Here is a 41,105-nt window from a genome sequence, read left to right as displayed (position 1 = left end):
CCTCGGCGTCGAGCCATTGCTGGCAGCCATGCGGGCGTGAGGCGCGGGCAGCGAACTCAATAGCGACACCGACGGCCGCCTTCGTTGCATGGAGGTGATGCGGAGCCGCGTTTTTACACAGCCTGGGACGTTCACGGACATTTTCATCTCCCTGTGTTTTCGGTGGGGTGCGATCTTTATTGCAGGCAATTAGATTGTGCGCAATTGAAAATATGCCGTCTCACATTTAATTGTTCGCAATTGAATGTGCCGTCGTCGGGCCCCAGAATGGGGAAAGCCTCGTGAGATTCTCCATGCCTCGGAAACACTCGGCAGCGGACGCGCCGCTTCGCCTCGACAACCAGATCTGCTTCGCAGTCTATTCGGCCGCGCATGCCTTCAACCGCGTCTACAAGCCGCTGCTGGATCGGCTCGGCCTGACCTATCCGCAATATCTGGTGATGCTGGTGCTGTGGGAGCACGACGACGTGCCGGTGAAGGACATCGGCGAAAAGCTGTTCCTGGATTCGGGCACGTTGACGCCGCTGCTCAAGCGGCTCGAAGCCGCTCACCTCGTCAAGCGCACGCGTTCGAGCGAGGACGAGCGTCAGGTGCTGATCGCGCTGACCCCGCAGGGCCACGCCTTGAAGGACAAGGCGCGCACCGTGCCGCAATCGATCCTGGCGGCGTCAGACTGCTCGGTCTCGGAACTGGTCACGATGAAAGACGAGATCGTCGCACTGCGCGACCGGCTGAATGCGGTGATCGGGGAGTAGGCGGAGTTCCCAGAGCCCGGCTACGCCCTACGGGCTTCGCCGCGGCAGCCTTCCCTCACTTCGCTACGAGGGACTTCCGGGCTTGCCCAGCCGAAGCTCGCGAAGCGAGCGAAGGCTGGTGGAGCCAGGCGGGATCGAACCGCCGACCTCTTGCATGCCATGCAAGCGCTCTCCCAGCTGAGCTATGGCCCCTTAACCGTCCGACGCGCCGTGGGCGACGCGTCGGGAAAGACCCAGAACCACAGTTCTGGAATTATCTCAAGTCTCTTCATCACCGCCGACATCACCAATGATGTCGGTCACGTCCTCATCGCCCTCTTCGTCGTCGGCGATAAAGGTCGAATCGTCGTCGTCATCGTCCTCGATGGTCTCGTCGACCTCGATGTCGTCCTCGGATTCGGGCACGACGGCCTTGACCTTGCCGGTGTTCTCCTCGGCATCGGCCTCCTCGAGCGAGACCTCCTCGACCTCCGCCGGTTCCGGCTTGGTGTCGGCGGCTGCTGCCGCGTGACGGGCTTCGGCGCCGCGGGTCGCACGAGCCGGCGCCACGGGCGCGATCGGCACGACCTCGCCGGTGTACGGCGAGATCACCGGACTCTTGTTGAGATCATAGAACTTTTTGCCCGTGGTCGGGCAAATACGTTTGGTTCCGAGTTCGGACTTGGCCACGGCAGAGGAATCCTGGAAATGTCTGAAAAGCGGTGTTTCACTTGGCTAGTTGGCGGCCCGCTGTCAATAGCGCATTACGGGAGAACGACATGCCCGTGACGGCGGAGAGACCATGTGGTACCTGCCCGCGAGCCCCGCAGGGATGTTTCGGGCCTATCCGAGGACACAAACTTGACCGATTCCGACAAGCCGACGCCGCTTCAGTCGCGCGCCAGCGGTCCCCTGACCGGAAAAGTACGGGTGCCGGGGGACAAGTCGATCTCCCACCGCGCCCTCATCCTGGGCGCGCTCGCCGTTGGAGAAACCCGGATTTCGGGTCTCCTTGAGGGCGAGGACGTTCTCAACACCGCTAAAGCTATGGAGGCGCTTGGCGCCCGGGTCGAGCGCACCGGAGATTTCACCTGGAAGGTGAACGGCGTGGGTGTCGCGGGCTTCGTCGAGCCCAAGGCGCCGCTGGATTTCGGCAACTCCGGCACCGGCTGCCGGCTGGTCATGGGCGCCGTCGCCGGCTGCCCGATCTCGGCGATTTTCGACGGCGATGCCTCGCTGCGCAGCCGGCCCATGCGCCGGATCCTGGACCCACTGGAAAAGATGGGCGCGAAGGTCGTCTCCGGTGGCGAGGGAGGCCGTCTGCCGCTGACCGTCCAGGGCGCGCGCGATCCGCTGCCGATCACCTACAAGACCCCGGTCGCCTCGGCCCAGATCAAATCCGCCGTGCTGCTCGCGGGCCTGGCTGCGCCGGGCACCACCACGGTCATCGAGACCGAGGCCAGTCGCGACCACACCGAGTTGATGCTCAAGCATTTCGGCGCCGAGATCACCTCTAGGCAGGAAGGTCGGCACGGCCGCCGTATCACGCTCGTGGGTCAGCCTGAGCTGCATGGGGCCAATGTCGTCGTGCCCGCCGATCCCTCATCGGCGGCGTTCCCCATCGTCGCTGCGCTGATCGTCGAAGGCTCTGACGTCGTCCTATCCGATGTCATGACCAATCCGCTGCGCACCGGCCTGTTCACCACGCTGCGCGAAATGGGTGCCTCGATCGAGGAAAGCGAAGTTCGCGGCGACGCCGGCGAGCCGATGGCGAAGCTGCGCGTGCGCGCCTCGAAACTGCGCGGCGTCGTGGTGCCGCCGGAGCGCGCGCCGTCGATGATCGACGAATATCTCGTGCTGGCGGTGGCGGCCGCCTTCGCCGAGGGCACGACCATCATGCGCGGCCTCCAGGAGCTGCGCGTCAAGGAATCCGACCGTCTCGAAGCCACCGCCGCCATGCTCCGCGTCAACGGCGTGAAAGTCGAGATCTCCGGCGACGACCTGATCGTCGAAGGCCGCGGCCACGTTCCCGGCGGCGGCCTTGTCGCCACCCACATGGACCATCGCATCGCGATGTCCGCGCTGGTGATGGGCTGCGCCTCCGACCAGCCCGTGACCGTCGACGACACCGCCTTCATCGCCACCAGTTTCCCGGATTTCATCCCGATGATGCGTTCGCTTGGGGCCGAGTTTTCATGAGGAAGCTGCCATGAGCGCAGCCTTCGACCGCGATGCCTTGCTGGATGCTTTCGATTCGATAGGCCGTGCTGCGGCCGAGGCTGGAACCAAGCTTCGGATTGCGGTCTATGGTGGCTCCGCCCTCATGCTTGCCAGCAATTTTCGCTTCGCGACCGAGGACGTCGACGTCTCAAAGCTCGAGCGTCCGCTGCCGGATTGGCTGGAGAGGATCACAGCCGAAATTGCTGCGAGGAATGGATGGGGCGCCGACTGGTTCAACGATCACGTGGTATTTCATCTGAGCCCACTGGCCGACCGTGCCGCGGATCATCTCGAATTTGGCACTTTCCCGCGTGACGGCACGCCACCGGGGCTTGAGGTCTCAGTGCCCTCCGCTGCATATCTTCTCGCGCTGAAACTGAAGGCATTCCGGGTCACGGATCCCGTTCGCGGGGAGACGGAGCGGCTGGATATCCTGAACTTGATGAAAGTGGTTGGAATCTCGACCGTAGAGGAAGCCATTGCGCTGCTTAGCCGGTATTTTCCCGTGAGCGCAGCATCCTCGGAAAAGCAGCGCTTCCTTTTGAAGAACATGAACCTGGAGGGAGGAGCCGATGCGCCCAAATACCCTCGCTGAGGCCGTCGATCGCATACGCGCCGGCGCGCCGCAGGACGCTACGCTGGCCGAATTCATCGACACGTTCGATCTGGCCGGGACGAGCCGGGCTCAATACGAGACGATCGAAGACGAACCAGTATTGACGCGGAACGATCGGCTTGATGCCTTGGTCGGCGCGATCGCCGAATATCTGGCAAAGCAGCGTCGCCTCGGACGGGTGCCGGCATGGGTGTGCGATCCGGCGCGGCGTCTCGCCGAGCCGTGGTTCACCGCGTCATCCCCATCGGATGCGATGCGTGAATATTTGACTTATGCGAGCCCCGCCGAATTCGCGTCTCGCAACATCTTCACGGAAGAGCGGCCATTGCGGCGCGCCCGCAGTTTCCACGCAGTCAAGGTTTGAGTGATATGATCATCGCCATCGACGGGCCCGCAGCCTCGGGTAAAGGGACGCTCGGCAAACGTCTTGCTCACCATTACGGCTACCGTCACCTCGATACCGGCGTGATCTATCGCGCGGTGGCCTATTCGCTGATGCAGTCCGGGCATGATCTTCGGGACGAGGCGGCGGCGGTCGCGGCGGCGCTGGAACTCGATCCCGAAAAGTTCGGCAATCCCGCCCTGAAGACCCAGAAGGCCGGCGAAGGCGCTTCCATCGTCTCGGCGATCCCTGGGGTTCGCGAGGCCCTGGTCAATTTCCAGCGGCAGTTCGCAGCCGACCCGCCAGGCGCCGTGCTGGACGGCCGGGACATTGGAACCGTGATCTGTCCCCATGCTGACGTGAAGATTTTCGTCGTTGCCGACCCCAGGGTCCGCGCCCGCCGCCGGACCATGGAGGCCAAGGCGCGGGGCGAGGAGGCCGACGAGGCGGCCGTGCTCGCCGACATCATCCAGCGCGACGAACGCGACAAAAACCGGCCGATTGCGCCCTTGAAACCGGCCGCGGATGCTTACTTGCTAGATAACTCCCAACTGGATATAGAAGGCGGCGTCCGGGCCGCCATCGACATTATCGAGGCCGTCCGAGCGGGCCGGTCGCGGGGTTAAGCCGCTGCCGTCATTGGAGGAAGCGCCCGCTCCCGCTCTTTGAGGTCGATACTCCGGTCCCTGTTCGGGACCGGCGCGATCCAGGCTCCGGACAAAGATTCCACGTATCGAACGCGCGGGCCTCAGCCGGCCCGCTTCCGCTGTTCCGCCTCGCAGGCTGGAGCAGCGAGCGGTCGCTCGAAGGTCTTGCGGACCTTCCGACACTGCGCGTGCGATGCGCCCATGAACCCAACGGCCGGCACGACATCCGCAACTGGAGAACAAATGGCTTCGACTTCTGCTGATACCTATAGCCCGTCGCGCGACGATTTCGCCGCGATGCTCGACGAGTCCTTCGCAGGTGGCAACCTGCAGGAAAGCTCAGTCATCAAGGGCAAGGTTGTTGCAATCGAAAAGGACATGGCCGTCATCGACGTCGGCCTGAAGACCGAGGGCCGTGTCGCCCTGCGCGAATTTTCCGGCCCCGGCCGTGACAGCGAGCTCAAGGTCGGCGACGAGGTGGAAGTGTTCCTCGATCGCATCGAGAACGCCCTCGGCGAAGCCGTGCTGTCGCGCGACAAGGCGCGCCGCGAAGAGAGCTGGGGCAAGCTCGAGAAGGCTTTCCAGAACAACGAGAAGGTCAACGGCGTCATCTTCAACCAGGTCAAGGGCGGCTTCACCGTCGACCTCGACGGTGCCGTGGCCTTCCTGCCGCGTTCGCAGGTCGACATCCGTCCGATCCGCGACGTTGCGCCGCTGATGAACAACTCGCAGCCGTTCCAGATCCTCAAGATGGATCGCCGCCGCGGCAACATCGTCGTCTCCCGCCGCACGGTTCTCGAAGAGACCCGCGCCGAGCAGCGTCAGGAGCTGGTGCAGAACCTCGAAGAGGGTCAGGTCATCGACGGCGTGGTCAAGAACATTACCGATTACGGTGCGTTCGTTGATCTCGGCGGCATCGACGGTCTGCTGCACGTCACCGATATCGCGTGGCGCCGCGTCAACCATCCGACCGAGGTGCTCTCGATCGGCCAGACCGTGAAGGTCAAGATCATCAAGATCAACCACGAGACGCACCGCATCTCGCTGGGCATGAAGCAGCTGTTGGACGATCCGTGGCAGGGCATCGAAGCCAAGTACCCGCTGGGTGCCCGCTTCACCGGCCGCGTCACCAACATCACCGACTACGGCGCGTTCGTCGAGCTCGAGCCGGGCATCGAAGGCCTGATCCACGTCTCCGAGATGTCGTGGACCAAGAAGAACATGCACCCCGGCAAGATCGTTTCGACCTCGCAGGAAGTCGAAGTGCAGGTGCTGGAAGTCGATTCCGTCAAGCGCCGCATCTCGCTCGGCCTCAAGCAGACCATGCGCAACCCGTGGGAGGTCTTCGTCGAAGGTCACCCGACCGGTTCGACGGTCGAGGGCGAGGTCAAGAACAAGACCGAGTTCGGTCTGTTCCTGGGCCTCGAGGGCGACGTCGACGGCATGGTCCATCTCTCCGACCTCGACTGGAAGCTTCCGGGCGAGCAGGTGATCGACAACTACAAGAAGGGCGACATGGTGAAGGCCGTGGTGCTCGATGTGGACGTCGAGAAGGAGCGCATCTCGCTCGGCATCAAGCAGCTCGAAGGCGATCCCTTCGCCGAGCCGGGCGATGTCAAGAAGGGCGCGGTCGTGACCTGCGAAGTGCTCGAAGTGAAGGAGAGCGGCATCGAGGTGAAGATCACCGGTACCGACTTCACCACTTTCGTGAAACGCTCGGAGCTCGCCCGTGACCGCAACGATCAGCGCGCCGAACGCTTCGCCGTCGGCGAGAAGGTCGATGCCCGCGTGATCCAGTTCGACAAGAAGGCCCGCAAGGTCCAGGTGTCGATCAAGGCGCTCGAAGTCGCCGAAGAGAAGGAAGCCATCGCGCAGTACGGCTCCTCCGATTCGGGTGCGACGCTCGGCGACATCCTCGGCACCGCGCTCAAGAACCGCGACAGCAAGTAAGCGAAACCTACGTTTCGCTGGCATCAAAGCCCCGGCGCGAGCCGGGGCTTTTTTGTTGGGCCTGTAGACCGGGCTACGCGGCCTCCGCCGAGCCGGGCCTTGTTTTCTTCTAATTGCGCCGCAATTGATGTATCCAGATAAGCCAATGGTCACGCTGCGACGGCACAACGCGCTTGGCCCTTCATTTTGGAGATATTCCGATGTCGCTCGATTCGGACATCATCGTCGATCGCCGCAGGATCCGCCGCAAGCTGACGTTCTGGCGCGTGATGGCCGCGCTGATCGCGATCGCGGCGATCGCAGGCTTCGCGCTGGTCGCGACACCAGGTGCGCGCGGTACGTTCGCGGCCGCCGGCTCGATCGCGCGGGTCCAGATCGACGGCCTGATCCGCAGCGATTCCGATCGCACGCAGGCGCTGGAGCGGCTGGAGAACTCGCAGGCTGCCGCCGTCATCGTCCACATCAACTCGCCGGGCGGCACGACCGCCGGCTCCGAGCAGCTCTATGATTCGCTGGTGCGGCTGAAGGCCAAGAAGCCGCTCGTCGTCGTGGTCGAAGGCCTCGCCGCCTCCGGCGGCTACATCACCGCGATCGCCAGCGACCACATCATCGCCCAGCAGAGTTCGCTGGTCGGCTCGATCGGCGTGCTGTTCCAGTTTCCGAACGTCTCGGAGCTGCTGAGGACCGTCGGCGTCAAGGTCGAGGAGGTAAAGTCCACGCCGCTGAAGGCCGCGCCCAACGGTTTTGAGCCGACCAGCCCCGAGGCACGGGCCGCGCTCGATGCGCTGGTGAAGGATTCCTACGCCTGGTTCAAGGGACTGGTGAAGGAACGGCGTGGCATGGATGACACGCAGCTCGAGAAAGTGGTTGATGGCCGTGTCTTCACCGGACGCCAGGCGATCGATCTCAAGCTGATCGACCAGATCGGCGACGAGAAGACCGCCGTGACCTGGCTGGTCGAGCAGAAGGGCGTCAAGAAGGGGCTTTCCGTGCGCGATTACAAGCTTGAGCCGCGCTTCAGCGATCTGCCGTTCCTAAAGACGGCCGCCGCCATCACGCTGGAAGCGCTGGGTTTGGGCTCGATTGCGCATCAAATCGGGCAAACCGGCGTGGTACAGGCGGTCGATCGGCTCGGAATGGATGGAATGCTGGCCTTGTGGCAGCCGGCGGCGTCGAACTGACCGCAGTCGGGCGAGCCTTCGAGGTTTTTCCCGTTCGACGCGTGCCGGGCCAGCCCGCTTTTTCGGCATTTGTCACGCATTTTCACGACGCTCAACCTTGATTTAGCGTCTTGACAGATCACGGTATTTTCACGGAAATGGTCATCCGCACGCTTCCGGGTCCTATCTCTCGATGATCAAATCCGAACTTGTTCAGCGTATCGCCGAGCACAACCCGCATCTGTACCAGCGGGATGTCGAGAACATTGTGAATGCGATTCTCGAAGAGATCGTAGCGGCTCTCGCGCGCGGTGATCGCGTCGAGTTGCGCGGCTTCGGTGCCTTCTCGGTCAAGCATCGCCCTGCGCGCGCAGGGCGCAATCCACGCACCGGCGCCCATGTGCCCGTCGACCAGAAGAGCGTTCCGTTCTTCAAGACCGGCAAGGAAATGCGCGAACGGCTGAATCGCGACCATCCGGATCCAGGCGCGCCAGACTGAGGCCGACGTCAGGGTTTTCCGCGGTCGCGAGAGATGCGGCCGCAAGCTTGATTCAAGGCGAGCGAGCCGAGATGCGAAAGTTCCTGACCGCGCTGATCGTGATTCCGCTGGGCCTGATCCTGATGGTCTTCGCCGTCGCCAATCGGCATTTTGTCACGGTCTCGTTCGATCCCTTCGTTTCCAACGACCCGTCATTGTCGGTCACGCTGCCGCTGTTCCTGCTCCTGATCGTGGTGGCTGCGCTCGGGGTCTTCGCGGGCGGTTGTGCCGTCTGGTTCGGTCAGCGGCACTGGCGGCGTGCGGCGCGCCGGCATGATGCGGATGCCCGGGCTGCGCGGGGCGAGCTGGCCGATCTGCGGGCCCAGGCGGCCGCAACAAAGCCCGAGTCCCAGCGCCTCCCTGTTCCCTCCGGGACGGGCCTTTACGGGCCCGTCGGGCGAGACAAGCAGCGCGCGACGTTGTAGAAGCGGCCGCAACCGAAAGCGCTGTTTTCCGGCCGCGGACCCGCGGCCTCCATTTGCTTTGAGCCCATGTCCTTGGAGAACATGTCCCTGCTGGTCAAAATCTGCGGCCTGTCCACGCCCGAGACGCTCGAAGTAGCACTCGACGCGGGTGCCGACATGGTGGGGTTCGTGTTCTTCCCGCCGTCGCCGCGGCATCTGTCGCTGGAAGCCGGCCGGGGCCTCGGTCAGCAGGTGAAGCGGCGCGCGCTCAAGGTCGCGCTCACCGTCGATGCAGACGATGCCACGCTCGACAACATCATGGACGCGCTGTCGCCGGACATCTTCCAGCTTCACGGCAAAGAGAGCGTGGCGCGGCTGCGCGACATCAAGCAGAAGTTCGGTCGCCCGGTGATGAAGGCGGTGCCGGTCGCAACATCAGCCGATCTCGCCGTGCTGGCCGGTTACGCCGCTGTCGCCGATCGCATCCTGTTCGATGCACGTGCACCGAAAGAAGCGACCCGGCCCGGCGGCCTGGGGGCGCCCTTTGACTGGCACCTGCTGGAAAATCTCGATCTGAAATTGCCCTACATGGTCTCAGGCGGGCTTCACGCCGACAACGTTACCGAAGCCGTCCGCGTCACCCGCGCCGGTGGTGTCGACGTCTCCTCCGGTGTCGAGAACGCCCCGGGCGTGAAGGACCCCGAGATGATCAAGGCCTTCATTCGCGCTGCGCGCGCAAGCCAAGATGCAAGTCAAGAGTTGAGCGTCCGATGAATATTGCAAAACCCAATTCCTATCGCAGCGGCCCTGACGAGCGCGGCCATTTCGGTATTTTTGGCGGGCGCTTCGTCGCCGAAACCTTGATGCCGCTGATCCTCGATCTGGAGAAGGCCTATACCGAGGCCAAGGCCGATCCTGCGTTCCAGGCCGAGATGAACGGCTACCTCAAGAATTATGTCGGCCGTCCTTCGCCGCTCTATTTCGCCGAGCGCCTGACCGAGCATCTCGGCGGCGCAAAAATCTACCTCAAGCGCGAAGAGCTCAACCACACCGGCTCGCACAAGGTGAACAACGTGCTCGGCCAGATCATGCTGGCGCGGCGCATGGGCAAGAAGCGCATCATCGCCGAGACCGGCGCCGGCCAGCACGGTGTCGCCACCGCGACGCTGTGCGCGCGCTTCGGTCTCGAATGCGTCGTCTATATGGGTGCCGTCGACGTCGAGCGGCAGCAGCCCAACGTCATCCGCATGGAGATGCTGGGCGCAACGGTGGTCCCGGTGCAGTCGGGCACGCGCACGCTGAAGGACGCCATGAACGAGGCGCTGCGCGACTGGGTCACCAACGTGCACAACACCTTCTACTGCATCGGCACGGTCGCAGGGCCGCATCCCTATCCGACGCTGGTGCGCGACTTCCAGTCGATCATCGGCAACGAGACCAAGGTGCAGATGCAGGAGGTCGAAGGCCGCCTGCCGGATTCGCTGGTCGCCTGCATCGGCGGCGGCTCGAACGCGATGGGCCTGTTTCATCCGTTCCTCGACGATTCCACCGTCGAAATCTTCGGCGTCGAAGCTGCGGGCCACGGGCTGACGCAACTGCATGCGGCGTCGATCGCGGGCGGCCGTCCCGGCGTGCTCCACGGCAACCGCACCTATCTCTTGATGGACGCGGACGGCCAGATCCAGGACGCGCATTCGATCTCCGCTGGCCTCGACTATCCCGGCATCGGCCCCGAGCATTCCTGGCTGCACGAGATCGGCCGCGTCAACTATCTCTCCGCGACCGACGACGAGGCGCTCGCAGCGTTCCAGTTGCTGTCAAAGCTGGAAGGCATCATCCCCGCGCTCGAGCCGGCACATGCCATCGCCAAGGTGATGGAGCTCGCGCCGAAGCGGGCGAAAGATCACCTGATGGTCGTCAACCTCTCCGGCCGCGGCGACAAGGACGTCCCGCAGGTCGGCGACATCCTGAGGGGCAAGAGCAAGTGACCACGCGTATCGACACCCGCTTCGCCGAGTTGAAGAAAGCCGGCCGCTCGGCCTTCGTCACCTTCGTGATGGCCGGCGATCCTGATCCTGCGACCTCGCTCGAGATCATCAAGGCGCTGCCGAAGGCCGGCGCCGATGTGATCGAGCTCGGCATGCCCTTCACCGATCCGATGGCCGACGGCCCGTCGATCCAGGCCGCCGGGCTCCGCGCGCTCAAGGTCGGCATGACGCTGAAGAAGACCCTCGAGCTCGTGCGCGGCTTCCGCAAGGACGACAACGCGACGCCGATCGTGCTGATGGGCTATTACAACCCGATCTACATCTATGGCGTCGACAAATTCCTAGTCGATGCGAAGACCGCCGGCATCGACGGCCTCATCATCGTCGACCTGCCGCCGGAAGAGGACGACGAGCTTTGCCTGCCCGCAATGAAGGCCGGCCTCAACTTCATCCGCCTGGCGACACCGACCACCGATGACAAGCGACTGCCGGCCGTGCTCGCCAACACGTCGGGCTTTGTCTATTACGTCGCGATCACCGGCATCACCGGCGCGGCGGCGGCTGACGCCTCGGCCGTGAGCGAGGCGGTTACCCGCATCAAGCGGCACACCAAGCTGCCGGTCTGCGTCGGCTTCGGCATCCGCACGCCGGAGAACGCCCGCGCCATTGCATCCCATGCCAATGGCGCGGTGGTCGGCACCGCGCTGGTCGATGCTCTCAAGAACAGCCTCGATGCGGACGGGCGCGCCACCGGCAAAACCGTTAACGCCGTCGCCGAGCTGACGGCGGCCCTGGCCCAGGGCGTCAAGGGCGCGCAACAGGCGGCGGAATAAGCCATAATTCCGCTGCCAAGTCTGGCGAGCAAGGCGGACGAGACGGCGGCTTGCCGGGATGTGGCCCGGCCGCCATATATCCCTTCAGGCGGTCCCCAGGTGGGATCGCACATCGGAGCAAACCATGAACTGGCTTACCAATGTGGTCCGGCCGAAGATCCGCAACATGCTGCGGCGGGAGACGCCGGAGAATCTTTGGATCAAGTGCCCGGATTCCGGACAGCTCGTGTTCTACAAGGACGTCGAGGCCAACCAGTTCGTCATCCCCGGCTCGAACTATCATATGCGCATGAACTCGGTGGCGCGTCTGAAGTCGATTTTCGACAACGAGACCTGGTACGACGTCGCGCTGCCTGACGTCACGCCCGATCCGCTCAAGTTCCGTGACGAGAAGAAGTACGTCGATCGCATCAAGGATGCCCGCGCGCGGACCAATCTGAACGACGCGATCAAGGTCGGCTACGGCAAGCTCGAAGGCGCCGCCGTCGTCGTCGCCGTGCAGGATTTCGACTTCATGGGCGGCTCGCTCGGCATGGCCGCGGGCGAAGCCATCGTGCGCGGGCTTGAGCTTGCGGTCGAGAAGAAGTCACCTTTCATCGTGTTCGCCGCCAGCGGCGGCGCGCGCATGCAGGAAGGCATCTTGTCGCTGATGCAGATGCCGCGCACCACGGTCGCGGTGCAGATGCTGCGTGAAGCAAAACAGCCCTACATCGTCGTGCTGACCAACCCGACCACCGGCGGCGTCACCGCGTCCTATGCGATGCTCGGCGACGTGCAGATCGCCGAGCCCGGTGCGCTGATCGGTTTTGCCGGCGCGCGCGTGATCGAGCAGACCATCCGCGAAAAACTCCCCGAGGGTTTTCAGCGCGCCGAATACCTCAAGGAGCACGGCATGGTCGACATGGTCGTGCACCGCCACGAATTGCGCCCGACCCTGGCGCGGCTCTGCCGCCTGTTGACCAGGGCGCCAGCGCTGGAGAGCGCCTCGAAACCAGTGCAGCCGGTCGTCAGCCCGGCGCAGATCGTATCGGCGCCCGAGACGGCGCCGGCCGCGCCGCACGCGTGAACGCCTCCTCCGACAGCGCAAAGCCTTCGCTCGGCGAATTGATCGGGCGGCTGTCGGCCCTGCATCAGAAGCGCATCGATCTCGGGCTGGAGCGGATGCACCGTCTGCTCGAGCGGCTCGGTCATCCCGAGCGCAAGCTGCCGCCGGTGATCCATATCGCCGGTACCAACGGCAAGGGCTCGACGCTCGCCTATCTGCGCGCGACGCTGGAGGCCGCAGGCCTGCGCGTCCACGCCTACACCTCGCCCTATCTGGTTCGCATCAACGAATGTTTCCGGCTCGGCCGGGTCGGTGGCGGCGCGCTGGTCGGTGACGACGAGTTGCGTGCGGCGCTGGAAGAGGTCGAGCGTGTCAATGCCGGCGAGGCGGCCACCGTGTTCGAGCTCAAGACGGCGGCTGCGTTTCATCTGTTCGCGCAGAACCCGGCCGATGTGGTTCTGCTCGAGGTCGGCCTCGGCGGCCGGCTCGATTCGACCAACGTGGTCGATACACCGGCGGCCTGCGTGATCACGCCTGTCAGCATGGACCACATGGATTTCCTGGGTGATACACTGACGTCGATCGCCGGCGAAAAGGCCGCGATCATCAAGCGCGGCGTACCCGTCATCTGCGCCGAGCAGTCGGGCGAGGCGATGGCCGTGATCGAAGCGCAGGCCAGGCGCATGCGCGCGCCGTTGTTTGCCGCGGGCGAAAGCTGGCACGTCAATGTCGAGCACGGGCGTCTGGTCTATTCCGATGAGCGCGGCTTGATGGATCTCACGGCCCCGCGCCTGTTCGGCCGCCACCAGTTCGACAACGCCGGCCTCGCGATCGCGACGCTGCGGGCCATTAGCGCGTTCAAGGTCAGCCAGGCGGCGTTCGAGGCCGGGATCGTCGGCGCCGAATGGCCGGCGCGAATGCAGCGCATCACGTCCGGCGAGCTGCTCTCCTGGGGACCGCAGGGATCGGATATCTGGCTCGATGGCGGCCACAATGCCGAGGGCGGCCGCGTCGCGGCGGCGGCGCTCGGCGATCTCGAAGAGCGGGTGTCGCGGCCGCTGGTCGTCATCGTGGGCATGATGGCCAGCAAGGACGCGCAGGGTTTTCTCGCCAATTTCGCCGGCTTGACCCGTCACATCATCGCGGTGCCGATTCCCGATACCGACCACGCGATGCCGGTCGACATCCTCGCGGATGCCGCGCGCAGCCTCGGCATGCGCGTCGAGCCCGCGCCGGGCATCGAGGCCGCGCTGCGCGCATTGGCGAAGCTCGCCTACGAAGTGCCGCCGCGCATCCTGATCACCGGCTCGCTCTATCTCGCCGGCCACGTGCTCGCCATCAACGGCACGCCTCCTGCATAGTGCTCGCGTAGATACTGCGTCCGGGCACGGTAGGGAGTGACTGCCAATGCGTTTTGCCGCGATCGCCGACGTTCACGGAAACTATCTCGCGCTGGAAGCTGTGCTCGCCGACATCCGCGCGCAAGGCATCGCCGACATCGTCAATCTCGGCGATATGCTGAGTGGCCCGCTCGATGCGCGCCGCACCATCGACATCCTGATGGAGCTCGATGCCGTGCACGTGCTCGGAAATCACGATCGCTATCTGCTCGACCGTCCGCCGGAGAAGATGGGCTCGTGGGATCGCCCCGCCCATGCGGCGCTCAATACTGCGCAACTCGACTGGCTGCGCGCGCAACCGATGACGCGCGTGTTTCGCGACCATGTCTTCCTCTGCCACGCGACGCCCGGCAATGACGAGGTCTACTGGCTCGATACCGTGCATCCCGACGGCACGGTGACGTTATCCCCGCTCGATCGGATCGAGCAGCTCGCACGAGGGGTCACGCAATCGCTGGTCCTCTGCGCCCACACCCATCTCGCACGTGCCGTGCGGCTTCGCGACGGAAGGCTGATCGTCAATCCCGGCAGCGTCGGCAGTCCCGGCTATCGTGACAAACATCCGTTCCCGCATGTCGTCGAGGCCGGCACGGCGCACGCGCGTTACGCGATCCTCGAGCCAACCGATGGTGCCTGGCAGGTCACGTTCCGCCATGTTGCCTACGATCATGAGGCGATGGCAGCTATTGCTCGCCGCAATGACCAGCCTGAGTTGGCGAACGCGCTGGCGACGGGATGGCTCAAATAGTTGTCGCTTCGTAGTCCGGATTGCGCTGCGCTCCAACCGGGCTACGGGCTACAGCTGTTTCAGCAGCTTCATCGGATCGGCCACTTTCTGCTTCAGCTGCTCGAAGCTGCATTGCCGCGGTGCCTTGTCGGGGCGCCAGCGCAGGATCGAGGTGCCGTGGCGAAAGCGCTCGCCGCTGAAATGGTCATAGCAGACCTCGATCACGAGCTTCGGCCTGAGCGGACACCACTTGGCCGAGCGCTCGGTGGACCAGCGGCTTGGCCCGCCCGGCGCGTTGCCGGTGAAGCCTGGCTCGCCGATCAGCGCCTCGAGCCGGTCGGTCAGATCGGGCTTTTCCGTCGCCTTGATCGCCGAGGTGAAGCCGACATGGTGCAGGAGACCTTTGTCATCGTAGAGTCCGAGCAGCAGCGAGCCGACCACGCTCCGGCCGGCGAGCTTGTTGGTGGCATAGCGGAAGCCGCCGACAACGCAATCGGCGCTGCGGAATTTCTTGATCTTCTGCATGCCGTCGCGATTTCCCGCCTGATAGGGCAGGTCGATGCGCTTGGCGATGACGCCGTCCGAGCCGCCGCCCGATTGCGCCAGCCATTTTTTCGCAATAGCGTAGCTCGTCGTCGCCGGTGAGAGGCGGAAGATGCCGCCTTTCAGATTGGCTTTGGCAAACGCTTCCAGCGCCGGCCGCCGCTCGCTGAGCGGCTCTTTGGCAAGCTGCTTCTCCCTGGCTGTCGCAAGTAGATCGAAGGCGAGATAGAGTGCCGGTGTTTCCTCCGAGAGTTTCTTCACGCGGCTTGAAGCGGGGTGAATGCGTTGCAGCAGCGCGTCGAAAGAAAAGCCTTTGCCGTGCGGCACGACGATCTCGCCGTCGAGCGTGAAGCGATCCGCCTTCGGCTTCAGCGCCGCGGCGACGATCTCGGGGAAATAGCGCGCGAGGTCCTCGCCGGATTTCGAGCGCAGATCAATGCTGCCGCCGTTGCGCGACAGCAGGCAGCGGAAGCCGTCCCATTTCGGCTCGTACTGCCACTCCTTGCCGCGCGGGATCGAGTCGACCGAGCGGGCTTCCATCGCCACGAGAGATGTCGATTTTCGCGCGCGGTTTGCAGGGGGAGGCACGGGCTGGGACTCGTCTTACGCTGGACATGTTCCGTCAACGCAAAACGGCCGACTTTCGCCGGCCGTTTCCAAAAATAAACCTGTGCGAGCCAGATCAGACCGCAGAGGTGATCCACTGCTGCAGCTTCGCCTTCGGCGCGGCGCCGACCTGACGGGAGGCCATCTCGCCGCCCTTGAAGATCATCAGGGTCGGGATCGACATCACGCCATACTTCGACGCGGTCTTCGGGCTCTCGTCGACGTTGAGCTTCACGATCTTGACCTTGTCGCCCATCGCGCCGGCGATCTCGTCGAGGGCGGGTGCGATCATGCGGCAGGGGCCGCACCATTCGGCCCAGAAATCGACGACCACGGGGCCGTTTGCCTTGAGCACTTCGGCTTCGAAATCGGTGTCAGAAACCTTACCAACGGCCATGGAAGTACCTCGTACCTGAGAGAAGGACGCGACGAGAATCGCGCCAAGATCATGGCGTCAACCTATGAATGGCTCCTTGCCGGGTCAAGGACGCTCACACCGAGATGAAGAGATGCCAGCGCCGCGTCCAGCGCGGGAGCCGAAATCTCCATATATTCAAGGGCCTCGGTCCAGAGCAGGACGGCGCGGACCGGCTTTTGGGGATAAAGCCCCGATAGCACCGCCCGGTACAATGCAAGCTGCCGCACATAGGCGGCGGGCGCGGCGGTGGCGCTCCTGGGAGCCGCCTGGTTGGTCTTGAAATCGACGATCAGGACCTCATCCGGGCGAACGACCAGCCGGTCGATCTGGCCCGACACCAGCGCCGGGGTGCGGCCCTGCCGCTCCAGCCTGCCGACGATCGCGACCTCCGCCCGGCTACCCGCGGCAAACACCGGCGCAAACCGTGGTTCGGCGATCAGGGCCAGCACCTTGTCCGCCAACGCGGCGCGGTCAGCCTCCGCCCAATCCGAGGCATTGCGCGCCATGAAGCCGAGCGCGGCCTCGCGCCGGCGCTCAGTGGCGATGTCGGGCAGCGATTGCAGCAGCCGGTGCACCAGCGTGCCGCGTTGCAGCGCGAGCGCGCGGGACTGCACTGATTCGCCTGACAGCACCGCGCGGCCTTCCTCGGCCGACTGGCCGGAGGGGCGGACCGGATCGTCGTCGATGGTCTCGCGCGGTGCCGGCGTCCGCAGCCAGTCCGGGAGCGCGGTCGTCTGGTCCAACGAGGTTGCTGGCGTGCCCAGCACTGCCTCGTCCTCCGGCCGCGCGAATCGCGTCACCTTGCCGAGCGGCGTCTCGATTGTCTGCTTGTCCAGCCCCGCGCCGGCGAGCCCGGTGTCGACCAGATCGTACCAGCTCAGCTTGCGAACCGTCTTCATGTTGCCGGGCATGCAGCCGCCGACGATGAGCCGGTCGGCGGCGCGCGTCATCGCCACGTAGAGCAGGCGTCGATATTCGTCCTCGGTCTCCTCGAGCATCGCCTTGCGCGCCTCGACGACCGGCTTGGGATCATCCGCCTTGCGGCCGGCCCAGACCACCACCTCGCCGCCATTGCCGCGCGGGACGTGGATCAGCCGCAGCCGCTGCGAATCCGCAGGCGACGATGTGGTGTCGACCATGAACACGACCGAGGCCTCCAGGCCCTTGGCGCCGTGCACCGTCATCACCCGCACCTCGTCGCGCGAGATCTCCATATCGCGCTTCACCTCGGTGTCGGCCGAGCGCAGCCAGGCCATGAAACCTTGCAGCGAGGCCGGCGCCTTGCGCTCGTAGTTCAGTGCGAGCTCCAAAAATTCGTCGAGCGCGTCGTTAGCCTCGTGGCCGAGCCGGAGCAGGATGCGCGCGCGTCCACCGTCGCCGCCAAGCAGCCAGGCATAGAAGGCGAACGGTGTCTCCTCGCGCGCCCGCGTTTCGCAGGCTTCCAGCCGCCGCAGCGCCGTCGCGAACTTCTCGCTTGTGGCCGCATGCTCGCTAAGCGCGCGGCGCAAGGATCCCTTGCGGTCATGGGCAAGCTGGAACAGATCGTCGTCGTCGAGGCCGAACAGCGGGCTCTTCAGCGCCACCGCGAGCGCAAGATCGTCCTGCGGCAGCAGCAGCGCATCGGCGAGGTTCATCAGGTCGATGATTCCGATGTGCTCGGTGAGCTTCAGCCGGTCGGCGCCGGCGACCGGAACATTGGCATGTTTCAGTGCCTGGATCACGGCGTCGAACGCATTGCCGCGCCGGCGGACCAGGACCAGCATGTCGCCATAGCGTAGGGGACGCCGCTCGCCTTCGTGGCCGGTCAGCGTGCCGCTCTCGACCAGTCGCTTGATCTCGGCCTGGATGCGGCGGGCGAGCCTGACCTCGGGGCTGGTGGCGGCAACGCCGTCGAACGGCGCACGCCACCCCTCGATCTCCTGCCTGTCATCGGCTTCCGCAAGGTCCCACAGCTCGATCACGCTCGGGCCTGCATCTGCGAGCGCATTGTGCAGGGGATGGCCGGTCTCGACCGAATGGATGCTCTTGTAGATCTGGGGCTCGCGGAAGACGTGGTCCACCGAATGCAGGATCGCGGCACCCGAGCGGAACGAATAGGTGAAGGCGACCGGATCGAATTTCAGCCCTGCCGCCGTGAACTTGCGGTGCAGTTCGCGCCGGCGTGCATCGAATTCTCGCGGCTGAGCGCCCTGAAAGGAGAAAATCGACTGCTTCTCGTCGCCGACGGCGAAGATGGTGCGGTTGAGTCCCTCGCGCGCGCCTTCGCCAGCCGTGAATTCGGAGATGATGTGCGCGACGATGTCCCATTGCCGCGGGCTGGTGTCCTGGGCTTCGTCGATCAGCACGTGGTCGACACCGCGGTCGAGCTTGTAATGCACCCAGCCCGAGGAGACACGGTCCAGCATCGCCAGCGTCTTGTCGATGAGGTCGTCATAGTCGAGCAGCCCGCGCTCCTGCTTCTCGCGGCGGTAGTTTGCGGCCGCAGCGGTCGCGATATGCAGCAGGGCCGCGGTGCGGTCGCGCATGGTCACCGCGCGGCGCGTCTCGATCAATCCGCTGAGGCGCTGCGCCTCGCTCTCGAACAAGCGGGCGACGGACGGGTTGTGATCGCAAAACTTCTTGGTCAGCACCGCCTTGCGCGGCAGCTTTTCGTCGGTGAGGAAGACGCAGAGATAGGCATCGACCTGCGCGCTGCCGGAAAAGACCCTTGCCTCGCGAAGCCGGCTGGCCTGGTCGTTGTCAGACTTGCTGCCGTCCTCCAGCGCAAAGGCGATGTCATCCCAGCGCGCTCGCGGCAGGAACGGACCGTCGACAATCTCCGTCTCGACGTCCTCGATGCGATCGCTCGCGTCCACGCCCAGCACTGCTGCCATCTGCACGGCAGCCAGCTCCGCGCTGCCGGCTTCATCGGTCCAGGCCATGAAATGATCGCGGCTCAGGCAAGCCTCGCGCACGACCTCCTTGAAGGTGACGTCGGCCGCGCTCGCCATCGCGGTCAGCAGCGCGCGGCCGGTGACGCTCTCAGGATCGCGCGCGGCCTCCAGCAGCACCTTCAAATTGGCGCGTTCCATCATGTCGGTCTGGTCGCGTTCGTCGATCACGGCGAAGCGCGCCGGCACGTTGGCCTCGAACGGAAACTGCTGGAGCAGGCGGGTGCACAGCGCGTGGATGGTCTGCACCTTCAGCCCGCCCGGCGTCTCCAGCGCGCAGGCGAACAGTTTTCGTGCCTCGCGCCGCAATTTTGTATTGGGATGCGGGATGCCGACCGCGCGGATCGCGGCATCGAGTGCCGTGTCGTCGAGCGTCACCCAATGCCCGAGCGTGGTGAACACGCGTTCGGCCATGTTGGCGGCGGCCGCCTTTGTGAAGGTGATGCAGAGAATCTTTTCCGGCGGCACGCCAGATAGCAGCAGGCGGATCACCCGCTGCACCAGCACATGCGTCTTGCCCGAGCCGGCATTGGCCGACACGAACGCCGATGCGGTCGGGTCCGATGCGCGCGCCTGCCGTGCGCGCACTTCATCCGGGATGGGGCGCGGTGCCTTCACCATTCTTCGATCCCCAATCCGCCGGCCGCCGACCATTCCTTGATCCGGGCGAGATCGTCATAAGTGCCGTAGCGATTCGTCCACATCGGCAGGTTCAATGAGGTGTAGGGCTGGTTCTCGTCCTCGAAGGCGCGGATCAGCGCCTCCAGCTTGGCCCTGGCCTCAGCGGCCGCGATGTCCGGCGGCTGCGGCTCGTCGCCTTGCTTGAACTTGAGCTCGAGGATGCGTTCTTCGCCCGGCGGATTGTTGCCGCTCAGGCGAACATAGACGAGCTGGCTCACGGACGCGCCGGCGTCGATGTCGGGAAAACCGCCCTCGCGCAGGATCGCGGCTTCCAGCGTGAGCTGCGGCGACAGGCCCATGCGGACCTGCTTGCCGGTCGGCGGCTGGCCAGTCTTGTAGTCGAGGATGGCGTAGCCACCGCCCTGGCGCCGTTCGATACGGTCGGCGCGGGCGGAGAGGCGGAAACTGCGCCCATGGTCGAGCGTGATCGAGATCTCGCCGCGGGTTTCCGCGGTGATCGCCTCGATCACGCCGCGCCGCGCCGTCTCCCATTCGCCGAACCAGCGCGCGATGCGCTGGAAGCGCGGCCACCACAGCGCTCGCGCCTCGGGTCGCTCCATCAGCGGCGCAAAGTATTTTTCGCCGATCGCCCGCAGCACGCGCGCGGGATCGTCAGGTAGGCGTGTCGCGTATTTTTCGGTGAACTCGCCGAGCGCATCGTGGATCGCCGAGCCGCGGTCGGCGGCCGACAGCGGCATGTCGACGGGATCAAGCGCGTCGAGCCGCAAAATGTGTTTTGCGTAGATCGTGTAGGGATCGCGCAGCCAGTCCTCGATCGCGGTCACAGACATCCTGAGCGGACGGGTCGCGCGCGGCGGTCGCGGCTCGGGCTGCTTGATCGGTCTGACCTCGTCGGGCCGGTCCAACGCGCCCGCGAACTGTACGTATTTCTCCCCCGCGCGAATTGCAGCGTTCCAGTGCGCGTCGCCCGCGACCGCCTCTAACCGGTGCAGGAAGCGCGAGGCGACCGCCGGCGCGCCGCCAGCCTTGGCGGAGTGGGTGAGGATGACCTCGTCGCCGCCGAGCAGTTGCGCAAAATCATGCGCGGAGAGGCCGATACGGCGTTCCGGCAGATCGAGGCCGAGCTCGTGCCGCATCGGCCGGCTCAGCCAGGGATCGATGCGCGGCGCCGGCGGCCAGACCCCCTCGATCAGCCCGCCGACGATGATTCGGTCGGCCTGCATCAGGCGCGATTCCAGCGGGCCGTAGATCTGCAGGCGAGCGCCCGGCTTGTCTCGCCGCCGCACCGCGCGATCGCCAAATGCAGTCTGGAAGACGTCTGCGTAGTCGGGCAGCGTTACCATCAATCCGCTGGTCGTGCCGCCGCGCAGGAGATCGTCGAAGGCACCCGCGAGCGCGAGGCCCTCGCGTTCCTCAAAGGCCAGCGAAATGCCGTGCTCGTCGCGCGACAGCTCGATCATGATCTCGCGGTGGCGATGTGCGAGCTCGGCGAAGTCATACGGTTTCGATGACGCCAGGCTCTCGATCGGCGCCAAGGCTTGTCGCAGCGCATCGATCAGCGCCTGAATGCGATCGAGGTCTTCCGCCTTGAGACGTGCGCGCGGCTCGGCCTTATGCAGCGCGGAGACCTCGCTGCGCCACAGCTTTGCCAGCTCCTCGCGAAAGCGATTGAATTCGCGCAGCAGGCCGGCGGTGCCCGCAGGCGGGCGCGTGCCGCGCAAGAGGGCGAGCTCCAGGGCCTCGATCGCCGCCTTCCATGCGCCAGGCGACCGGCCGAGCCGGCACAGCGGATGCTTCAGCATCGCCAGCAGCGTCGGCGGCTCCAATCCCTTGGTCGCAGCCTCCGCTGTGAGCCGCGCAAAGACGCCGGCGGAGGTTTCCATCAGGACGTCGCCGCCGGAATCATCGAATGCGAGATCCCATCGGGTCAGTGCGGCCATCACCCGCCGCGCCAGCGCGCGATCGGGCGTGACAAGCGCCGCGGATTTGTCGAGATGCCGCGCCTCGCGCATCGCGATCGCGATCGCGAGCGCTTCCATCTCGGGATTGGGGGCTTCGACCACCGCGAGGTTCTTCATGCCGCTGGCGATCTTCGCGGCCACGTCCGGCTGCTTCAGCCGGTCGTGCCAAATCTCGGTCTTGGCCGATGGCCGCATCGATTCGGAGGCGAGCAGATCGCGACCGCCTTCCGCCGGTGGCTGGAGGATATCGACGTCGCTGCGCTTGATGCCAAAGCGATCCAGCAGCGCGTGCATGGCATATTGCGGATGGTTCGAGACCGGATGCTCCGCGAACTTGCCGAGCGAGTCGCGTACGCCGCCGATGCTGCGCCAGGCATCGTCGTCGAGATCAGTGTCGAGGCCGGGCAGCACCACGGCGCCATGCGGCAGCGAGGCGACTGCGTGGAGAAATCTTGCCGTGGCCGGCATCGAGCCGGTCGAACCGGCCGCGATCACGGGACCGCTCGGATGCGCGGTCAGCCGCTTGGCTTCGGCATCGATCAGGAGGTCGCGGCGGGCAGCGGGCTCGATGCGTTTGATTTCGGCGAGATGACCGGGCCAGGCGATGCGCGCGATGCGCAAAAATTCAAGCGAGTGCTGCCAGTACCGGTCGAGCATATCAGGCACGAGGCCATCGAGCGCGCTCCAGTCGACGCCGCGCGTGACCATGTCGTCGATCAGGCGTGCGAGATCGGACGCCAGCGCCAGCGTCGAGGCGGGGCCGCCGACGACCAGCGGAGACAATACCGGGCCCTTGGCCCAGGCCGCGACCAGCTGCGCCAGTGTCAGCCGCCGTTCGAGCTCGCCGAGCCGCGGCGGAATGTCGAGCGGCGTTGCGCCGGAAAACTGTTCGCCTTCATCGGCGAAAGCGAGCTCATCCTCGTCGATGTCGCCGAGCGCCACGATGCGCGGCAGCACGACAGCATCCACCTTCATCTCGTCGAGGAAGATCTCGCGGACGACGCGCATGGCGCGCCGTGTCGGCAGGTACAGCATGGCGTCCGCCAGCCGCGCCGGCTCCTTGCGCGCCTCAAAGCCGTCGACCAGCCGGCCGTCGACCAGGCTTGAGACGACGGTGCGCAGGAACGGAACTGAGACTGGAACGCTGAAAACGCGCATGAGCTGCCTGATTCGGGAATCAGGCGCCAATATAGGGAGGCGGACTCAAATGGTCATGGGCCGAGGTGAGATAGTCCCCGCTGTTCGCTGGACCTGGACAGGTGTCATCATCCGCGAAGGCGGATGATCCAGTATTCCAGAGACGGTGGAGTTTTGACCGAGAGGCCGCGGCGTACTGGATGCCCCGCCTGCAGCCTTCGCTAAAGCTTCGGCGCCCCTGGACCTTAATCCCGGCGAAGCCTTGGCGTAGCCGGGTCGCGGGGCATGACGGCGCGGCCCTACACCACGCTCTCCAGAAACGCCTCTTCCGCGGCGTGCACGGCGTCGGGCGTGCCGACATGCATCCAGACGCCGTCGAGGCGGAGGCCGAACAGCCGCTCCTGCTCGTTGGCGCGGTCGAACATCTTTGTCAGCGAGAACTCGCCCGTCGGGGCATCGGCGAAGATCGATGGCGACATGATCGCCGCGCCGGCATAGACGAACGGAACGACCTCTTTTTCCTTGCGTTTGCGCAAGGCGCCGTCGGGCGTCATGCCGTAGTCGCCGCGACCGCTATAGCCGATGCTGGTCGCCGTCGGTGCCATCAGCAGCAAAATGTCCATCCGCGCGGGGTCGAAGTTTTCGGCAAGCCGCGCCAGATTGGAGCGGACACCGTCGATCCACAGCGTATCGGAATTGACATGGAAGAACGGCGCATCGCCGAGCAGCGGCAGCGCCTTGACCACGCCGCCACCGGTGCCGAGCACCTGGTCGCGCTCGTCCGAGATGGTCACGCGCGGATGCTGGCGGGATGCGGTGTGATCGATGATCTGGTCCGGCAGATAGTGCACGTTGACCACCGCCTCGCTTACGCCGGCCTGGCCGAGCTTGTCGAGCACGTGATCGAGCAGCGGCTGGCCGGCCACCGGCACCAGCGGCTTCGGCATCTTGTCCGTCAACGGACGCATGCGCAGGCCGAACCCTGCAGCGAGCACCATGGCTTTGGTCGGCTTGACGGACATCCTTCGCTTTCTCAGACCTATTGATTTCGCGTTCGCAGCAATCCTAACACGAGGTTCGACTGACCGCACCGCGTCTTAACCGCCTTAACCACCTGCCGTGACGCTTGTACGACGGGTGTTGCCGTTAAGCCCGGATGGATGTGGAACGCGCCTTTTTCTTCTTGTCGCCAAGCTTGAGAAAGTTGACGCCGATCTGGTCGCCATTGACCCAGGCGAGCTCGCAGCGCCGGTACGCAAGTCCTGTGGACGACAGCAGCAGAAAAAACTCCTTCAGATGCAGGCCTTCGACCGAGCCGTCGATGGTCAGCTTGGCGCCGCTCTCGGAGACGTCCTCCATGGTGCAGTCGCGCCGCCAGGTGCCGTCGATACCCATCATCTGGGCCGCGATCCCGCGCTCGAAAACAACCCGGCTGTTGCCGCGCTGGTCCGTCTTCACCGTCATCTGCCCTGCTCCAGCCCCCGCAATTATCCGGCGGCCTGGCCGCCAGATTACCGGTGTCTTGGCTAACAGCCGGTAAATCGGGTCCCGAATCGGCCTTTTCAGCCTTATCAGCCTTGGGCTGGCCCTCGGGGCGGCGGGACGTTGGCGCGATACCAGTCGCGCAGATCGGTGAGCGCGGGATGCGCCAGGGAGCGCTGGAGGTAGGTCCAGATCCGCGGCTGGTGACGCAGATAATGCGGCTTGCCGTCGCGGCGGTTGAGGCGGGCGAAGGTGCCGAGCAAACGCGTGTTCCGCTGCGCCGACATGATGGCGTAGAGCTCGGCGAAGCCGGCCGCGTCGAAGCTTGCGTCGCTCGCGCGGCGCGCCTTGATGTAGCGCGACAGCAGTGTCAGCTCGAGCGGCTCGGGCACGTCGATGCGGGCGTCCTGGAGCAGCGACACCACGTCGTAGGATTGCGGCCCCAGCACGGTGTCCTGGAAATCGATTACGCCGACACGTTCGATGCCGGTGCGATTCCCGAGCCAGATCAGGTTCGGCGAGTGATAGTCGCGGATGATCCACGTCTTCCGCGCCGCCAGCGGCTTCTTCAGCAGCTCGCGCCACATCGCGAAAAATTCGACGCGCTTCTCGTCGTCGAGCGGCGCGTTGCGATCGGGCAGGTACCATTCCGGCATCAACCCGATCTCGATCAGCAGCGCCTCGGTATCGAAGACGGGAATGGCATAGGTCTGCCCCCCGAGCGGCAATTCCTCCGGCAGCGTCTTGCCGTGCAGCATGGCCAGCAAATCGGTCGCGGCTTCGTAGCGCTCGGCGATCGGGCGCGGCGGATCGCCCTCGATCACGCCTTCGCTGCCGAAGTCTTCGCTGATCAGAAATCCGCGGTCGAGGTCGGAATGATGGATCGCGGGCGCGGAGATTCCTTGCGCGCGCAGACCTTCGTCGATGGCGACGAAGGGTTTGATGTTTTCGGCGAGATGCACCGCGGCGCTATAGGATTTTCCGTTGTACATCGCAGCGCCATCCGGGCGCTGCGGAGAATTCATGAGGATGACGATCGCGTCGTCGCGCAGCAGTCGCGCATAGGAGCGGGTCGAGGCGTCGCCCGGCATGCGTTTGCGCGTTGCCTCCATGTAGCCGGATGCATCGAGGAATTCGCGCAGCGCCTTCAGCCGCGCGACGGTGGCGGCAGCCTTGCCATAGCCGGTGATGTCGGCGGCGCGTGCGTTCGAGCCCAGCGCCGGCCGGTGCGTCAGCGCAATGTCGATGCGGTCTTGAGGCATCGCCGACGGCGCGCGCTCCGGCCATTCGATCAGGACGAGGGTTGCTTCCGGCAGCGGCGACAGCCCGATCTCTTCGAGCTCGCTCTCGTCCTCGACGCGGTAGAGGTCGGCATGCATCGCCGGGAATGGCGGCAGTTCGTAGCCCTGCACCAGCGTGAAGGTCGGGCTCGGCACCTCCAGCGTCTCGTCGCCGGCGAGATAGCGGATCATGGCGCGCGCGGCTGCAGTCTTGCCGGCACCGAGATCGCCGGTGAGCGTAATGACGTCGCCGGGGCCGACCAGCAGCGCGAGGTCGGCCATCAGTTGCGCAGTGGCCGTCTCGTTGTGAAGCGCGACGGAGAATGCGGTTGGGCCGGTCATTCGGCGGCGTCGCGATGCGCCGCCTGGTCGGTCGGGAAATCGCAGATCACGACCGTGCCCCTGCCCACGATCGAATCCACCCGGATCTTGCCGCCGTGCAGCTCGACGAAGGAGCGCACCAGCGACAGGCCAAGCCCGGCGCCGCGATGACGCGAGCCCTGCGAGCGGCTCTCGAACCAGTTGAACACCTTGTCCTTCATGTCGGCAGGTATTCCAGGCCCGGAATCTGTCACAGTGAAGACCACACTGCGTTCGGTGCGGCGGGCGCTGATGCCGACGGCGGAATCCTGTGGAGAAAACCCGACGGCGTTGGCGAGGAGGTTATAGAGCACCTGCACCACGCGCTTCTCGTCGCCGATGAAGCTGCCGACATCGGGCGCGATCTCGACCTTGAGGCGGATGCGGTCTGTGGCGAGCCGGTCCTGGATACCCTCGGCGGCGAGCTCGATGGTCTTGCTGACGTCAACCGGGCCGAGTTCCAGCTTCATCGCGCCGGCGTCGATGGTGGCGAGATCCAGGATGTTGTTGGTCAGCGCCAGCAGCGCATTGGTCGATTTGGTGACGTAGTCGAGATATTCGGCCTGTTTCGGCGTCAGCGGCCCGGTCGAGGGATCGCTGAGGAAATGCGCGAAGCCGATGATGGTGGTGAGCGGGGAGCGCAGCTCGTAGGAGACGTGGTGGACGAAATCCACCTTCATCTGGTCGGCGGCCTCCAGCGCCTCGTTGCGCTCGCGCAGCGCGCGCTCGACGTTCTCGGTGTCGGTGATGTCCTGGAACGTCAGCATGGTCGCGCCGTCGTGCAGCGGCCGGATCATGCCGTCGAGCACGCTGCCGTCCTTGCGCTCCAGCTTCAGCGGTACGTCGGCGCGGCTCTCGATCGAGGTGACGGCCTCGCGGATCTGTCGCCAGACGATCGAATCGTCGAACAGCTGATGGCACCAGCCCTCGACGGTCTGGATATGCGGCTCGTCGCGCATGGCGTCGGCGGACAGCTTCCACATCCGGACAAAAGCCGGGTTGAACAGCTGCGCCTTGCCGTTGCTGCCGAACACCGCGACGCCTTCGGCGAGGCTGTCCAGCGTCTCGCGCTGGACGCGGATCATGCCGTCGAAGCGGCGGGCGAGCTCGAGGCTCTCGGTGACGTCGTCGAACAGATAGGTGACGCCGCCTTCCGGGTTCGGCGTGGTGACGACGGAGAGCGCGCGGCCGTCGGGCAGGTACCAGGTGTCCTTGGCGGTCTCGACTGCGCGATAGGCCTCGTGCAGCTTGGCCTTCCAGGCGCGGAAGTCCGGCTGCTCCGGCAGCTTGCGCCCGGCGCGGAGCTGGTCAAGCACGCTGGAATCATCAGGGTTGGCGTCGAGGAAGGTGCGGTCGAGGTCCCACAGCCGGCGGTAGGAATCGTTGTAGAAGGCGAGCCGGCGATGGCCGTCGAACACGGCAACGCCGGAGGAGAGCTGGTCGAGCGTGCGGCGATGCGCCTCCGCCATCCGCACCAGCGCCGAGCTCAGCGCGTCCGCCTCGCTGGCGTCGATGGCAACGCCGACATTGCCGCTGCCGACATTGACGGCGCGGACGTCATAGATGCGCCGTTCGCCGCCGATCACGATCGGCAGCCGCGAGGTGAAATTGGCCGCGTCCTTCAGTCCCCGCTCCATCGCGGTGCGGTCGGCGCTGTCGAGCAGCTCGAGCTTGCGTTCCTGGGCGTCGGCGATGCTGGCCGCCTCGGTCGCACGGACATAGGCGGGGTTGGCGTAGGTCAGCGCGCCGTTCTCGGCTTTGGCCCAGATCGGCCAGGGTGCGGCGGCGGCGAAGCCGCGCAGCATTTCCGTCTCGTCGGAGAGTGCCTTGTAGCGCAGATTGGTCTCGGCCAGATCGCGGCGCAGGCCCGACAGTTCGCGAATCCTGACGATGGCCTGGCCGCCGATGGCGCGGCCGATGGCCTCTAACGTGTGGCCATGCGCGGTGGTGAGCGTCAGCTGGAACCCGTCGCCGCGGTCGCGCAGCGCGTCGACCGCGTGATCCATCTGGAGCGCCGGTTCCGGCGGCAGCCAAGTTCCGAATGCGAGCACGCGCTGCGGAGAGGAGTCGCGCGGCAGCACCATGGAGATGTCGCCGGAAATCTGCGCGCGATTGTCGCCGGCCGGCCAGGAGATCAGGATTTGCGGCTCGGCGAACAGCAGCGCACCGAAGCGGTCGGCCTGGAGCTGGAGTTCCCCGATCCGGGCGCGCAGCCGCGCCTCGTTCTTCGCCGTACGCACGCGGGTGCGCATCAAGAGGATCGCGGCGACCACCGAGAAGCCGAGCAGGGCCAGCGCAGTGGCCAGCACCGCGAGCTCCTGCCGGTTGAAATCCAGCAATGTTGAGAGTGTGTCGACGAGGTCGGCGGCCTCAGCCGGCGCAGCCGGCAGCAGCGCCGCGAGAGCGCTCCCTATCAAGCCGTTGCGCACAAGTGATGTGCACGACAGCAGCGTCCGACGCATCGACACGATCACGCCTGACATAGTTGCCCCAAGACCGCACGAATTTACGCGCGACGACCCCCGTCGCGCGCGAATCAAAAGACAATACCCTCACCGTGACTCCACCTGTAAGAGTCCAGATCGTGAACGCAAAGGCGGCCCCAAAAAAATGCCGGATGCAGCGTTCCAACTCACGTAGTTCCTCGGGTGATTCGGCTGAATGTACCGTGCGTTAGCGGCCGGTCGAGCCGAATCCGCCGGCTCCGCGGTCGGTCGACGACAATGTGGCCACGGGAACCAGCGCGGCCTGCACGACGGGCGCGATCACCATCTGCGCGATGCGCTCGCCGCGCTTGATCACGAAGGCGGCCCGGCCGTGATTGATCAGGATCACCTTGATCTCGCCGCGATAGTCCGCGTCGATCGTGCCCGGCGAGTTCAGCACGGTGACGCCGTGCTTGGCCGCAAGCCCCGAGCGCGGCCGGACCTGCGCCTCGTACCCGGGCGGCAGCGCGATCGCGAGGCCGGTCGGCACCAACGCATACTGGCCGGGCGCGAGCGTCATCGGCTCGCTGTCCGACACCGCCGCCATCAGGTCGAGACCGGCGGCATCATTGGTCTGATAGGCCGGCAGCGGCAGCCCCTCCGCATGCGCAAGGCGTTGCAGTTCGACCGTGACTTTCGTGCTCAAGATGCGGGCTCCCGGGATTTGCCGCTCACGCTCTTTGCGACGCGCGCGACCAGTTCAATGGCGACCTGTTCCTTGGTCATCACCGGCCAGGAATCAACTGCAATCTCGCCATCCTTCTCGCTGTTCTTCTCGCCATCCTTGCGGCTGATGAGGTGCACCGTATTGCGGTCCCCGCCCATCACGCCGGTTGCGGAGGAGACGTCGTTGGCGACGATCCAGTCGCAGCCCTTGCGGGCAAGCTTGGACTTGGCGTTGTCGATGAGGTGCTCGGTCTCGGCGGCAAAGCCGATCACCAGTGGCGGACGCTCGCCGGTCAGCTTGGAGATCGTCGCGAGGATGTCGGGGTTCTCGACCAGCTGGAGCGGTGGCATGCCGGCCGAGGTCTTCTTCAGCTTCTGCTCGCCTTCATTGGCGACGCGCCAGTCGGCGACCGCCGCAGCGAAGATCGCGATGTCGGCGGGAAGCGCGGCCTGTACCTGTTCCAGCATTTGCCGGGCCGATTCCACATGCTTCACCGTGACGCCCTGGGGATCGCGAAGATCGACCGGGCCGCTGACCAGGATCACCTCGGCGCCCGCGGCCTGTGCGGCGGCAGCGATGGCAAAGCCCTGCTTGCCGGAGGAGCGGTTGGCGATGTAGCGCACTGGATCGATCGGCTCGTGGGTCGGACCCGCGGTGATCAGCACGCGCTTGCCGGCGAGTGGGCGGGGTACCGGCGGCCGCAGCAGGCGCTCGGCGGCGGTCGCTATTTCGATCGCCTCGGACATGCGGCCGATGCCGGCTTCACCTGCTTCGGCCATCTCGCCGGAATTCGGCCCGATCAGCACCACGCCGTCGCGCTGAAGCTGCGCGACGTTGCGCCGCGTCGCCGCGTTATTCCACATCAGCGGATTCATCGCCGGCGCGACCAGGACCTTGCGGTTGGTCGCGAGCAGGACGGCGCTGGCGAGATCGTCGGCGTGGCCATTGGCCATCTTGGCCATCAAATCCGCGGTCGCAGGCGCCACAACGATCAGGTCGCACTCGCGCGCGAGGCGGATATGGCCGGCGTCGAACTCGCTCTGGGGGTCGAACAGGTCGGTGTAGACGCGCTCATGCGAGAGCGCGCTCACAGCCAGCGGCGTGACGAATTGCTGCGCCGCCGTGGTCAGCACGCAGCGCACCTCGATCCGCCGCTCCTTGAGCCGGCGGATCAGGTCGAGCGATTTGTAGGCCGCGATACCGCCGCCGATGATCAGGGTGACGCTGGCCTCGGGAGGGGCGCCGCTGCGCTGGGGTGTGGGAGCGGTGGATGCCGCCGGGGGCGCCGCAAACGGCGTCAGCGGCTCCTCGCGGCCCTCGATCAGCTCTCCGAGAATGACCCGGACCTCTTCCTCGACCGACCTGCGGTTCTTGGCCGAACGCAGCCTGAGGTAGGTTTTGATGCCTTCGTCGAGCTTGCGAATGGTCAGGCTTGCCATGGCGCTTCTCCAGCACGAATGATGGCGATGCTATCATTCGTGTGATTGCACTGCAATCATAGATTCCGGACGGCGATCAGGATGCCGATGAAGGTCGCCGCAATGATCCAGAGCGCCACGGTGCGCCCGCGGTTTTTGCGACCCTCGCTGCGGCCCATCGCCGCGATGCTCTCTGGCGACAGCCGGATGCCCTCCCGGGTCATGGTCTCCAACTGTTCGAGCACCGCGACCGAGCGCGCGGCGAGGTCAGGCAGACGCATCAGGATGCGGGCGAGATCGCCGGTGCCGGAAAGTGCGCCCTGGACCCGGCCGATCGGCCCGAGATTGCGCTCGATCCATTCGCGCACCACGGGGTCGGCGACCTTCCAGATGTCGAGCTTGGGATTGAAGCCGCGCGCCACCCCCTCGACCACCACCATGGTCTTCTGGAGCAAAATCAGCTCGGGCCGCGTCGTCATGTCGAACATGCCGGTGACCTCGAGCAGCAGCGTCAGCAGCCGCGCCATCGAGATCTCTTCGGCCGTGCGGTTATGAATTGGCTCGCCGATGGCGCGGATCGCCTGCGCGAAATTCTCGACCGAATGATGCGCGGGCACATAGCCGGCCTCGAAATGCACCTCGGCGACGCGGCGATAGTCGCGGGTGATGAAGCCGAGCAGGATCTCCGCAAGGAAGCGCCGCTCCTTCATCCCGAGCCGGCCCATGATGCCGAAATCGACCGCGACGAGACGGCCCGTTTCGTCCAGGAACATATTGCCGGGGTGCATGTCGGCGTGGAAGAAGCCGTCGCGCAGCGCGTGGCGCAGGAAGCTCTGGATCACCTTGCGGCCGAGGTCGGGCAGGTCGACCTGCGCCTCTTTCAGTCGCTTGTGATCGTTCAGCGCAATGCCGTCGATCCACTCCATCGTCAGCACGTTGTGCGTGGTGCGGTCCCAGTCGACGGTCGGGACGCGGAAATCAGGATCGTCGCGCGTGTTCTCCGCCATCTCCGAGAGCGCGGCAGCCTCGAGCCGCAGGTCCATCTCCATCGCGACCGAGCGCGACATGGTGTTGATGACCTCGATGAGGCGCAGGCGCCGCGCCTCGGACGAATAGGCCTCGGCCTTGTGCGCCACGAAGAAGAAGTCGGAGAGATCGCGGCGGAAACGCGCGGCCACCTTGGGTCGCAGCACCTTCACTGCGACCGCCTTGCGGATGCCGTCGCGCAAAACTTCGCCGCGATGAACCTGTGCGATCGAGGCGGCCGCAACCGGCGGACCGAGGTTCGCGAACACATCGGTCAGCGGCCGTTCCAGCGAGGTCGCGATCGCAGCTTCCGCCTCGGCTTGCGAGAACGGCGGCAGGCGATCCTGGAGGCTTTCGAGGTCGCGCGCCATGACGACACCGACAACGTCGGGCCGGGTCGCGAGAAACTGCCCGAGCTTGAGATAGGCCGGGCCCATCCGGGTCAGCGCGCGCGACAGCCGCGGGCCGTGCTTCGGACCGCGTCGTTCAATAATGCGTGCGAGCTTCAGCGCAAGCTGTCCAGGTGGCGGGACCAGGCTCGGATCGACCGAGCCGAACACGCCTTCGCGCGCAAAGACGAACGCGGCGCGGATCAGGCGCGTCATGTGGGTGACGGCAGAGATCACAAACGCCAGCCCGAATGCAGTGCGACGATGCCGCCGGACAATGTCTGCCAGTTCACGCGGGCGAAGCCGGCGTCGCGGATCATGTCGGCGAAGGCGTTGGGTTTAGGAAACTTGCGGATCGATTCGACGAGATATCGGTAGGACTCGGCGTCGCCCGTGACCATGCGGCCGAGCGGCGGGATCACCTTGAACGAGAACAGGTCGTAGATCCGGTCGAGGCCGGGCATCTCGACGGTGGAGAATTCCAGGCACAGGAAGCGGCTGCCGGGCTTCAGCACGCGATAGGCTTCGCGCAGCGCTAGGTCGATCCGCGGCACATTGCGAATGCCGAAAGCGATCGTATATGCGTCAAAGCTGCGATCGGCGAAAGCGAGCGCTTCGGCATTGCCTTCGATGAAGTCGACCTGGGTCTCGAGATGCCGCTTCGCGGCACGTTCGCGACCCACTGCCAGCATCTCGGTGTTGATGTCGCACACGGTGGCATGGAAGCCTGTGCCTGCCGCCTTGGCGGCGCGGAACGAGATGTCGCCGGTGCCGCCGGCGACGTCAAGCAGCGCGAACGGCCGGTCGCCTCTCGGCGGGTCGAGCGCGGTGATCATGATGTCCTTCCAGACCCGGTGCAAGCCACCGGACATCAGGTCGTTCATCAAATCATAGCGCGACGCCACGCTGTGAAACACATCGTTCACCAGCGTCTGCTTGTCGCCCAGGGGGACGTCCCTGAAGCCAAAATGCGTGGTTTCGCCCGGCCGATCCATTACTCTACTCCACGAGGCGGACCATAGCGCGCCCGCCGCAATGGCGCTATCACACCGCCCTGATAAGGTGAATGCCTGACCATGCCTGAATTGCCCGAAGTCGAGACTGTCCGCCGCGGCCTTCAGCCGGTCATGGAGGGTGCAAAAATCCTCGTTGCGGAGGCGCGCAGGCCCGATTTGCGCTTTCCGTTCCAGCCGGATTTCGTGGCCCGGTTGAAGGGGCAGGTCGTCACCGGGCTCGGCCGCCGCGCAAAATATCTCATGGCCGATCTCGCCTCCGGCGACGTGCTGTTGATGCATCTGGGCATGTCGGGGTCGTTTCGCGTCATCATGCCGGACAACGAGGCCGCGCCGGGTGAGTTTCACTATCCGCGGGCCAAGGACTCCACGCACGACCACGTGCTGTTTCGGATGTCCTCGGGCGCCGATATCGTGTTCAACGACCCTCGCCGCTTCGGTTACATGAAAGTGATCGCGCGCAGTGCGATCGACGAGGAGCCGCTACTCCGCGGGCTCGGTCCCGAGCCGCTCGGCAACGAATTCGACGCCGCGATGCTGGCGCGGTCCTGTGCCGACAAAACCACGAGCCTGAAGGCCGCGCTGCTCGATCAGCGCGTGGTCGCAGGGCTCGGCAATATCTATGTCTGCGAAGCCCTGCATCGCTCGCATCTGTCGCCGCGCCGGATCGCAGCGACGCTGTCCACCAAGACCGGACAACGCAAGGGCGTTGCCGGGGGCGAGCCGACGGATCATGCGAAGAGATTGGTCGGCACGATCCATACCGTGCTGAACGACGCCATCAAGGCCGGCGGGTCGTCACTGCGCGATCATCGCCAGACCTCCGGTGAGCTCGGCTATTTCCAGCATTCGTTCAAGGTCTACGACCGCGAAGGCGAGACCTGCAAGACGCCGCGCTGCGGCGGCATCGTGAAGCGCTTTACCCAGAACGGCCGATCGACCTTCTGGTGTGCGAAATGCCAAAAATAACCGATCATGCAAACACCGCTGCTTGAAACCGAACGTCTGATCCTGCGTCCGCTGGCGTTGTCCGACGTGCCGGCGATCCAGCGCCAATTCGACAATTGGAACATCATTCGGCATCTCTCCACCGTCGTGCCCTGGCCATATCCCGCCGATGGCGCGGAAGCTTTCGTCAAGCTGCAGCTTGGCAAGATCTCAACTGGTGAGGAAATCTACCTTTGGGTGATGGTGCTCCGGGACGGCGACGGTGAGGTGATCGGAAACATTCATTTCCGGCCCCGCGCCGAAGGCCTGAAAGGCAACCGCGGCTTCTGGCTGGCCGAGCCGTACTGGCGACGCGGATTGATGACGGAAGCGATCGCCGCGGTGAACGACTTCGCCTTCATCACGCTGGGCCTCGACCACTTCTACGTCTGCAACGCGGCCACCAACGAGGCCTCACGCCGGGTCAAGCAGAAGACCGGCGCAGAGTTCGTCGGCTTCATCGAACTCGCGCATCACGGCGGACAGTCGAAGTCGGAGAAATGGATCGTGCGGCGCGAAGCCTGGCTGGTCGCGAAGGCATGACGCCGTCATTCAAAACGCGAAGCGAAGCAATCCGGCCGGGCTGGTGGCCGAATTGCTTCGTCGCTGGGGCCCTTCCGGATGGTGAAGGGCCGGCTGGCGTCTGAGCGATTGCCCCGCTCAGGACGTCATTGTCGTGGTCTCGTCCGTCGCAAGCTCGGCGGCGAGGTGCAGCATGCCGTCCGCGGCCGAGATGACCTGGTCGATCGGCACATTGGTGGTGGCTTCGAGCTCGAGCCGGGTCTCGATCCAATGCCAGAGGCCGCGGATCTCGTCCGCCGACTTGCCGTTCGGGGCGTATTCGCTGACGGCGAGGCCGGCTGCGAGCGAGTCCTGGTGGTCGTTGCGCATCACGATCAGGGGACGCGCGAGCACCTCGGTGAGATCGAGCGCGGCTTCCTCGGCGAGCGTATTGGCTGCGTTGTCGATGCGCTGGCCGCGGATCGGGGTCTGGTTCAGCACGAAGCTGTAAGACCGCTTCCAGGCGCGCGCGACGCTCAGCGTCGAGGCGGTCGCCTCGATGTCGGCGACGCTCGGGCGGGCCGGGATCAGGCAGAGGTCGGAATGGCGGATCGCGGCGGTGGTCGCGGCGCTGAGGCCGGCCGCGGTATCGACGATCGTGAGCTGGAGGCCGCTGTCGGCCAGCATCTTCAGACGCGGCGCGATGTCGGCGGCGTGATAGATCGGCTCGACGACGAGATCATCGGCGGTGCGGCGGCGCTGCCAGTTGGACAGTGTGCCCTGCGGGTCGGTCTCGATCAGGCGGACGGTGAAGCCGGCCTGCTTGGCCGCTAACGCGAGCCCGATGGCGAGCGTGCTCTTGCCGCTGCCACCCTTTTGGGTGGCCAGTACGATCGTGTGCATTGAGGATCAATCCTTTGGAGTGCCTGGGTCAGGGAAACGCCACGTGAACGTGCATCGATCTCGATGCTGAGCTCTTCTCGCTCAGGACGTGCCGGCCCGATCCAAAGGGGATCGCGGAGGTCCGAATCAGCAGTAACGATGATGGCGGAATCGGGGATGCCAGCGAATCCGTACCATTACTGGACCCGTAATCGTCCGGGACACGGGAGAGGGTGATTGCAGCGCGGACTTACTTCCGCACGCAGATTACGCGCACGACAGCTGCCTTGGCATCCGTCGACGTGCCGTTCGCGGTGACGGCGTTCGTCTTCAGGAAATCACGTACGGTTTCGGCGGAGACCATCACCGCCTGCGACGCCGGCACCGATGTCGCGGGGCCCGCAACCACCGCCGGCTTCAACAGCGCGATGCCGGCGAACTTGCCGTCGCCGTCGATGGCGGCGCTGCCGGAAAATCCGACTGCCGGCGGCGGCGATAGCGCGGAATCGCCGCCACCGACAGATGCCAGCGCAGCCTTGAGGCTCGACACACCGGCCGCTCCGCCCTGGCTCTGTGGATCCGCGATGCCGATGACATCGATAGTCGTCTTCGCCGCGCCGGCGGCGAGGCTGAACGGCTTCAGGCCGCGAGCGCCGTAGATATGCAGCAGCGCGAGATCGTGCTCCTTGTCCTCGGCGAGACGGTCGGCGCTGCCATAGCCCGCGATCGTGATCGCGAGACAAGAATCGGTGACGAGGCGGTCGGTGACGATCGCGCCATCGTCGCTGACGACGATGCCGGTGCCGTATTCGACGGTCTTGCGCGGCGGCGGCCCGGCCTGTGGTCCCGACGGGAATGCATTGAACGCGCTCGACATCGCGATCACGACCGGCTCGACCGTGTTCTCGGTCGCCTGATCATAGAGGATCGTCATGATGCGGACTTCATCGCCCCTGGAGGTGCCGCGCACGTAGAATTTCTTCAGGCCCTGCAATCCCGACAGCACGAAGAAGTCGGGCTTCACCACGGTGTAGTCGACGTTGCGCCCCGCCGGCTCCTTCTTCTCCGCTTCCGCGAGCTTTGCGGTGGTGGGGTTCGCTTCCTTGCGGCGGCTGAGCAGCACCTGCACCGTTCCAGTCGGGGAGGTCCATTTCGAGCCGTTGGCGTCGGTCGCCTGCTGCGGCACCAGCTTGCCGGGGATGCCGAGCCGCGCGCCGCTGGTCGGCTCCATCACGATCTTCCAGCCGACGTTGTCCTGCTTCCGGCGCGCCGTTTCGGCGAGCGCGGCGCGCTCCTGCGGATTGAGCACGCCGGTCGGCTTGCTACCCCTGAGCTTCTGGTATTCCTTGATGGCATCGACCATGCGCGCGCTGACGTCGCCGGTGATGGCGCCGTTATACTGGCCGACCCAGGCGAGGTCGGACTGCAGCGACAGCCGCTCCGCCTGCGCCATCGCGTCGGCGGTCTCCGACGGCGTCTGCAGTGCGGGCGGCCGGATCGGAACGGTTTGGACCACCTTCGGCCTGGTGCCGGGCATCTGCGGCGTCGTCATCTGGGCGTTCGCGCCCGTTGCAGCCGCGAACATCAGTGTTGCCGCAAGCATTGATCTCATGACAAATCCAGCCAGCCCATTGAACGCACTGCCATTGAAGCACATCTCGTTGGTCGCGAACAATGTTGGGGTGGTTCAGGCTAAGAGCTGAGCCATGCACCCCGGCCCTCATTCTGAGGAGCGGCTTCTTGGCCGCGTCTCGAAGGATGGCCCCCGGCGAGGTCCGGGCCTGCATGGTTCGAGACGCGCGTTCCGCGCTCCTCACCATGAGGATCGACAGAGAGGGCGTGGTAGGAGAGACGCAGGACGATGCTGAGCCCGGACGAACTCGAACGTTATGCCCGCCATATCGTGCTGCGCGATGTCGGTGGTCCCGGCCAGGCTGCGCTGAAGCGGGCCTCCGTGCTGGTGATCGGCGCCGGCGGGCTGGGTGCGCCGGCTCTGATGTATCTGGCTGCGGCAGGGATCGGCACGCTCGGCGTGGTCGATGACGATGTGGTGTCGCTCTCCAACCTCCAGCGCCAGGTCATTCACACCACGCCCGATATCGGCCGGCACAAGGTCGAGAGCGCGGCCGAGCGGATCACCGCGCTCAATCCGCATGTCCGCTTCGTCGGACACGCCACCTGGCTCAACGCCGATAACGCGCTATCGCTGATTGGCGACTACGACCTCGTGCTCGACGGCTCCGACAATTTCTCGACGCGTTATCTGGCTTCGGACGCCTGCTTCTTCGCGAAGAAGCCGCTGATCACCGCCGCGCTCGGCACCTTCGACGGCTCGCTCACCACCATCCGCGCGCATGAGAAGAACGAGCAGGGCGAATTCAATCCGACCTATCGCTGCCTGTTCCCGGAGGCGCCGCCGCCCGGCACCGTGCCGGCATGCGCGGAAGCCGGCGTCATGGGCGCGCTTGCGGGCGTGATGGGCTCGATGATGGCGCTGGAGGCGATCCGCGAGATCGTCGGTTTCGGCGACGGCCTGGTTGGCCGTCTCCTGATGATCGATGCGCGCGCGATGCGCTTTGAGACGCTGCGCTACGGGCGCGATCCGGCCAATCCGCTCAACGGCGATGGGCCGGTCATCACTGACCTGAGCGCCCATCGCACCTGATTGTCGTCGTTACGTCGTGGCCGGCTTCTCGCTGTCGAGGTGTGCCATCTGCTCGGCTGCGTAACGCGTACCGGCGGCGACATCGGGCGGAAACGCCTTTGCCAGCATCGCGAGATGAGCGGGCGTCAGCGTGACCTTGGCCGCGCCGAGCGCTTCGCTGAGACGATTGCGGGTTCGGGCGCCGACCAGCGGCACGATCTTCTCGCCCTGCGCCGCCACCCAGGCGATCGCGACCTGCGCCGGCGTCGCGCCGATCTCGGCGGCGATCATGCGCAACTGCTCCACCAGCGCGAGATTGGCATCGAGGTTCGATCCCTGGAAGCGCGGCGTCATCAGCCGGTAATCCCTGCCGGTCTTGCCGGAGTCCTTCGACCAATGGCCGCTGATCAGGCCGCGCGCCAACACGCCGTAAGCGGTGATGCCGATGCCGAGCTCGCGGCAGGTCTTCAGGATGTCGCGTTCGATGCCGCGCTCGATCAGCGAATATTCGATCTGGAGATCGGCGATCGGGTGCACGGCGTGCGCGCGGCGGATGGTGTCGGAGCCGACCTCGGACAGGCCTATATGTTTGATGTAGCCGGCCTTCACCAACTCGGCGATGCCGCCGATGGTTTCCTCGATGGGAACGTTGGGATCGAGCCGCGCGGGTCGATACACGTCGATGTAATCAGTGCCGAGCCGCTGCAGCGAATAGGCAAGGAAGTTCCTCGTTGCGGCCGGCCGCGAGTCGATCCCTGCGAATTCGCCGGCGGGGCCGCGCAGCGCGCCGAACTTGACGCTGATCTGCACCTTGTCGCGCGCGATATCCTTCAGTGCCTCGCGCACCAGCATTTCATTGTGGCCCATGGCGTAAAAGTCGCCGGTATCCAGCAGCGTGATGCCGGCATCGAGCGCCGCATGGATCGTGGCGATGCTCTCGCCGCGATCGGCGGGGCCATAGACCTCGGACATGCCCATGCAGCCGAGACCGAGGGCGGAGACGGTGGGGCCGGTTGAACCGAGTTTGCGCTGTTCCATGATGGCTTTCCTCGAAAAGGCGGCTCTGGGCCGCGTAACGAGGCCAGATATGCGCCTGATCGATTACGCCGATAAGCTGGACAACCGAGGATGGCTTGTTCATCATATCGAACAATGGCTGAGCCCGACCTGCGTGATCTCGACGTCTTCGTGGCGGTCGCCCGCACCCGCAATTTCCGACGCGCGGCGGTCGACATTCGCGTGTCGGTGTCGAGCCTTAGCCAGCGATTACGGGACCTGGAGGAGCGCCTCGGCGTCCGCCTGATGAACCGCACCACCCGCAGCGTCGCCCTGACCGAGGCGGGTGAGCTGCTGCTGTCGCGCGTGGCGCCCGCCTTGCGCGATGTCGGCGACGCCCTGGATCAGGTCCGGGGCCTGCGCGAGGTGGCCTCGGGCCGCCTGCGCATCGACGCACCGCCGCCGGCGGTCGACCTCGTGCTGGCGCCGATGGTCGGACCGTTCCTGGGGGCCTATCCGCAGGTCGATCTCGACATCGTGTCCGAAAGCGGATTCGTCGACATCGTCAGCGCCGGCTTCGATGCCGGCGTGCGCTACGGCGAGCATCTCGCGCAGGACATGGTGGCGATCCCGCTGAGCGGTCCGCAGAACTATGTCGTCGTCGCATCGCCCGATTACGTCGCGCGCCGCGGCAAGCCAGGGCATCCCAAGGATCTGCTCGACCATGACTGCATCCGCGCCCGCTACTCGAGCGGGGTCATGCATGATCTGGAGTTCGAAAAGGCCGGTCAGCTTGTGAAGGTGGATCCGCCGGCAAAGCTGATCTCGACCAATATGGGCCTTGCGATGCGTGCCGTACTCGACGGCGTCGGCATCTGGGCAACGCTCGATGGCTATGTCCATGATGCCGTGAAGTCCGGCGCGCTGGTCAGCCTGCTCCAGGATTGGTGCGAGCCGTTTCCCGGACCGTTCCTGTACTATCCAAGCCGGCGCCAAACGCCGCCGGCGTTGCGGGCCTTCATCGATTTCACAGCAGACTGGCGCAAGCGAAACACGCTGCGGCCCTAGACCCTCATGGTGAGGAGGCGCGAAGCGCCGTCTCGAACCATGCAGGCCCGTGTCTCGCCTGCGGCCATCCTTCGAGACGCGCGTTCTGCGCTCCCCAGGATGAGGCAGGAGAGCTTGTCATGCAGCCGATCGGTCTCAGAGCATGCTCGGCAGCACGCGATCCGGCGGCTTGTGGGCGTCGAGGAAGGTGCGGATGTTGATGATCACCTTTTCGCCCATCTCGACGCGGCCCTCGATCGTGGCCGAGCCCATATGCGGCAGCAGCGTCACCTTGCCGGCCTTGGCAAGCCGCACCAGCTTTGGATTGACCGCGGGCTCGTGCTCGTAGACGTCGAGGCCGGCGCCGCCGATCTCGCCGGCTTCGATCAGCTTGATCAGCGTGTCCTCGTCGGTGACGCCTCCGCGCGCGGTGTTGACAATATAGGCGTCCTTGCGGATCAGCTTCAACCGCCGCGCCGAGAGCAGATGGTAGGTCGCCGGCGTGTGCGGACAGTTCACCGAGATGATGTCCATCCGCGCCAGCATCTGGTCGAGGCTTTCCCAATAGGTCGCGCCCAGCTCTTCGGCGATCTTCGGCGCCACGGGCCGGCGGTTGTGATAGTGGATCTGCAAGCCGAAGGCGCGGGCGCGGCGTGCGACCGCCTGGCCGATGCGGCCCATGCCGATGATGCCGAGGCGCTTTCCGCCGATGCGATGGCCGAGCATCCAGGTCGGCGACCAGCCCGGCCAGGGTTTTCCTTCCGTCAGGATCGAGGCGCCTTCGATCATCCGCCGCGGCACGGCGAGGATCAGTGCCATGGTCATGTCGGCGGTGTCTTCGGTCAGAACCTTCGGCGTGTTGGTGACGGTAATGCCGCGGGCATGCGCGGCCTCGACATCGATATTGTCGACGCCGTTGCCGAAATTGGCGATCAGGCGGAGCTTGCAGTCGGGCTGGTTGACGATGTCGGCGGAGATGTGATCGGTGACGGTCGGAACCAGCACGTCGGCGGTGCGCGCGGCTTCCGCGAGCTGCTCGGCCGACA

Annotated in this window: 36 protein-coding genes and 1 tRNA gene (1 of these 37 only partly in view); 19 read left to right on the top strand and 18 right to left on the bottom strand. The window is 65.4% G+C overall.

Going from position 1 to position 41,105, the window contains the following annotated elements:
* Positions 1-293 precede the first annotated feature (293 nt).
* A complete protein-coding gene (locus QCM77_RS22080) occupies positions 294-755 on the top strand; it encodes a MarR family winged helix-turn-helix transcriptional regulator (RefSeq protein ID WP_279684891.1) in 462 nt (153 codons plus the stop codon).
* Between the two features lie 116 nt (positions 756-871).
* Here QCM77_RS22080 and QCM77_RS22075 read toward each other — a convergent pair.
* Together QCM77_RS22075 and QCM77_RS22070 are read right to left on the bottom strand one after the other, a co-directional pair.
* Positions 872-947, bottom strand: a tRNA-Ala gene (locus QCM77_RS22075).
* Positions 948-1,013: 66 nt separating this feature from the next.
* Positions 1,014-1,424, bottom strand: a complete 411-nt coding sequence (locus QCM77_RS22070; protein ID WP_279660093.1) for a TIGR02300 family protein — start codon at positions 1,422-1,424, stop codon at positions 1,014-1,016.
* Positions 1,425-1,595: 171 nt separating this feature from the next.
* Here QCM77_RS22070 and aroA point away from each other — a divergent pair, with 171 nt between their 5' ends.
* From aroA to QCM77_RS22000, 14 genes are all read left to right on the top strand, one after another.
* A complete protein-coding gene (aroA, locus tag QCM77_RS22065) occupies positions 1,596-2,933 on the top strand; it encodes a 3-phosphoshikimate 1-carboxyvinyltransferase (RefSeq protein WP_279684889.1) in 1,338 nt (445 codons plus the stop codon).
* Between the two features lie 10 nt (positions 2,934-2,943).
* Positions 2,944-3,549: a hypothetical protein gene (locus QCM77_RS22060; protein WP_279660091.1), complete on the top strand. Its 606-nt coding sequence runs from the start codon at positions 2,944-2,946 to the stop codon at positions 3,547-3,549.
* Positions 3,527-3,934, top strand: a complete 408-nt coding sequence (locus QCM77_RS22055) for a hypothetical protein (RefSeq protein ID WP_279660090.1) — start codon at positions 3,527-3,529, stop codon at positions 3,932-3,934. Before QCM77_RS22060 ends, QCM77_RS22055 begins: the two co-directional genes overlap by 23 nt.
* A gap of 5 nt (positions 3,935-3,939) precedes the next feature.
* On the top strand, positions 3,940-4,578 hold the full coding sequence (cmk, locus tag QCM77_RS22050) for a (d)CMP kinase (RefSeq protein ID WP_279660089.1): 639 nt from the start codon (positions 3,940-3,942) through the stop codon (positions 4,576-4,578).
* A gap of 264 nt (positions 4,579-4,842) precedes the next feature.
* Positions 4,843-6,549, top strand: coding sequence for a 30S ribosomal protein S1 (rpsA, locus tag QCM77_RS22045; protein WP_162307796.1), 1,707 nt, complete (start codon positions 4,843-4,845; stop codon positions 6,547-6,549).
* A gap of 200 nt (positions 6,550-6,749) precedes the next feature.
* Positions 6,750-7,730, top strand: a complete 981-nt coding sequence (gene sppA, locus QCM77_RS22040) for a signal peptide peptidase SppA (protein ID WP_279660088.1) — start codon at positions 6,750-6,752, stop codon at positions 7,728-7,730.
* A gap of 172 nt (positions 7,731-7,902) precedes the next feature.
* On the top strand, positions 7,903-8,208 hold the full coding sequence (locus tag QCM77_RS22035; protein ID WP_007598410.1) for an integration host factor subunit beta: 306 nt from the start codon (positions 7,903-7,905) through the stop codon (positions 8,206-8,208).
* Positions 8,209-8,279: 71 nt separating this feature from the next.
* Positions 8,280-8,672, top strand: a complete 393-nt coding sequence (locus QCM77_RS22030) for a LapA family protein (protein ID WP_279684887.1) — start codon at positions 8,280-8,282, stop codon at positions 8,670-8,672.
* Between the two features lie 81 nt (positions 8,673-8,753).
* Positions 8,754-9,425, top strand: coding sequence for a phosphoribosylanthranilate isomerase (locus QCM77_RS22025; protein WP_279684885.1), 672 nt, complete (start codon positions 8,754-8,756; stop codon positions 9,423-9,425).
* A complete protein-coding gene (trpB, locus tag QCM77_RS22020) occupies positions 9,422-10,639 on the top strand; it encodes a tryptophan synthase subunit beta (protein ID WP_279684882.1) in 1,218 nt (405 codons plus the stop codon). The genes QCM77_RS22025 and trpB overlap by 4 nt, the downstream gene beginning before the upstream one ends.
* A complete protein-coding gene (gene trpA / locus QCM77_RS22015) occupies positions 10,636-11,472 on the top strand; it encodes a tryptophan synthase subunit alpha (RefSeq protein WP_279660084.1) in 837 nt (278 codons plus the stop codon). The genes trpB and trpA overlap by 4 nt, the downstream gene beginning before the upstream one ends.
* Before the next feature lie 124 nt (positions 11,473-11,596).
* Complete coding sequence (accD, locus tag QCM77_RS22010; RefSeq protein WP_247331492.1) at positions 11,597-12,538, top strand: acetyl-CoA carboxylase, carboxyltransferase subunit beta; 942 nt, start codon at positions 11,597-11,599, stop codon at positions 12,536-12,538.
* Entirely contained in the window at positions 12,535-13,878 is a 1,344-nt protein-coding gene (locus tag QCM77_RS22005) for a bifunctional folylpolyglutamate synthase/dihydrofolate synthase (protein WP_279684880.1), read from the top strand. Before accD ends, QCM77_RS22005 begins: the two co-directional genes overlap by 4 nt.
* 46 nt (positions 13,879-13,924) lie before the next feature.
* Entirely contained in the window at positions 13,925-14,665 is a 741-nt protein-coding gene (locus tag QCM77_RS22000) for a metallophosphoesterase family protein (RefSeq protein WP_279684879.1), read from the top strand.
* 48 nt (positions 14,666-14,713) lie between these two features.
* Here the strand turns inward: QCM77_RS22000 and QCM77_RS21995 are convergent, their stop codons facing one another.
* The 12 genes from QCM77_RS21995 to ubiE form a co-directional block, all read right to left on the bottom strand.
* Positions 14,714-15,727, bottom strand: a complete 1,014-nt coding sequence (locus QCM77_RS21995) for an ATP-dependent DNA ligase (RefSeq protein WP_279684895.1) — start codon at positions 15,725-15,727, stop codon at positions 14,714-14,716.
* Between the two features lie 142 nt (positions 15,728-15,869).
* Entirely contained in the window at positions 15,870-16,190 is a 321-nt protein-coding gene (gene trxA / locus QCM77_RS21990; RefSeq protein ID WP_007598398.1) for a thioredoxin, read from the bottom strand.
* Between the two features lie 62 nt (positions 16,191-16,252).
* On the bottom strand, positions 16,253-19,762 hold the full coding sequence (gene addA / locus QCM77_RS21985) for a double-strand break repair helicase AddA (RefSeq protein ID WP_279684877.1): 3,510 nt from the start codon (positions 19,760-19,762) through the stop codon (positions 16,253-16,255).
* Entirely contained in the window at positions 19,756-22,902 is a 3,147-nt protein-coding gene (gene addB / locus QCM77_RS21980; protein WP_279684875.1) for a double-strand break repair protein AddB, read from the bottom strand. The genes addA and addB overlap by 7 nt, the downstream gene beginning before the upstream one ends.
* Before the next feature lie 278 nt (positions 22,903-23,180).
* Complete coding sequence (locus QCM77_RS21975) at positions 23,181-23,903, bottom strand: nucleotidyltransferase family protein (RefSeq protein ID WP_279660079.1); 723 nt, start codon at positions 23,901-23,903, stop codon at positions 23,181-23,183.
* A 124-nt stretch (positions 23,904-24,027) separates the two neighbouring features.
* Entirely contained in the window at positions 24,028-24,345 is a 318-nt protein-coding gene (locus QCM77_RS21970) for a PilZ domain-containing protein (protein ID WP_279684874.1), read from the bottom strand.
* Positions 24,346-24,452: 107 nt separating this feature from the next.
* Positions 24,453-25,985, bottom strand: a complete 1,533-nt coding sequence (tsaE, locus tag QCM77_RS21965) for a tRNA (adenosine(37)-N6)-threonylcarbamoyltransferase complex ATPase subunit type 1 TsaE (protein ID WP_279684872.1) — start codon at positions 25,983-25,985, stop codon at positions 24,453-24,455.
* A complete protein-coding gene (locus tag QCM77_RS21960; RefSeq protein WP_279684870.1) occupies positions 25,982-28,486 on the bottom strand; it encodes a sensor histidine kinase in 2,505 nt (834 codons plus the stop codon). Before QCM77_RS21960 ends, tsaE begins: the two co-directional genes overlap by 4 nt.
* Positions 28,487-28,676: 190 nt before the next feature.
* Positions 28,677-29,135, bottom strand: a complete 459-nt coding sequence (gene dut / locus QCM77_RS21955) for a dUTP diphosphatase (RefSeq protein WP_279684869.1) — start codon at positions 29,133-29,135, stop codon at positions 28,677-28,679.
* On the bottom strand, positions 29,132-30,595 hold the full coding sequence (gene coaBC / locus QCM77_RS21950) for a bifunctional phosphopantothenoylcysteine decarboxylase/phosphopantothenate--cysteine ligase CoaBC (RefSeq protein WP_279684868.1): 1,464 nt from the start codon (positions 30,593-30,595) through the stop codon (positions 29,132-29,134). The genes dut and coaBC overlap by 4 nt, the downstream gene beginning before the upstream one ends.
* A gap of 56 nt (positions 30,596-30,651) precedes the next feature.
* Complete coding sequence (gene ubiB / locus QCM77_RS21945; RefSeq protein WP_279660073.1) at positions 30,652-32,226, bottom strand: 2-polyprenylphenol 6-hydroxylase; 1,575 nt, start codon at positions 32,224-32,226, stop codon at positions 30,652-30,654.
* Positions 32,223-32,984, bottom strand: coding sequence for a bifunctional demethylmenaquinone methyltransferase/2-methoxy-6-polyprenyl-1,4-benzoquinol methylase UbiE (gene ubiE / locus QCM77_RS21940; RefSeq protein WP_279684866.1), 762 nt, complete (start codon positions 32,982-32,984; stop codon positions 32,223-32,225). The genes ubiB and ubiE overlap by 4 nt, the downstream gene beginning before the upstream one ends.
* An 81-nt stretch (positions 32,985-33,065) precedes the next feature.
* Here ubiE and mutM point away from each other — a divergent pair, with 81 nt between their 5' ends.
* Together mutM and QCM77_RS21930 are read left to right on the top strand one after the other, a co-directional pair.
* Positions 33,066-33,971, top strand: coding sequence for a bifunctional DNA-formamidopyrimidine glycosylase/DNA-(apurinic or apyrimidinic site) lyase (gene mutM / locus QCM77_RS21935; RefSeq protein ID WP_279684864.1), 906 nt, complete (start codon positions 33,066-33,068; stop codon positions 33,969-33,971).
* 6 nt (positions 33,972-33,977) lie between these two features.
* Positions 33,978-34,532 carry a GNAT family N-acetyltransferase gene (locus QCM77_RS21930; protein WP_279660070.1) on the top strand — a complete coding sequence of 185 codons (555 nt, stop codon included), beginning with the start codon at positions 33,978-33,980 and terminating at the stop codon, positions 34,530-34,532.
* Positions 34,533-34,649: 117 nt separating this feature from the next.
* Here the strand turns inward: QCM77_RS21930 and QCM77_RS21925 are convergent, their stop codons facing one another.
* Positions 34,650-35,393, bottom strand: coding sequence for a nucleotide-binding protein (locus tag QCM77_RS21925; RefSeq protein WP_279660069.1), 744 nt, complete (start codon positions 35,391-35,393; stop codon positions 34,650-34,652).
* A 229-nt stretch (positions 35,394-35,622) separates the two neighbouring features.
* Positions 35,623-36,984 carry a serine protease gene (locus tag QCM77_RS21920; protein ID WP_279684863.1) on the bottom strand — a complete coding sequence of 454 codons (1,362 nt, stop codon included), beginning with the start codon at positions 36,982-36,984 and terminating at the stop codon, positions 35,623-35,625.
* A 249-nt stretch (positions 36,985-37,233) separates the two neighbouring features.
* Here QCM77_RS21920 and QCM77_RS21915 point away from each other — a divergent pair, with 249 nt between their 5' ends.
* On the top strand, positions 37,234-38,037 hold the full coding sequence (locus QCM77_RS21915) for a HesA/MoeB/ThiF family protein (RefSeq protein ID WP_279684861.1): 804 nt from the start codon (positions 37,234-37,236) through the stop codon (positions 38,035-38,037).
* Positions 38,038-38,046: 9 nt separating this feature from the next.
* On the opposite strand, the gene QCM77_RS21910 is transcribed toward QCM77_RS21915, so the two are convergent.
* Positions 38,047-39,054, bottom strand: coding sequence for an aldo/keto reductase (locus tag QCM77_RS21910; RefSeq protein ID WP_279660066.1), 1,008 nt, complete (start codon positions 39,052-39,054; stop codon positions 38,047-38,049).
* A 114-nt stretch (positions 39,055-39,168) separates the two neighbouring features.
* Here QCM77_RS21910 and QCM77_RS21905 point away from each other — a divergent pair, with 114 nt between their 5' ends.
* Entirely contained in the window at positions 39,169-40,080 is a 912-nt protein-coding gene (locus tag QCM77_RS21905; protein WP_279684859.1) for a LysR family transcriptional regulator, read from the top strand.
* 135 nt (positions 40,081-40,215) lie between these two features.
* On the opposite strand, the gene QCM77_RS21900 is transcribed toward QCM77_RS21905, so the two are convergent.
* Positions 40,216-41,105, bottom strand: partial view of a 2-hydroxyacid dehydrogenase gene (locus QCM77_RS21900; RefSeq protein WP_279660064.1) — the 3' portion only. The gene runs 112 nt beyond the window's last position; the window shows 890 of its 1,002 coding nt (coding positions 113-1,002); the start codon falls outside the window, past its right edge; the stop codon is at positions 40,216-40,218.

Source organism: Bradyrhizobium nivariense (assembly GCF_029846695.2).
In the GTDB taxonomy this organism is placed as follows: Bacteria; Pseudomonadota; Alphaproteobacteria; order Rhizobiales; family Xanthobacteraceae; genus Bradyrhizobium.
This window is presented reverse-complemented; position numbering and strand designations above follow the sequence as displayed.

Excerpts from the sequence above, each read along its gene's own strand:
- addA (WP_279684877.1), bottom strand. The coding sequence starts at position 19,762 with ATGGTGAAGGCACCGCGCCCCATCCCGGATGAAGTGCGCGCACGGCAG.
- addB (WP_279684875.1), bottom strand. The coding sequence starts at position 22,902 with ATGCGCGTTTTCAGCGTTCCAGTCTCAGTTCCGTTCCTGCGCACCGTC.
- coaBC (WP_279684868.1), bottom strand. The coding sequence starts at position 30,595 with ATGGCAAGCCTGACCATTCGCAAGCTCGACGAAGGCATCAAAACCTAC.
- QCM77_RS22035 (WP_007598410.1), top strand. The coding sequence starts at position 7,903 with ATGATCAAATCCGAACTTGTTCAGCGTATCGCCGAGCACAACCCGCAT.
- QCM77_RS22055 (WP_279660090.1), top strand. The coding sequence starts at position 3,527 with ATGCGCCCAAATACCCTCGCTGAGGCCGTCGATCGCATACGCGCCGGC.
- QCM77_RS21925 (WP_279660069.1), bottom strand. The coding sequence starts at position 35,393 with ATGCACACGATCGTACTGGCCACCCAAAAGGGTGGCAGCGGCAAGAGC.
- QCM77_RS21920 (WP_279684863.1), bottom strand. The coding sequence starts at position 36,984 with ATGAGATCAATGCTTGCGGCAACACTGATGTTCGCGGCTGCAACGGGC.
- QCM77_RS21995 (WP_279684895.1), bottom strand. The coding sequence starts at position 15,727 with ATGGAAGCCCGCTCGGTCGACTCGATCCCGCGCGGCAAGGAGTGGCAG.
- trxA (WP_007598398.1), bottom strand. The coding sequence starts at position 16,190 with ATGGCCGTTGGTAAGGTTTCTGACACCGATTTCGAAGCCGAAGTGCTC.
- mutM (WP_279684864.1), top strand. The coding sequence starts at position 33,066 with ATGCCTGAATTGCCCGAAGTCGAGACTGTCCGCCGCGGCCTTCAGCCG.
- QCM77_RS22080 (WP_279684891.1), top strand. The coding sequence starts at position 294 with ATGCCTCGGAAACACTCGGCAGCGGACGCGCCGCTTCGCCTCGACAAC.
- trpB (WP_279684882.1), top strand. The coding sequence starts at position 9,422 with ATGAATATTGCAAAACCCAATTCCTATCGCAGCGGCCCTGACGAGCGC.
- rpsA (WP_162307796.1), top strand. The coding sequence starts at position 4,843 with ATGGCTTCGACTTCTGCTGATACCTATAGCCCGTCGCGCGACGATTTC.
- accD (WP_247331492.1), top strand. The coding sequence starts at position 11,597 with ATGAACTGGCTTACCAATGTGGTCCGGCCGAAGATCCGCAACATGCTG.
- cmk (WP_279660089.1), top strand. The coding sequence starts at position 3,940 with ATGATCATCGCCATCGACGGGCCCGCAGCCTCGGGTAAAGGGACGCTC.
- QCM77_RS21960 (WP_279684870.1), bottom strand. The coding sequence starts at position 28,486 with ATGTCAGGCGTGATCGTGTCGATGCGTCGGACGCTGCTGTCGTGCACA.
- QCM77_RS22060 (WP_279660091.1), top strand. The coding sequence starts at position 2,944 with ATGAGCGCAGCCTTCGACCGCGATGCCTTGCTGGATGCTTTCGATTCG.
- QCM77_RS21975 (WP_279660079.1), bottom strand. The coding sequence starts at position 23,903 with ATGTCCGTCAAGCCGACCAAAGCCATGGTGCTCGCTGCAGGGTTCGGC.
- QCM77_RS21915 (WP_279684861.1), top strand. The coding sequence starts at position 37,234 with ATGCTGAGCCCGGACGAACTCGAACGTTATGCCCGCCATATCGTGCTG.
- QCM77_RS22025 (WP_279684885.1), top strand. The coding sequence starts at position 8,754 with ATGTCCCTGCTGGTCAAAATCTGCGGCCTGTCCACGCCCGAGACGCTC.
- ubiE (WP_279684866.1), bottom strand. The coding sequence starts at position 32,984 with ATGGATCGGCCGGGCGAAACCACGCATTTTGGCTTCAGGGACGTCCCC.
- QCM77_RS21910 (WP_279660066.1), bottom strand. The coding sequence starts at position 39,054 with ATGGAACAGCGCAAACTCGGTTCAACCGGCCCCACCGTCTCCGCCCTC.
- QCM77_RS22030 (WP_279684887.1), top strand. The coding sequence starts at position 8,280 with ATGCGAAAGTTCCTGACCGCGCTGATCGTGATTCCGCTGGGCCTGATC.
- QCM77_RS22000 (WP_279684879.1), top strand. The coding sequence starts at position 13,925 with ATGCGTTTTGCCGCGATCGCCGACGTTCACGGAAACTATCTCGCGCTG.
- QCM77_RS21930 (WP_279660070.1), top strand. The coding sequence starts at position 33,978 with ATGCAAACACCGCTGCTTGAAACCGAACGTCTGATCCTGCGTCCGCTG.
- tsaE (WP_279684872.1), bottom strand. The coding sequence starts at position 25,985 with ATGACCGGCCCAACCGCATTCTCCGTCGCGCTTCACAACGAGACGGCC.
- QCM77_RS21905 (WP_279684859.1), top strand. The coding sequence starts at position 39,169 with ATGGCTGAGCCCGACCTGCGTGATCTCGACGTCTTCGTGGCGGTCGCC.
- sppA (WP_279660088.1), top strand. The coding sequence starts at position 6,750 with ATGTCGCTCGATTCGGACATCATCGTCGATCGCCGCAGGATCCGCCGC.
- QCM77_RS21970 (WP_279684874.1), bottom strand. The coding sequence starts at position 24,345 with ATGACGGTGAAGACGGACCAGCGCGGCAACAGCCGGGTTGTTTTCGAG.